Genomic DNA, 57,671 nt, shown 5'->3' with positions numbered 1-57,671 from the left:
AAAGTATTTCTTTCTAAGCTTCCTCATATTCCTTGTTCATTTCGAATGAAAGCTAATAGCTTTGCACACCCTTCTGTTACAAGGTCATATACTTCTTGGAAATTCCCTGTATAGTAAGGGTCAGGAACGTCTGTCCAGCCACCGTCTGGAACAAAGTCGGACAGCCTACCAATATAGCCTCCAGTTTTACCTAAACTTTTTAAATCTGCTATATTCTTGTTGTCCATGGCAATAATATAATCAAACTTTGTTAAGTCTTCTTTTTCTACTTGCCTTGCTTTAATTCCTTCAAAAGTGACTGCATTTTCTTTTAAAATTTTTTGTGTTCCTTTATGTGGCGGATGGCCAACATGCCAATCTCCAGTTCCTGCAGAATCAATGACAATTTTCTCTTCAAGTCCCTCTTTTACGACAAGATTTCGAAAAATCGCTTCTGCCATCGGAGAACGGCAAATGTTCCCAAGACAAACAAACAATACTTGAACCATGTTTTTGTTTCTTCCCTTCTTGGTGCATTTCTTCATATATACTTATAGTATAAACAACCAATTATGAAATATAAAGGAAATCCCTACTAATTTAATAGGATTGAAAAGATCCATTAACGAAAATGATAAAAAATGTTAAGATAGCCTTATGTTATTTTAAAGGGGGACACTTCGGTGGATTTATCCGTAAAGTCAGAAGAAAACGTTGAATACATGGTCGAAGCTATTAAAGAAAAATTACGTATGGTTAATGCTGGAGCGATGAGAGCTGCTAGTTTTAACGAAGAAATGTACGAAGATTTACGTGACATTTATGATCATGTTATGAAACGTGAAACATTCAGCATTAGTGAAATGCAAGCTATTACAGAAGAATTAGGTACATTAATTAAAAAGTAAAAAAGCCTCTCTTATATGAGGCTCTTTTTTATTTCCAACAAATTCATGACAACTCTTCTCTTTCCCTCAACCAACTGTAAAATATTGTACAATAGAAGTAGAACCTCACCTTAGATTTTTTCTCCATACATACTACTCACAAATAATAGCAACACTACCATTGCTAACTGTTTTTACTGGAGGTGCTTACTTATGAGCAATTGGTACAGTAAGACGAAAGATCAAACATTGATTGACCTAGAAACAAACGAACAACACGGTTTAACAGATGAGATTGTAAGTGAACGTTTAAAGCAATACGGTTCTAATGAATTAGCTACAAAACAAAAACGCACTTTATGGCACCGTATTTTCGCCCAAATTAATGACGTCCTCGTATATGTCCTTATTATTGCTGCCCTTATTTCTGCCTTTGTAGGTGAATGGGCGGATGCCAGTATTATCGCGCTTGTTGTAGTTTTAAATGCTGTTATCGGTGTTGTCCAAGAATCGAAAGCAGAACAAGCTTTAGAGGCATTGAAAAAGATGGCAACACCTAAAGCTATCGTCAAGAGAAATGGTGAACTAAAAGAAATTCCATCTGAGCACGTCGTTCCAGGGGATATCGTTATGCTCGACGCCGGACGATATATCCCATGCGATTTACGCCTTATTGAAACCGCAAATTTAAAAGTTGAAGAATCTGCTCTAACTGGTGAATCTGTCCCTGTTGATAAAGATGCAATCTACCACCCTTCCATGCAAAGTGATGAGCAAGTACCACTCGGCGATCAAAAAAACATGGCATTTATGTCCACTCTTGTAACATACGGAAGAGGCGTCGGTATTGCTGTTGAAACTGGAATGAACTCACAAATTGGTAAGATTGCTACCCTTTTACATGAAGCAGACGATGATATGACACCACTTCAAAAAAGCTTAGCACAAGTCGGCAAATATTTAGGCTTTGTCGCTGTAGCTATTTGTATCGTTATGTTCCTCATCGGTTTTTTACAAGGCCGGGATACGTTAGAAATGTTTATGACTGCTATTAGTTTAGCCGTTGCAGCTATTCCAGAAGGCTTGCCAGCTATCGTTTCCATCGTTCTTGCAATTGGTGTGCAACGTATGATTAAACAAAACGTTATCATTCGGAAACTACCAGCTGTTGAAGCCCTCGGTTCTGTCACAATTATTTGTTCAGATAAAACAGGTACGTTAACGCAAAATAAAATGACCGTTACTCACTTTTATAGTGATAACACATACGATCACTTAGAAAGTTTAAATGTAAATAATGATGCGCAACGTCTATTGTTAGAAAATATGGTGCTATGTAATGATGCTTCTTACAATAACGAATCACAAACGGGAGACCCGACTGAAATTGCACTTCTCGTTGCTGGAACCACTTTTAACATGCAAAAAGATCATTTAGAAAAAATACATGAACGTGTTAACGAAGTACCTTTCGATTCAGATCGTAAAATGATGTCAACCGTACATACATACGATGAAAGCTACTATAGCATGACGAAAGGCGCTATTGATAAGCTCTTACCTCGATGTACCCATATTTTTAAAAACGGCAAAATCGAGATTTTAACTGATTCTGATAAAAATCAAATATTAGAAGCTGCCGGAGCAATGTCTCAAGAGGCTTTAAGAGTACTTTCATTCGCATTTAAACAATACAATTCAAACGATGTGGATATAAATCATCTTGAAGAAAATCTTATCTTTATTGGTCTTGTCGGTATGATTGATCCACCACGAACTGAAGTGAAAGATTCAATTACAGAATGTAAAAAAGCCGGTATTCGCACAGTTATGATTACTGGTGACCATAAAGATACCGCCTTTGCAATTGCCAAAGAACTTGGCATTGCTGAAGAAATATCGGAAATTATGATTGGAACTGAATTAGATAACATTTCTGATACAGAACTAGCTAGCAAAATTAATCATTTAAATGTATTCGCTAGAGTCTCTCCAGAGCATAAAGTGAAAATTGTAAAGGCATTACGCGCGAAAGGAAATATCGTTTCTATGACTGGTGATGGCGTCAATGATGCACCATCTTTAAAGCAAGCCGATGTCGGCGTAGCGATGGGCATTACAGGAACAGACGTTGCAAAAGGGGCAGCGGATGTTGTGTTAACAGATGATAATTTTTCATCTATCGTGAAAGCTGTTGAAGAAGGTAGAAATATTTATCGCAACATAAAAAAATCAATTCTCTTCCTACTCTCTTGTAACTTCGGAGAAATTATCGCTTTATTTTTAGCAATTTTACTCGGCTGGGCAACACCACTACGACCTATTCATATTTTATGGGTGAATTTAATTACAGATACACTGCCTGCATTATCACTTGGGGTTGATCCTGAAGATCCAGATGTGATGAAGGAAAAACCACGACATGCAAAAGAAAGCTTATTTAGTGGTAGCGTTCCTTTCCTAATTTTCAATGGAGTTATCATTGGACTTTTAACGCTAATAGCTTTTATCGCCGGAGCAAAATTCTATACTGGAGATACAAATTTATTCCCTCTTTTCCCAGAGCGAATTGATGACGATGCTCTATTACACGCTCAAACGATGGCATTTGTCGTTCTTAGTTTTTCTCAGCTCGTTCATTCATTTAACTTGCGTTCAAGAACGAAATCAATTTTTTCAATTGGGATCTTTACAAATAAATATTTAGTTTTCTCCCTTCTTATCGGTGTTCTTATGCAAGTTTGTATCATCTCCATCCCGCCCCTTGCAAATATATTCGGTGTACATGCATTAACGATGCGAGATTGGGGATTTGTTCTCTTATTGAGTATCATTCCACTTATTGTGAATGAGATTATTAAATTAGTGAAGAGAAACTAAAAGGCAATGAGGAATATTCCTCATTGCCTTTTCATTTATCCTTGTAATTCTTTTTTGATATTCTCCGTTAATGTAGCCATACGCTTGCGGCTTTCTTCACGCTCACGTTTATTTTGTTCTTCAATTTGTTGTGTTTCTTGCATACCTCTTGAAATAATGTTCCAAGTTTCCTCAAGCGTTTCCATCTTAATACTAGAAGAACCTGATAATCTCGCTACTTCTACACTTTGCGTTGCGATATTTTGTGCATTTTTCTTAAGTAATTCATTTGTACGGCGATCAAGTTCAGCCATAGAATCTGCAACAAGCTTTTGACGTTTCGCATTTACTGCTTGAATGATACCATTTTTAAAGATAGGAATCGTTGTAATAAATGCTGTATTGATTTTACCAATTAATTTATTATTACCACGTTGAATCATGCGAATTTGCGGCGCTGTAAGTAGCGCAACCATACGCGCTTTTTCTAAATCATCAATACGTTGCTCTAAAATTTCAACCGAGTTTTTAAGCGACTCTAATTCAATACCTGCTAATTGATCATTATTACGCACGCGCTCTTCATACATCGGAACTAATTCTGTATTTAAACGCTCTAATAGCATTTCTCCTGCTACTACGTACTTCTCTAAGTCTAAATAATATTTTAAGTTTTGCTCATACAAGCCATCTAACGTTCCAATTGATTTTTTCATCTCATCTTGGTACTTCGTAATTTCCACATAAACCTTATCAATTTCGCGGCCCATCGTTTGATATTTACTAAAGATTTTTTCTATCATTTTATCCGCTTTTTTGAACATGCGCGAGAAGAAACCACTTTTTTCTTCTGCAAAGTCTTTACTATCAAATCTGTCCATAATTTTACCAAGTTGCTTTAACAATTCACCAGAATCTTCTATCTTTGATAATGACATTGTATGTAAAATTTGATCAGCAAAACGTGAAATTTCCATAGAAGGTTCTTTTCCAAGTTCAATTAATTCCAATTGATCTTTAATATCTACTGCGTTATAAATACGTTGCACATCTGCATCTTGTCTAAGTTGCAAGCGAACATCTTGTGCGGTTTGCTCATTCAATTCAGTTTTCGAATCTAGTACGACTGGGTTATTCATATGGTATTCTCCCTTTCCTTATAAAAATGGACGAAATAGTCCTTTTATTGTTTGTGATAAATTTTTATAGGCTGATGAACCATGAAACTCAAGATCGAAATTAACTTCTTCAAGCCAATGGGAATCAAATGCTCCCGCTTCAACATATGGTTCAATATCGTTTCTGCCCGTGGGATTGAAATGGAATACATCTACTCCAATTTGATTCAAAAATAGTAATAAAACAGCGTCAGAACGAGTTAATTCTCCGCTCTTCTCATTATTAAATATAACAATTTTCGGTACATCTTGTGAATAATCAAATTTCTCAAGCTGTTCTAAAATATTGGGTGGTATTTGAGAAAGTTGTGCGAAAACATATAGCGCTACATCTTGTTTCGTCTCTTTCGCAATTGGTTTGCACATTTCACTTTCGCACGTATGGATAATCGCCTCTGCAATCCCATGTTGTAAACCTTCCGGTAAACGCTTATGCGGCCACCAATGGCTATTCATAATTAGATCAGGATGTAATTTTCCAGCTCGGTCCAATGCATCTCGATAATGATATTGGAAGTTTGCTTTTTGCTCTTTCGTAAACGGGAATGTATTAATTAATAAACTGTTATCAAATGATGTAACAGCCTTTAATCGTTGAAAATATTCTTTATCATTCTTTGAAACGCCTGATATTTTCGCAAATAAAGAAGGAATATAAATATGTTTATTTTCAACAAAGAATGTTGGACGTACAAATGCCTTTTCTTTCGTAATTAAAAAGAGTTCATCATATGTCGTTTTTAACGTACGTGCTACAGGTGTATACGAACGGAATTGCCACGGTTTATATAATAGTGAATTATCGTGGTGAAGTACTTGTTCAATTTCTTTCGAAGCTTGATACGCTACTGTTGCAACACGCTCGCGGCGGCGATCAGGGAATGGTTCAAGAGAAATGCGACCCGGATGGGACACAATAAAAGTTCTTCCCTCTTCATCAATATTTTCAAATCCATCTTTTCCTTCGGGGTGATAATAAAGCACATCACAACCGAGCATAATAAGAAAATATAAGAAATATATACGGCTTTCCTGTGCATCACCATACCAAACGATACGTGGCATCTGTTTCTTATAATTAATCGTAGAGAACCACTTCGCTACGTAATTTTCGCTTAGTTTAATTATGTCGATTAAGAAACGACGGAAGCCTTCTGTCTTTAACGACTGATTATGTTGTTTCTCATATAATTTCAATACTGCAATAAACGTCGTATGTATGTAATGCTGTAAATCAGGGTTGTCTACTTTCGGTAAAAGTTGTTTCCCAGATAAGTGTGCAACTAACCTATTTACTGTCAGACCATTTGGTGCTTCTTGATGTAATCCGAACACTTCTTGAATATGACGAAGCTTTTCTGAATCAATCACTTTGTTTAAATTTTGTTCGTGTAAAACTTCGATTCCTTTCGCTTCACTATAATCAAACAGTTCATTAAAATATTCATCTACATCATTAGGAACGCCTAGGATTCGACATGCTATATAACTAAATTTCATCTCATTCTCTGTCAGCTCATATTGTGGGCGTTTTTCTAAAAGCGCTTCAAATTGCTTTAAATCTGATTCATCTTTTAATGCATATGGTTGAAGTGTAAAACGTGAAAACACAACAGTTCACCTCCAAAAACATTTACGTTTTTTCTAAGTCCTTCTTCTATTATAAACTATTTTTGGTTATAAAAAATGGGCGCTCGCAAAACGAGCAAACCCATTTCAATTATTTATTGTCTTCTTTAGTAGCTGCTACTTCTTCTTTAGCTTGTCCAGAATTCTTCATATAGTGAAGTATAAATGTTGCTCCAAATGCTACAACTAAAATAATGAAGAACACTGTATGGCTTATTTCAATATGAATAACAGACAATAACATTTTTGCTGCAATAATTAAAATTAAAATATATGCTGTCGTTTCAAGTTCTGGAATACGCTCTAACAATTTTAAGAATACACCAGCGATACCACGCATCATTAAAATACCTAGCATTCCGCCTAATAGTAAAATCCAAACTTCATTAGATACACCAAATGCAGCAAGTACGCTATCTACAGAGAATGCGATATCCATTAATTCAACCATCGCAACTGTTCCCCAGAAGACACCGAACATTCTGAAGAGAATACTATTTTGGTTCATACCATGAGATTCCTCTTCTTCTGCATTACCTTTTCTTTTATCAATGAAGTATTTAACTGAAAGCCACGCTAAGTAAAGTGCACCTAACACTTTTACCCATGCTAATTTAATTAAGAACATCCCGATTCCAATCGCAATAAAGCGGAACACATAAGCTCCAATAAGTCCATAGAATAATGCTTTTTTACGTTTTTCTTCCGGAAGGTGTTTTACCATTACCGCTAACACAAGTGCGTTATCAGCAGATAACAACCCTTCAAGTACAACAAGTGTACCTATTAATCCCCAAGATACTGGATCTTGCAACACTTTAATCCACATGTCCAAGTCGAAAAACTGAGCATACGTATCAAGGATTCCTTGCAAAATACTCATCTTACCTTTATCCCCTATTCTTTGCTAGATTTATAGAAAGGTCAAAAAAAGGAAACGAATATCGTTTCCTTTCTATGCATCCAAGCCATACGCTCTTACAAGCGCACCTAAACCACCTTGGAATCCACTTCCTACTGCATTAAACTTCCACTGTCCATTATGACGGTATAATTCACAAAAGACAACTGCTGTTTCGATGGAGAAATCTTCCCCTAAATCAAAACGAAGAACTTCTTCATTCGTCTCTTCATTCGCTAAACGAACAAACGCATTTCCAACTTGCCCAAAGTTTTGACTACGGCCTTCTGCATCATAAATCGTAACTGTAATAGCAATTTTATGAACATCTGCTGGAACCTTCTTCAAATCTACAACAAGTTGCTCATCGTCGCCTTCGCCTTCGCCTGTACGGTTATCTCCTGTATGTAAAACAGATCCACAAGGAGACTGTAAATTATTATAGAAAATAAAATCAGTTTCCTTCGTACATTTTCCGTTTGCATCTAATAAAAAGGCAGATGCATCTAAATCGAAATCTGATCCACCGTCATAAGATTTAATATCCCATCCAAGACCAATTACTGCTTTTATTAAACCAGGGCTTGTCTTACCTAAATCGATTTTCTGTCCTTTTTGTAATTGAATAACCATCTATATTCACCTCTATATTTTTATCTTTAAAAATATATCCATCGGTATACACGCATTTCACCGATGGATATATAAATCAAATCTATTACTCTACATCTAAACCAAAATTATTACATAGAGACGCTAATCCACCTTGGAATCCACTTCCGATTGCATTGAATTTCCAGTCACCTGCATGACGATATAATTCACCTACTACTACGGCTGTTTCAATAGAGAAATCTTCTCCTAAATCGTAACGAATTAATTCTGCATTCTTTTCTTCATCTAAAATACGTACGAAAGAGTTAGAAACTTGTCCAAAGTTTTGGCTGCGTCCTTCTCCATCGTAAATCGTGATTGTGAAGCAAATACGTTCGATATGTGCAGGTACATTTTTCAAATCTACTTTAATCGATTCATCATCGCCTTCACCTTCGCCAGTTCGGTTATCTCCTAAATGCTCTACAGCACCATTCGCACCTTTTGGGTTATTATAGAAGACGAAATCCTCTGCACCTGAAACTTTACCGTTAGCACCTACTAAGAAAATACTAACATCTAAATCGAAATCGTTTTGTCCATCATAACGATTCGTATCCCAACCAAGTCCTACAAGAACTTTTGAAAGACCTGGATTCGTTTTTGTTAAGTCTACCTTTTGTCCTTTTTTCAATGAAATTGATGCCATATACAATTCCTCCTCGGTTATTTTATTGATAACGTGATACAATCTCACTTAAGTTTTTATCTTGTGTTCCTTCTCCAACTGCTGAAAACTTCCATTCACTTCCGTGACGATACATTTCACCTGCAATTAGAGTCGTTTTGCCAGCATAATTATCCGATAAATTATAGCGTGCTAATTCTTCAGCAGTTTGCGGGTTTTGAATACGAATATATGCATTACGAATCATCCCGAAATCTTGACGACGATTTACACAGTCATAAATATTTACAACGAATACTAAACGATTAATACGGCTCGGAACTTTATGTAATTCTACGAAAATTGTTTCGTCATCACCAGCGCCTTCGCCTGTTAAATTATCTCCTGAATGAATAATACTACCACAAGTAGAAAGTTTATTTCCGAAGTAAACTAAATCATTTTTGTTTAAAAAACGATCTCCTTCTAACATAACAACAGATGCATCACAATCTACATTTGGTTTACTTCCAAATAATGAAGACAGAAATCCACCTGATTGCCCAATTGGATCCCAGCCTAAGCCAACCTGTAGTTTTGCTACTTTTGGTTGTCCTTTCGTTAAATCGATCTTTTGACCTTTTTCTAAAATAATAGGCATGAAGTTTCTCCCTTTCTACAAAGCATTTTCCAAATCGGAAAATATTGTATTCTTCTCTTATATTGTAGCATTATTTACCTAGCGATAAAAAGGATAAATTCTCAGTTATATGAAAACATTCATATAATTTACTTATGATGATGTAAGAAGTGGTAAATAGCACCAATCATTCCTGCACAATTACCGTTTTGTGCAAGTTCAATCTCACAATTATTATAAATCTCTTGATTTAAGTATTTACTGACCTCCTCTTTTACTTCTTTTAAAAACTCATTTCCTCTATCGGTAATTCCTCCACCAATAATAATCGTTTCTGGATTAAAAATATAAGCAAGATTACTAATTCCAATCGCCAAATGTTTAAAGAAGATCCCAACTGCTTGAGCAACTTCCCGATCTCCTTTATCATACAACTCGAAAATTCTTTTCCCATTCCACTCGCCTTTGCCTTTATATTTTCTTACAAGCCGAATTAATCCTGAAATCGAAGCAACCTCTTCAAACGTTTTTCCTTCTATTAACATATTCCCCCATTCACCAGCACTAAATGAATGTCCTCGGTACAATTCTCCACCTATAAAAATTGCTCCCCCAATTCCTGTTCCAAGGGTGAGCATAATAAAGTTCTCTTTCTCTCTTCCACTACCATTCCACTTTTCTCCAAACGCTGCACAATTCACATCATTGTCAATCAATACTGGAACTTTTAATATCTCTTGCAATCTATCAATAATAGGAATAGTATTATATCCCGGAATATGATCCGCACCTCCCGTCACAATTCCTTTATTAATATCAACAATTCCCGTAGTGCTAATACCAATTCCTGCAATAGTATGTTCATTCATTATTTTTTTGGATACATATATAAGTTTTTGAATAATTTGTTCTCCGCCTAAATGAATTTCTGTTGCAACTGTTTTACGCTTTAATACTCTCCCTATTTCTGAAACAATGCCATACTTAATTTGCGTACCGCCAATATCAAACGCTATGTACTCTTTCATCTACTGCCACTTCCTCTACCGTTATGAATGTAAATTCTCCGCCTCTACTATTTGTAGGAAATCTACATTAACTCTTTTCTGCTTTGACAAATACACCACCTTTTTCTATATATAGTTTTTTTTGCATAAAACTCTTTTTCCTAAGAAATATTACAAAGGGATGTATTTTAGATGGAATATTAATTTCTTAGGAGGAAAACCATGACGAAAATCTTCATTTTAGCATCAACACTCTCTTTATCTTTTTTTAGCGGTTTAAATATCGGTAATGCTGCAACTGAAAACTTCCATCCATTAACAAACGCTGTTGTACAAAATAGCGATCATTTTGCAGAAGGAAATTTAAAGGATAATAATAAACCTCCAGGAAATAACGGTTCTCAGGACGATAGTGGTTCTGGCGGCAATGGTTCCGGCGGTAACGGTTCTGGTGGTAGTGGCTCTGACGGCAGTGGTTCTGGTGGTAGTGGCTCTGGCGGCAATGGTTCTGGTGGCAGTGGCTCTGGTGACAACGGTTCCGGCGGTAACGGTTCTGGTGGTAGCGGCTCTGACGGCAGTGGTTCTGGTGGCAACGGTTCTGGTGGCAACGGTTCTGGTGGCAATGGTTCTGGCGACAGTGGCTCTGGTGGTAACGGTTCTGGTGGCAGTGGCTCTGGCGGCAATGGTTCCGGCGGTAACGGTTCTGGTGGCAGTGGCTCTGGTGACAATGGTTCCGGTGGTAACGGTTCTGGTGGCAGTGGCTCTGGCGGCAATGGTTCCGGCAGTAACGGTTCTGGTGGCAATGGCTCTGGTGGCAATGGCTCTGGTGGCAATGGTTCTGGTGGCAACGGCTCTGGCGGCAGTGGCTCTGGTGACAACGGTTCCGGCGGTAACGGTTCCGGTGGTAACGGTTCTGGTGGCAATGGTTCTGGCGGTAACGGTTCTGGTGGCAGTGGCTCTCACGGCGGTAATGGCTCTCAAGGTGGCAATCGTGTTAAAGGTGATAGCAGTTCTCAAGGGGGTAATGGCTCTCAAGGTGGCAATCGTGTTAAAGGCGATAGCAATTCTCAGAAGGGCAACGGTTCTCAAGGTGGTAATGTAAAAGATAATACAAAAAAACAAGGTGATAAATTACCTAATACTGCAACGCATTACCCTATATCTATTTTAATGGGTCTTTCAACATTCCTCATTGGTATGTTACTGTTTATTCGTCGTAAAAACGTAAAATAAGAACAACATCCTTCCATCTAAAAAGTACATGAAATAATGTATAAAACTAAAAAGGGCTTTGGATTGCATTTTATTATGCAGCCCAAAGTCCTTTTTATCACCTATCAAAAGAGTATTAATACGCTTTTCCCCAATACACCATTTGTTTAGCTTCTTTACCACAACAAATACATTCTTCAGCTAAATGCTCTTGCTCAAAAGGCATACAACGTGAAGATACTCCCACTTCTTCTTTTAGTTTCTCTTCACAAGCCAATTCCCCGCACCACATTGCTTTAATAAAGCCTTGCTTTTCGTCAGCTACTTTTTTCATCTCTTCGAAATTTGTCACAGCATACGTATTCTCATCGCGAAATGCTTTTGCTTTATTAAATAAAGAACTATGAATTTCTTCAAGTAATGCTGGAATACGTTCTTCTAATTGATCCATTGGTACAAATTCTTTTTCCTTCGTATCTCTTCTTACAAGTACAACTTGATTCTTTTCAATATCTTTAGGACCAACTTCTAATCGAATTGGTATACCCTTCATTTCATACTCATTAAATTTCCAACCAGGCGTTTTATTACTAGCATCTATTTTTACTCGTGCAACCTTTTGAATATGTCCTTGTAACTCTGTTGCTTTTGCTAAAACTCCTTCTTTATGCTGAGCAATTGGTACAATAACAACTTGCACTGGAGCGACTTTTGGTGGCATTACAAGTCCATTATTATCGCTATGAACCATTATTAGCCCGCCTATCATTCTTGTTGATACACCCCAAGATGTTTGGTGCACATATTGCCATTTACCATTACGATCTAAAAACTTAATATCAAATGCTTCTGAGAAATTCGTCCCAAAGTTATGAGAGGTTCCTGTTTGAAGCGCTTTTCCATCATGCATTAAACTTTCAATTGTATAAGTTGCCTTTGCTCCAGCAAACTTCTCTTTTTCTGTTTTTTGTCCTTTAATAACTGGTATCGCTAAATAATCCTCACAGAAAGAAGCATATAAGTTTAAAATATTTAATGTTTCAGCCTGCGATTCTTCTGCCGTTTCATGGATTGTATGACCCTCTTGCCATAAAAATTCAGTCGTACGAAGGAATGGTCTAGTTGTCTTCTCCCAACGAACTACTGAACACCACTGATTATATAACTTTGGCAAATCATTATAGGATTGCACAATTTTTGAAAAGTGCTCACAGAATAAAGTTTCAGATGTAGGACGTACACAAAGTCTTTCCGCTAACTTTTCATTCCCGCCATGTGTAACCCATGCTACTTCAGGAGCAAATCCTTCAACATGATCCTTCTCTTTTTGCAATAAACTCTCTGGGATAAACATTGGCATATATACATTTTCATGGCCAGTTTCTTTTAACTTCTCATCCATCACCTTCTGCATATTCTCCCATAAGGCATAACCATACGGACGTAAAATCATGCACCCTTTTACACTTGAATAATCAACAAGTTCGGCTTTTTTTACAATATCGGTATACCACTGCGCAAAGTCCTCTTCCATCTTCGTAATGGCTTGCACTTGTTCTTTTGCCATAGTCAGTCTTCCTCCTTCTAGAAAATACAAAAAAGCCCGCGTCCCTAAATAGGGACCGAGCTTTGCCGGCGTTACCACCCTGATTCATGCACAAAAATTGCGCATGCTCTCTTTTTGATAACGGGAAATTCCCGCTGCATATGCAGAACTCAAAGGCAGGTTCCATATTGCCTTTTTAAGAATCTTTCAGCCTGGCGGATTCTCTCTCTGCTAAAAAGGTTGAATATGTACTAGTCCTTTTTCATCGTTATAACGAAATAAATTTGTTGATTATCATAATATAAATTTCAACCTAAAACAAGAGTGAATTTTCTTATTTTTATATTCTTTTCATTTTTTACAGTTTTATACGTAGCTTTTTCGCGTAATTTTTACAAGTTGATGTGCAATCATACCAATAAGTGTACCTAGTAGAACGAAGAAACCAATAAATCCATATCCCATTCCTTCCCACCCACCAATAACCATCATGGTAACAGGAAATGATGCTAAGCAAAGAAGTATTACAATCAGTGCAAATATAATATCAAACTGTTTGTCTGGAAAACGTTTCTTTAGTAAATATGAAATAGCAAATACAAGGAGAATTGTGATGCCACCAATGATGTAAAATATACCGAATCCATCTAACCAGTCCATACTATTCCCTCCGTCCATAGATTCCCTTATATTTATTATATGTTTAATTTTTCTGAAAATAAACAATAAATTTTATTCAGAAACATATTTTTATTACTAGGTATTAATAGTAATATATAAGAATAGGTTTTATATACTTAGGAGGATTACTTTATGGATAAAGCATTAACGAATCGTGTCATTATTTTATCATTCGACTGTTTATCAGCTTTAGATTTTCCTATACTACAAAAACTACCTCATTTCCAATCTCTAATAAAAAAGGGCGCGGTTGTCGAAAAAGTAGAACCAATTTATCCTTCTGTAACATATCCAAGCCACTCAACAATCGTAACCGGTAATTACCCTAACAAGCACGGTGTTGTTAGTAATACGTTACTTCAACCAGGACGTGAATCACCTGATTGGCATTGGTACCGAAAATCGATAAAAGGAACAACATTGTATGATGAAGCGCGTAAAGCAAATTTAACGACAGCTGCCCTTCTATGGCCTGTTACTGGGAGAGCAAACATTGATTACAATTTACCAGAAATTTTCCCCAATAGACCGTGGCAAAATCAAGTGTTAGTTTCCTTATTTAGCGGTAGCCCACTATACCAATTAGATTTAAATCGTCGTTTCGGCCATATAAGAAATGGTTTATCACAACCAGAGCTGGATGATTTCGTCCTCGCCTCTGCTGTACACACCATTCAGACGAAAAAGCCTAATGTTATGTTCGTACATTTCACTGATTTAGACACGAAAAGACATTATCATGGCTTTGAATCTAACGAAACAATAGCTGCAATTCATAGACATGATGAGCGGCTCGGGAAAATTATTCAAACTTTAAAAGACAGTGACCTATACGAAGAGAGTACAATTATCGCTCTTGGTGACCATAGCGCTTTAAGTGAAAACAAAGCAATTCAATTAAATGTGCTATTCCAACAAAAAGGCCTCGTATCTATAAATAAAAAAGGGCTATTAGTAGATTGGAAGGCCTATTGTCAAAGTTGCGACGGGTCTGCCTATGTATATGTGAAAGACAAAAATGATACGGATACAATTCGAGAAGTACAACTACTCCTTGAAGAACTGCTGCAAAATAAACAGAATGGAATTGAATTTATACTTCATGATGAAGCTGCGAAAGACTGCGGTGCAGATGGTAATTGTTTATTTATGTTAGAAGCGCAAGAGGGGTATTATTTCACTGAAAACTATACAGGAGATTTTATAAAAGAAATTACTGAAAAAGATGTTACGCCTAGTAAAAAATATACATTTGGTACGCATGGATACTCTCCAACAAAACCTAACTATGAAACAATTTTTATCGCTGCTGGAAAAGGAATAAAAACCGGCGTTACCGTCCCGTATATGAGACTTATTGATGAAGGTCCAACTATCGCTAGACTACTCGGTTTACACTTAGGCGAAACAGACGGATCAATTGTAGAGGATTTACTCCAATTGTAAAGAACTGTGTATATATGTAAAAGTTCTGTAAAAATCATCACTGTTTCTCTTTTTATAATTTTTATTTTTGTACACTGTTAGTAGAACAAATTTAAGGGGGAACACTATATGAAAAAAATGTCCAGACAAGAAAAAAGCTGGATATTATACGATTGGGCGAACTCGGTATATTCGCTCGTCATTACAACTGCATTATTTCCAATTTACTTTAAAGCAGCTGCAAAAGAAGCCGGGCTATCTGGTGCAACTTCAACAGCATATTGGGGATATGCAAACTCGTTCGCTACACTTTTAATTTCTATACTTGCTCCTATTCTCGGCACAGTTGCTGATTATAAAGGATTTAAAAAACGATTTTTCACATTCTTCTTTGGACTTGGTATCGTATTTACAAGTATGTTAGCAGTCGTTCCAACATCTCAGTGGTACTTATTATTAGGATGCTATATGCTCGCCTTAGTTGGTTTTGCTGGAGCCAACATTTTCTATGATGCATTTTTAGTAGATGTCACTTCTGAAGATAGAATGGATCGAATTTCTACAAGAGGTTTCGCTTTAGGCTATATTGGGAGTACTATTCCTTTTATCGGTTGTATCGCTCTTATTATTCTTGCTCAAAAAGGAACTATCCCTTTATCAGTTGGCATTGCTAGTCAAATTTCATTCGCGATAACTGCTCTTTGGTGGGGGTTATTTACAATTCCAATGCTTAAAAACGTAGAGCAAACACACTATATTGAGCGTCATCCAAGACCTATTAAAATGAGCTTCAAACGTCTTACTGATACTTTTAAAAATATTAAAGAATATAAAACTGTATTTATGTTTCTAATTGCTTACTTTTTCTATATTGACGGAGTCGATACAATTATTACTATGTCTACAGCTTACGGGACCGACCTCGGTATCAGTGCAACGAATCTATTAATCATATTATTTGTAACACAAATTGTCGCTTGTCCATTTGCGTTACTATACGGAAAACTATCTGAAACATTTACTGGTAAAAAAATGTTATATGTCGGTATCATTATTTATATCATTATTTGCACATATGCTTATTTCTTAAAAACGACACTTGATTTTTGGATTTTAGCAATGTTAGTTGCTACATCTCAAGGTGGTATTCAAGCACTAAGTCGTTCATACTTTGCAAAACTAGTACCAAAAGAATCTGCTAATGAATTCTTCGGATTTTATAATATCTTTGGTAAGTTCGCCGCAATTATGGGCCCGGTATTAGTCGGTGTTACAACGCAATTAACAGGAAAAACAAACGCTGGTGTTCTTAGTATTATTGTATTGTTTATTATCGGTGGATTCTTACTCACTAGAGTTCCAGAAAATAATACATCCGTTACACCACCTAGTCCAAAGACTAAAACGCTATAAGAAAAGATCCTCTTCTCATAAGAAGAGGATCTTTTTTATTTTTAACGGTGCGCCTTATAATGAACGACTCTACTGCTTGTACAAAAATAATTTATCAACAGTTGTTCCTAATACTTCAGCTAAACGGAATGCTAACGCTAAGCTTGGATCATATTTATTATTCTCAATTGCATTTATCGTTTGTCTAGAAACCTTGCATTTATCAGCTAATGCGCCTTGTGAAATATTATTTTCAGTGCGTAATTCATAGATTTGATTTTTCACACCATTGCTCCTAACCTGTAAAATTGTTTTTACAACATCAGTATATAATTGGCTCATATAGTTGTCAAAAGTTCCTCAAAGAAAAAGGGAGCAATTTTGCTCCCTTACAATAGTTATTTCGAAGCTAACGAATTTGTTAGTGCCTCTTTATTAGCAACATCTTCTTTTTTTATTTGCATACGTAGAACTGGCCCTATCGCTAATAAAATAAGTGCCATCGCTATACAAAATACAGTAACTAGTGAAGTTAGTTCCTTTAATCCTCCAGCTAGTGAAGTTCCAATTAGCATTGCCCCCATAAACAGTGGTAAAATCGTCCCATTTACTCTTCCAACCATATTTTCTGGTACAAGTTGAATCATAAGCGTACCGACAACAATATTAACACAAGCTAAACAAATACCTGTTCCAAATCTCATGAAACTAGTAATCCAAAATGATGTAGATAGCCCTTCTACTAAAAATGATATCGCTAATATGCCCATACCGAATACAAACATCTTTTTCGGATTCACTTTTGAAGCGAAAATTGCAGCAACAATACCACCGATTAACATACCTATTCCATCAGCTGCTGCTAAATATTGAACAGCTTCTTTTTCCATGCCTAAACGTTCAATTACAAGGAATACTTCTAATGGATTCGTTAATCCAACAGCTAAACCCATAATTGTAAAAGTGATCGTAATCATACGTAAATTTTTCGTGTGAAGAACGTATTTCCACCCTTCTTTTATATCATTTTTTAATGAATCTCTTGCCACTTGCTCTTTTTCAACCCATTTTGGTAAAAATGAAAGGGCGATAGCAGATAACCAAAATAAAATGATTAAGCTATATAGTGACGTAAATAAACCAAGTTGTGTATACACAAGCGATCCTACCACTGGCCCAAAAATTAGAAATAATGACTGTAATGTTTGGTTAAATGCAATCGCATTTGCTACCTGTTCTTCTTTTACATAGCGCTTAAATATACGCGAAGATGAGGGCTGAGAAAACTGACCTACAATCGCGGAAATGAGTGTTGCAAAAAATATAGCCTGCCAATAATCCAGCTTTAACAACAGGACAATTCCTATAATAGACAGTACACTCAACACATCTCCAGCGACCATTGTTCTTTTCGGATTCCAGCGATCTGCTAATGCACCACCAATGAACGAGAAAATAAAGATAGGTGCATACTCCATGACAGATAATAGAGACACTGAAACTGGATCATTATTCGTTCGCTCCATTATGAAATATAAAAGAGCCATATTTCTGATCCAAATTGCAAATTGTTGTAAAATATCAGATGCCATTCCTTTTAACAATACATCTATTGCCTTTTTATAAATACGTTTCAACTCTTTATAATCTAACTCGTAGTAAAGTACTCCAAGCCCTGATAATAATCCGTTCACAATATACATAAGATCACGAGTATTATCTTCACGGAACTCTCCAGACTGTATACCTGCTTCAATTAATTTCTCAAACATAACATATGATTCTCTAGTTAAAGCTAACAGTTCATCCAGAATCTCTTTACTTACAACTTGGCTCATAGAGAATTCCTCTATTGCATTTGAAATTGGTTGCTGTATGTCCTCTACATGATATTCCGCGAGACCATATAGTTTTTCAGTACTAGTGCTATACAACTTCTCTTTTTCATTCCATTTTTCAAGCCAATCATACGTATGCTGTTTCACTACAAATAAAAATAAATCTTCTTTACTTTTAAAGTGATAATAAATACTTCCTTTACTTCGCTCTGTAATTTCACAAATCTCTTCCATAGATGTAGCTGCGTAGCCCTTCTGTGAAAATAGACTTTCTGCTTTATATGCAATTTCTTTCTTTATCTCTTCTGCGCTTCTTCTCATATTCACACCTCTTTAAACCGACCGTTCAGTCTAATAATAACAAATCAAAAACCTCTATCGCAAGAGGCTATATTCCTTATTTAAGAAAACGTACTTTCAAACCAAGTTCGAATCATATGTATTGTTCCAAATTTAAATGCTAATTTAACAAGAATTACACCTCCCGCAGCTAATAAAAATAACACTACTTTCCCCTTATTTTTCACTTTCGGTTCCCTTTTCATTTCCATTCCCCTTAATATGTTAAAAATATTAATCAAACGTTTGTTTAACTGTGTTTATGCATATGTAAGCCGACTAATCAAACGTTTGTTTAAAAAGAAATACGCCTATATAAGGCGCATTTTCATCAATCACCACCGCCACCGCAGCTTCCTCCGCTATCTCCCCCAAAAGACCCTCCACAATCATGTGAGCCACCATCATGCGAGCTATCATTATCAGATCCAGCAAAGAAAAATAATGGTGATGAGCTGTTAGATGAATTATGAATGTTATTTTGTTTTGTAAGATTTACCTTCTTTTTGTTCGATCGAACTGCTGTTACGATTATTCCAACTACAACAAATAATAGTATGACAATAATAAATTCCATATAAAAGCCTCCCTTATTCCTCGAATAATTGAATGGTTCTCTCTAAATTTTCAAGTGAAATGAAGCGTGATTCACGAAGAATTTCTTTTCCATTATGAAATAATAAAATTGTTGGCCCTGTAAATACTCCATATCGCCCCGCAATCTCTTGCATGTCTTGTAGTAATATCTCTATTTTCTCTACGTAATCATAATTCTCTAATAAGCAATTTACTTTTCTTAGCATAACATCACAAACACCACAATTTTTCGTTTTAATAAAAAGAAGTACCAATTGTTGTTCTTCGATATAGGTCGCTAATTCTTCTATCGTTTTAAATGTAGTCATCTTATCCCTCTTAGCGTAGTTTACGAAATACTTTGTCTTGATACATACGAAAAGCTGAACTATCTTTAATCTTTCTCTTTTCCATTACCTGCTGAAAACGTAACGTTTTTATTGTTAACTCTTCTCGTAATTTCTTTCTCTCTTCTTCATCATAACAGCAAGCAATTAGATCCTCTATTTTTAATATATCTTTTTGTAGTTCCATCTCTGGTGGAATCATTCCCGCATTTTTTAAAATTTTATAACTCATTCTAAGTTCTGGAGGTACCATTGAAAGATCTTCTAATTGTAGTGGTTTTCCTTTTCCCGGAAGATAATCAAGATCACCATTCCGTATCGCTTGTCGAATTTTTTCTTCAGCAATGTTCAAAAACACATCCACACCGTCCCCTCCTTTACATATTTTTACTATTATTTTACATGATATTTCCTTATCTTTCTACGTCTTTAATAATTGGCTCCATACAATTTTTTCTCAAATTTATTTATAATGAGCTATTTCCTCCCATACCAATCTTTCGTTTTCATATATAGTTTGTATTCAAGCCTTTTTGTATTGAGAAAGTCTTTTACAACTGAATAAAGCGTTTACACTAAATCTTACATTTGTTACGATTTAATCACCCCCAGCTCCCTTGTATAGACTTCGTGATGTCTGATCATTTTATCTAGACGTTTCATACGTCTAGATTCATTTTGATTTATTGGCGTATGCCTTTAAATATATCTTTTATTTTGAAAGGAGAAATGGCTATGAGGTCTCAAAAATTCACACTGCTATTACTATCTCTACTACTTTTCTTACCTCTTTTTCTCACAAATTTTATTACTCCAAATCTCGCATTAGCAGATTCACCAAAGCAAAGTCAAAAAATTGTTGGGTACTTTCCTTCGTGGGGCGTTTACGGACGTAATTATCAAGTTGCTGACATTGATGCATCAAAACTTACTCACCTTAACTATGCTTTCGCGGATATTTGTTGGAATGGAAAACATGGAAATCCTTCTACCCATCCTGATAATCCAAATAAACAAACGTGGAACTGTAAAGAATCTGGTGTACCATTGCAAAATAAAGAGGTTCCTAATGGTACTCTCGTACTCGGTGAACCATGGGCTGATGTTACCAAATCGTATCCTGGCTCAGGTACAACTTGGGAAGATTGCGATAAATATGCCCGTTGCGGAAATTTCGGAGAACTAAAACGATTAAAAGCTAAATATCCTCACTTAAAAACAATTATTTCCGTTGGTGGCTGGACTTGGTCTAACCGCTTTTCTGATATGGCCGCTGATGAAAAAACAAGAAAAGTATTTGCTGAATCTACAGTAGCTTTTCTTCGCGCATATGGGTTTGATGGCGTAGATTTAGACTGGGAATATCCGGGCGTTGAAACGATTCCTGGTGGTAGTTATCGTCCTGAAGATAAACAAAATTTCACTCTCCTTCTTCAAGACGTCCGAAATGCTTTGAATAAAGCAGGTGCTGAAGATGGCAAACAATATTTACTAACAATCGCGTCAGGTGCAAGCCAACGCTACGCTGATCATACAGAGCTAAAGAAAATTTCTCAAATACTCGATTGGATTAATATTATGACATATGATTTCCACGGTGGATGGGAAGCTACTTCTAATCATAATGCAGCTCTATACAAGGATCCAAATGACCCAGCAGCAAATACGAATTTTTACGTAGATGGTGCTATGTTTATACAAATGAAGGTGTTCCAGTCGATAAACTAGTATTAGGCGTACCTTTTTACGGACGTGGATGGAAAAGTTGTGGAAAAGAAAATAACGGACAATATCAACCTTGCAAACCAGGTAGCGATGGGAAACTTGCTTCTAAAGGTACTTGGGATGATTATTCTACCGGTGACACAGGTGTCTATGATTACGGTGATTTAGCAGCCAATTACGTTAATAAGAATGGTTTTGTACGCTACTGGAATGACACAGCTAAAGTACCTTACTTATATAATGCGACTACAGGCACATTTATTAGCTACGATGACAATGAATCTATGAAATATAAAACAGACTATATAAAGACGAAGGGTTTAAGTGGAGCAATGTTTTGGGAACTAAGCGGGGATTGCCGTACAAGTCCAAAATATAGTTGTAGTGGTCCAAAATTACTTGATACGCTAGTAAAAGAATTACTTGGTGGACCTATTAGTCAAAAAGATACTGAGCCACCAACGAACGTTAAAAATATTGTAGTTACGAATAAAAATTCAAACTCAGTTCAATTAAACTGGACTGCATCTACTGATAACGTAGGAGTTACGGAATATGAAATTACTGCTGGAGAAGAGAAATGGAGTACAACAACAAATAGCATTACAATTAAAAACTTAAAACCTAATACGGAATACACATTTTCAGTAATTGCCAAAGATGCTGCTGGAAATAAATCACAACCTACCGCTCTTACTGTCAAAACGGATGAAGCTAATACGACACCTCCTGATGGAAATGGCACTGCTACATTTTCAGTCACTTCGAATTGGGGCAGCGGTTATAACTTCTCGATTATAATCAAAAATAATGGAACGACTCCTATTAAAAATTGGAAATTAGAGTTTGATTATAGCGGCAATTTAACACAAGTTTGGGATTCTAAAATTAGTAGTAAAACAAATAATCATTATGTAATTACAAACGCAGGATGGAATGGCGAAATTCCTCCTGGTGGATCTATTACAATCGGTGGTGCAGGAACAGGTAATCCTGCCGAACTTTTAAATGCCGTCATTAGCGAAAACTAGACGTAATATCCATTAATTATTTCACTAAAGTTTGAATTTAGGTTCGAGCAAGACTTCCTAAATTCAAACTTTTAATTTTATGAAAAATCAAAAATATCATAATAACCTATTATAATTATATTTGGTTTCTAATATGAAGTTTATATGAAGTTCATTTGAATTTTACATGAATTTCCTTTAATTTCTATTGTCTTCCTATAATATCCACATTATCCTTTACATATAGGAATTATTTTCATTCCATTTTGAACTATCTATATATATAAAGAAAGATAGTCACCTGTTAGGGAAAGGCTTTCGTATTATTATAAATATAACAAAAGAAAAAGCACGCTTATAAGCGCACCATAAGAGTGCTTCTTCATACAATTCTCATGTAAGAGTTCTCGAAAATCATGTTAATCACAAAGAAAAGGCATTAGCTCATAAAAGCTAATGCCTTTTCTTTATTCATATTGTTCAGCATTCCAATCTTCTATATTCCATACTTTTGTTATCCACGATTCATAGAAAGAAGGTTCATGGGAGACAATTAAAACTGTTCCTTTGTATTGTTGTAACGCTTCCTGTAAAGCCATCTTAGTTTCTACATCCAAATGATTAGTCGGTTCGTCTAAAATTAAAACATTGCTTTTCGTTACGATAAGTTCACATAAACGCACTTTCGTTTGCTCTCCACCGCTTAATAAACGAATAGGTTTTAATACGTGTTCTTCTTTCAATCCACACTTCGCTAATGCTTGGCGCACTTCTTTCTTTGTCATATCTGGTCGTTCTGCCCAAACTTTCTCTAACGGTGTTATTTCTGAAGCAAACTCTTCCTGTGCAAAATAAGCAGGATTTACTCGTTCCCCAACAAAAATTGAACCGCTTAGCGGCTTTATTTGACCTAATAACGTCTTTAACATTGTCGTTTTTCCAATACCGTTATGACCAACAACAGCTATCTTTTCTCCTTTTTTCACTTGTAAATTCAAGTCTGGAAATAACGGCTCACTATAACCCACTCTTAGTTTCTCAGCCTGTAATATACGACTTACTGGTTCATTATAAACAGTAAAAGCAAAACGGGACCGAGGTATATTATTAACCTTTTCAACCCTTTGCATTTTCTCCAATACTTTCTCTCGACTTTTTGCCTGTTTTGCTTTTCGAATCTTATTTTTTTGAATAAATGTTTCTAACTGAGCAATTTCTTTTTGTTGTTTCACATACGCCGATTGTAATTGTTTCCTTTGTACTTGGTAACTTTGTAAAAACTTTTCATAATCCCCTACATATCGCTTAACTTTTCGTTCTTCTAGATGGTAAATGACATTCGTAATATTGTTCAAAAATACTTCATCATGCGAAATGATAATATAAGCTTTTTCGTACAGTTTCAAGTACGATTGCAACCATTCTATATGTGCTGTATCTAAATAGTTCGTTGGTTCATCTAGCAATAAAACATCAGCTTTTTCTAGAAGAAGCTTTCCTAGTAATAACTTTGTCCGCTGTCCTCCACTTAACTTTAAAACATCCTTTTCCAATCCTATTTCAAACAGCCCTAAACCAATTGCCACTTCTTCAATTTCTGTATGAATTTGATAGAAATTAGAGTTTTCCAATATAGTTTGTAACTCTCCATACCTTACTAACAATTTTTCTACTTCTACTGCTTCAGCCATCTCTTCTGCAATTTTTAACATTTCGTATTCAATCGCATACAAGTTAGAAAATGCACTTTGCAAGTATCCTTCAATTGTTATTCCTTCTTGTAAATCTATATGCTGCTGCAAAAATCCAACCTTCACATGTGGAAACCATTCAATGTTCCCATCATCATGTATAAGTTCTCCTGTTAAAATTCTTAGCAGTGTTGATTTTCCAATCCCATTTTTTCCTACTAACCCAACATGCTCCCCCTTTAATAATCGAAAGCATGCATTATATAAGATGGTTTTCTCACCATACGAATGACTTAAATTTTCTACTGTTAATATACTCATTTTTTTCTCTCCTTTACTTATCGTCCATAAGCTAAATAGAGAGACCAACAGTATGAAGCCTTATTTAATTATGCATATAAAAATGGGTAAGGTGAATACACCTTACCCATTACATATTATCGTAAAAAAGGATTAAGGTTCTTTACCTGCTGTCTTCAATTTAGCTTAATCTTAAAAAATGGGCAGACTTCTCCCATATCAAGCTAAAACCATTTGAAGAACAGTTGATAAAGTCATTTTATCCTTTCACTCCTTTAACATTTGTTATATTAAGAGTATAAACTACTCTGTTATATTCTATTCTCTATTTTCCCTTTTGTTCCTTCTCCATCTTTTCATATTCTAAAAAAAGCCTCTTAACAGTAATTATACTAAAAACTGTTAAAAGACTTTTTCTATTTTTTCATATAAGGAGCTAACACACTTAAAATCTCTTCTTTATCCTCTTTTAATTCGAGTGATGTTAACATATCCATCGTTCTCGGTCTAGGTAATCTCACTTGTACCTCGCCAACTATTGACGCTGGTCTTTGAGATAAAATAAATACGCGATCTGAAAGCAAGATTGCCTCATCTAAGTCATGTGTAACCATAACGATTGTTTGCTTCTCTTGATGCCAAGAGTTTAAAAGCCAGCTATGTACTTCCATTTTTGTAAATGCATCTAACTTTCCAAAAGGCTCATCAAGCAGCATAATTGGCTTTTCACATAAATATGTGCGCAGAAAACTAATTCTTTGACGCATACCACCAGACAATTCATCTGGATAATGGTCTGCATATTCATCTAGTTCGAACTGCTTTAATGCTTCCATTCCTTCTGTCAGCCTTTGTTTTTTCGGCTTTCCTTCAATTTCTAACGGAAGAACGATATTTTGCAAAGCTGATCGCCACGGTAGTAATAAATCTTGTTGTGGCATATAACTAACAACATCTTGCTCTTGTACTTGCTTATCTTTATACATTACGTTCCCGCTTGTTGGTTTTTCAACATTTGCAATCATGTTTAATAATGTGCTTTTCCCGCAACCACTCGGTCCTACAAAGGAAACAAACTCTCCCTCTTGTATAGAGGCACTAATATTCTCTAATACATTCTTTCCGTCGAAAGATTTCACTATATTTTTTATTTGTAATCCGCTCATTTTTCACTTGGAAGGAATTCATTTGTAAAAGCATCTTTTACATCGATTTTCTTTTTAATAACTTTGTTGTCATATAAGAAATTCATGTAATTCGTCCAAATTTCTTCCTTCTGTACTCCCCATGCTTTCGCATCATCTTGATACTTCGTACTTAACCATTTCTGGCTTTCTTGAACTAAATCTTTATTTACATCTGGAACAGCTTTAATTAGAATATCAGCAGCTTCTTTCGGTTCCTTAATTGCAAAATTATAACCTTCTGTTGTTGCACTCATAAACTTTTTCACAAAGTCTTTATCTTGCTTCGTATGTTTTTCACTCGTAATAATAACAGGACTATAGAAATCAAGCGCTGGATCTAAGTCCTTCACCATAATCGTATTTAACTCTTTTCCTTGGCGCTTCGCTTCAATACCATCCCAACCGTAATAAATCCATTCGAAATCTGCATCACGGCCGATTGATTTAAAGAAATCTGTTTGTCCTAAGATGATTTTTTCAACTTTATTAAAATCAGCTTGATGCTTATCCATAATCGTCTTTAATGTCGCTTCTTCCGCTGGTCCTCCCCAGCCGCCATAACGTTTACCTTCAAAATCTTTCGGTGACGTCATATTATCTTTCTTAAGCGATGCAAACGCTGAAGTGTTGTGCTGAATAATCGCTCCTACAGATACAACAGGAATTCCTTCCACACGAGCTAATGTTACATTTTCTTGTGCATTTATTGCGAAGTCTGCTTTTCCTGATGCTATCATTTGCTCTGCTGTTACATTGTCACCTGGTTGAATAATTTCTACATCTAATCCTTGCTTTTTGTAATAACCTTTCGTTTGCGCTACATACAAGCCAGTATGATTCGTATTTGGAAACCAATCTAATACTACTTTTACTTTTTGTTCTTTACTTGCACTTTCTTCTTTCTTCGCCGGATTACATCCAGCCACACCTACCGCTACTAAGGCAGCTAACATAAATTTCAAACCTTTTTTCATTTTCTGCCGTCCTTTCTATATATCCATGGTGCTGTTATTCTTGCCATAAACTCTACGATAAAATACAGGCATAATGTCACTATAACGATGATTGCTGCAACACCAAATACTCGGGCAGTCAAAAAGGATTTTGTAGCCCTCGTAAGCATAACGCCTAATCCTTCACTTGCACCGAGCCATTCTCCGATAATTGCCCCCATTACGCTATATGTAACTGCAATTTTTAAACCGGAGAAAAAGTATGGAAGCACTGCTGGAAATTTTACTTTCTGGTAAACTTGCCATTTTGTCGCCTTCATTGTTTGTAACAGCTTCAACATGTTTTTATCTACTGTTTGAAAACCTTCTAAAATACTAAGCGCAATTGGGAAGAAACAAACGAGTATTACGACCATTACTTTCGGCAACATCCCATATCCAAACCAAATAATAAATAGCGGTGCAAGTACAACAATTGGAATTGTTTGCGAAATAACGAGCAATGGATTTATTAAAATACGAAATAAAGGTATAACGTCCATAATAATTGCGATGCTCGTCCCCAATAAAATTGCAAAGAATAGTCCAATTATAACTTCCTGCAGTGTTTGCATCGTATTTGGTAATAGTAAATCTTTCATCCCAATTAATTCTTGAACAATGGCAGAAGGCTTTGGTAAAATCCACGGTTCGATTTTAAATAATGAAACAGATCCTTCCCATATCGCAATGAGAAGGATAAGCCAAATAGTTGTAATAAGTTTAGATTGCTTCTGGTTTTGCATATTCATCACGGTACTTCCAAACCTTTTCATCTATCGTTACACCAGTGCTTGGACGATAATGGATTTTAATAGAAGTAATCACTTCTTCTGCTCCAGCATCGACGCAAGCTTGTTGCGCACGTTTAACGACATCAAGAAGTACATCTAATTCTCCTTCCAAAGTTGTTTCCATTGCCCCTACTTCATAACGAACTCCCGATTGTTGCACAACTTCAATTGCTTTATCGACAACAGAATATACATCTTTCGTTTTCGCTTGTGGTACTACTGAAAATGACATTGTAACTTGTTGTGACATAATAAAATCCCCCTTATAAAATTAGATTTCAAAAATAAGAAAAGGCTTTCCTACTGCGTAGGAAAGCCTTTTCTGCAAGTTATTATAGAATAACATATGCTACATCACTTTAAGTAACTCCCTACGCTGGCATTATCCAGATCAGGTTGAGGGTCGATGTTTACTTACATCCTCTCAGCCAATTGGCTCCCCGGTCCTTAATTCGTTTTCATTGTAGCATGATTTATTTTATTGAACAAACAAAAGCATGCATAATCATTTCATTATTTTTGGAAAATATCCAACTTTTTCACCATGAGCTAATAACTGCTGTATAAATTCTTTATTGATTGCTGGTACTATCAATTCTTTTTTCTTAATCCATTCATTCGTTCTACGCGTACCCATTACAATTTCAGATTGCTGCGCTCCATCTCCTGCAACTTGAGAAGCAATTAACTCTGCTATTACTTCATTTCCCTTCGCTAATTCAAGTCCGGTATTTACATATTCTGAAAGTGGAACCATTTTAAGATTGTATCCACACTCTCCAATTAACTGTATAAATTGTTCAAACTCAATTTGATGTGGATGACAAATATGTAACGTCTCTCCTACAATTTGCGAATCTTTTAAATACGATACAATTGATTTACTAGCAAAATCAATTGGTGTGAAATCAACTTTCCACTTCACATTTGGTGCTTTCCCAATTAATAGCATTGTTTTAATAAGACGATAAAATGCGTTTCCTTCAATATTTTGTTGGAACGAACCTGTTTCTGAATGACATGCTAAATTACCTGCACGATAAATATTTCCGCGCAAACCATTTTTCATTGCTTCACGAACAATGTTTTCCGCTTGTAGTTTACTATTTGAATATACATTCTCTAAGTCTACACTGTAATTAAAATCACCAGTTTTCATGTATGTATCCCATTGATCTACCGCTAATTCTAACGGGATACCAATTGTAGAAATAAATTGGTATGTAGCACCTTTCTCCGCTAATGCTAGCATACGGCTAGTTCCTTGGACATTTATATTTTCAAATTGTTTTACATCTCCAAAATGTCTTACATCTGCACCGCAATGAATTATCGTATCCATCTTAGAACTGATGAACATAAATTCTTCTTCGCTCATCCCAAGATACTCTTCCCCCAGATCACCAGCTACGGCCTGTATACGCTGTAACCATTCTTCACATATATCACTAAAGTAGCCTGTTAATGTATCTATAATTCTTTGTTGCACATCTTTGGTTGGTCTTACTAAACAATAAATAGTAGCAGATGTATCTCTCAACAATTCATATAATATGTGTGATCCTAAATAACCAGTAGCTCCTGTTAAAAAGACATTTAAAATCTGGGTTTCTTCCAAAACGTTTGCATACGTAATAGTATCTGGTTCGTGAATCACTTTATATTCACGAAATACTTCTTCTTTCTCTACTTTTACTTCTCGCTCAATTCGAGCTAATCCATATATCGTTCTTTCTTTAAAGAAATCTTGAATTGTTAAATGTGAAAAATCTTCTTTTAACAACGTTAAGACTCGTAATACTTTTAATGAATGTCCACCAATTGTAAAGAAATCATCATGCACTCCAACTTTTGAAATTCCTAATACTTCCGCCCAAGCGCGCGCTATTTGTTTCTCTGCTTTATTAGAAGGTGCAACATATTCTTGTAGACGAACCGGTTCATACTTTTCTTCTAACTGAGCTAACTTCTTAACATCAATCTTTTTATTAGGTGTAAGTGGTAATTCATTAATATAAATTAGTTTAGATGGCACCATATAATCTGGTAATTGCTCTTGTAACTGATAAACTAATTCTGGTATTTCTTTTTTATTTAAAGTTGTATAGAACGCGATTAAATATTGGCTACCTTCCTTACTCTTCTTAGCAAAAACAGCATTTTCTTTTATATTATGATTTTGAGAAATTTTACTTTGGATTTCTCCTAGTTCAATACGATGTCCTCTAATCTTTACTTGATCATCTTTCCGATGTAAAAATTCTATATTTCCACCCTCTAATAACTTAACAATATCACCTGTTTTATATATATTAACTATAGGATTAAAGGGGTTCTGAATAAAAGCTTCAATTGTTTTATTAGGCTTATTAAAATACCCTTTTGCTAATCCTACTGAATCAATATATAATTCACCAGGTACACCAATTGGACAAAGATTCATATTCTCATCCAAAATCATAACTTGATAATTAGCACATGGTTTACCAATGGGAATACTCGCAACATCCTCATTTAACTGACTAGGTATTTTATAGGTTGTCGTCACTACAGTACATTCTGTCGGTCCGTATACATTATGAATTTCAACATTTGTACCTATTCTTTCTCTCCACAATCTAATAACCTCTACAGGCAACATTTCACCGCCAATCGCAATTCTTTTTAGGGAAGCTAGCTTATATATATCTTCTTCTGCTAAATAAGTTGCTACTTGTCGAACAAAAATTGTTGCTAATGCCAAGATCGAAGTTGCTTTCACTTTATAGATTGCATTTGCAAATGCTTCTACAGACAATCGCTCTTCCTCTAATAATACATACAAGTTTCCTCCGCAGAATAAAGAAGCAAATGACTCCCATACAGAAGCATCGAAACTAAAAGAAGGAAATTGGGCAAATACATCCTCTTCTGTCAATTCATATTGCTTTTGCATCCAAGTGTACAGATTAACAACGCCTCTATGTGCTAACATCGTTCCCTTTGGATTCCCTGTTGAACCAGATGTATAAATCATATAAGCTACATCATCACAATGAATAGACAACTTTACATCTATATCTTCACAAGTTTCACTATCATACATTGAAACTGTTTGAACCCCATCACATGTTATAGGCGTCTCTTTCATCAATATAACTTTCGCTTGGCTATCTTGAATAATGTACTGTATTCTACTTTCCGGATAATCTGGATCAATCGGAACATACGCTGCACCAGCTTTTAATATAGCTACCATACTTACTACTGTGTCTATGCTACGTTTCATAAATATTCCAACATAGTCTCCTAATTGGACGCCATTTTTAATTAACATATGAGCTATTTGATTACTTTTTTTATTTAGCTCCTCATAATTTAAAGTACCTTCCCTTGAAGATAAAGCTATACGATTTGGAAATTGAGTAACAGTATTATAGAACATATCGACGATACTTTTCTCAGGATATACTGCTGTCGTATCATTCACTTGACTATAAAGTGCCATCTCGGCCTCTGTAATAATATTAAAATTCTTTATATAATTATTCTTATTTTGTGATGTACAAATTAAAACACCTTGTATTTGTTGTGCATAACGAGTAATCGTTGTTTCCTTCCAATTAACACTATTAAATATTATTTCTACACTTTGCATATTTTTACTAAATACAAATTGTAATGTATTCGTGTCTTGTAGCTCATAATATGTTTCACCAATAATAATAGGTGACATTTCATATAATGTATTACCGTTTTGAAACTCTTCTATTTCTTCCTCATTCATTTCTTTAATTTGTTCCAGTTGCTCTTCAATCTGTAAATTCAAACTTTCATAGGAGAGAAAATTAGAAACTTCAATAGTAATCGGAAATAAACTTCCTCTTACATGATAAAGCACGACAATATGTTTTTCTTTAGAAATATGATATAACCACGTTGCAGTCGCTCCTATTAAATCTACAATGTGAGTCAAATTTGGAAATAGTTTAGTTTTCCTTTTTATCCTAAGTTCCGTTCCTTGCACATCTTTAGGTATTTTAATACTTCCTTCTACTTTCCCTAAAAATTCTTTTACCATCTCATTATAAGAAATTGCTAATTTCATATTTATGTAAATTCCTCTCTTAAATATAATAAAGGTGTGAAAATTCACACCTTTTTCATCCCTTATTAACGGGCAGATTCGTTCAATTCATAATCAGTAGCGGAGATATCCCCTTTGATTAGAATTGAACTTTCTCCTTATTCGCTTTTAAACTCACCAATAAGCTCTTGTAATTCCTGAGAAAGCCAACTTAAAGAAGTCGCTAATTCTGCAATATCTTGTACTGATATTTCTTGCTCTTTCATGCTTTCTTCAACATTACTACTGCTGTTGGCATAAGTGTTTGCAATATGTGATAATTCATTTACGACTTGAACGATATTCTGGCTATTTTGTAAAATGTCACTCGAATTACCCGAAACAGCTTTTACTTGATCTGTAACAGATTGCGCTGATTTGGAGATTTTTTCAAAGAAACTCCCACTACTTTGAACAAGTGAAATTCCAGTTTCTACTTCTTTTGAACCTTTTTGCATTGAAACTACAGCATCTTCTGTCTCAGCTTGTGTTTCACCAATTAATTTCGCTATATCTTTAGCAGACGCTTCCGTTTGTTCTGCTAATTTTCGTACTTCATCAGCAACAACTGCAAACCCTCTCCCCGCTGCTCCAGCACGTGAAGCCTCAATAGAAGCATTTAAAGCTAATAAATTTGTTTGATTTGAAATACCTGTAATTACAGTTACGATATCACTAATTTCTTTTGACCTTGTTTCTAACGAATAAATGATGGAAGATAAATCTTGTACTGCATTTTGAATTAAACTCATTTGATTAATAATTTGTCCAATCACTTCATTACCTTCAATTGAATGTTGCTCCATACCTTCAGAAGCAACCGCAACTTGTTTCGCAGCCCCAGTTATCTCTTCTACCTTATCTTCCATTCCATGTACAATCCCTAAACATTGTTGTACTGAAGTTTTTTGAGACTGTGCCCCTACTCTTAAACCTTCAATAGAACTTGCAATCTCTTGAACTGCCATGCTGTTTTCCTCTGTACTCGCCGACAATTCTTGTGAAGAAGAAGAAACTTGCTCAGCAGTTTGCCTTACTTTATCTATAATCCCTTTAAACTTTTCAATCGTGTTATTGAAATAAACATTAATAATTCCAATATCATCTGGTCTTTCTTTTAATTTAATACTCAAGTCACCTTCACCAATTTTACGTAACCCTTCTCGTAAATCTTTTAATGGCGCTAATGAGTGACGCACGATAAAGAATTGAGTAATAGTCGCAATCGCTAATGAAATAATGATAAAGAGTAAGCCCTGTATCATAAACTTCTCTTTTGTAATAGGAACAATGGAAGCATCTAAGTCAGCCGCAATAATTGCAACAATATTGTTTTCTCCATCTGTAATTGGTTCTAATATTGTCACCCACGAACCTATTTCATCTTCATATACTTCTGTCATTTGGGCCTTTTTCGTATCAATGACTTTATCGTATGCCTTCATCCAATGAGCGGGTTGTTCATAATAATCTCCCGGCTTTATAGGGAACGCTTTTGTTAACTCTGTAGTCAAACCAACGAGTTGTAATTCTCGCTTTTCATTCGGCTTTGCTCCTGTAACATACGTTTGTCCAACACTTTTCAATTCTTTTGACACTTCATCTAATTTCTCTGTTAACTTTTCTTTTTTCACTTTTTCGGCTGTAGGATCTTTCGCCATGTCTCTAACTAATTCTACATCCAATTTTTTCAATACTATTTCTCCTGTTTCAATAGACTGCCTTTCAAATAAAGACATCATACTATTTTGAAACATGTTGAAACTTAGTGCACCCATACTTCCAACAAGTGTCAAAATAACTAATACAGTTAATAAGACGTTCTTTTGAAGGAACGATAACTTATGCCAATATTTTTTCATTAATATCCACCTTCCTTAATTAACATAAACAAAAAAACAAAATATATGAATATTTTGTTTGAAAATGTTTCTCAATATGTTCGAGAATAAAAAAAAGCCAATGTAAAAGCATTGGCCAAGACCAACCCTATCCGTCCGGTAACTGGCTAGCGTAGCCTTTCGACCTTAGCTCCTGTAGTTTTGCGTCCTCATGTTTCCATCAGTTTGCCTTTCTCGCTGAACGAGTTGAACGATATGGGAGTTCTATGAGAATTAATTTATTCTCTTTCAAAGATTACAACATATAAATCAAAATGTCTACTTATTTAGAGATATAAATACAAATTTTTAATGCATTGCTTTTTCAAAATAATTTCAAAAAGTACGTGAATGTTACTTTTTTTGTGTTATATAATAAAAAATGTATAAACAACAAGGATTTCTTCGAGTATTTATTTAATTTTCATTCAAATTAAACTATTCGAATATATCTTAACTAATGAATTTCGGAGGTAGTTTATCATGTTTTGGCTACAATTTCTTACCTTGTTACTCTGTATTTTTATTGGTGCACGCCTAGGCGGAGTTGGTTTAGGAGTAATGGGTGGAGTTGGTATGGCAATACTCGTTTTTGTCTTCCACTTACAACCAACCGCGCCTCCTATCGATGTAATGCTTATGATTTTGGCAGTAATTACAGCCGCTGGTGCTTTGCAAGCTGCTGGAGGAATGGACTATCTTGTTCATCTAGCTGAAAAAGCATTGCGAAAAAATCCAAAGCGTATTACTTTTTTTGCTCCAATTGTTACTTATTTATTCACACTATGTGCAGGTACTGGTCACGTTGCCTATTCTGTACTTCCTGTTATTGCAGAAGTCTCTCGTGAATCAGGGATTAGACCGGAACGCCCAATGTCGATTGCCGTAATCGCTTCTCAGCAAGCAATTACAGCTAGTCCAATTTCAGCTGCCACAGTTGCTCTTTTAGCAATGTTAGCTGACTATAAAATCACTTTATTAGATATTTTAAAAGTGAGTATTCCTTCTACTTTCATTGCTTGTATGTTAGCAGCATTCGTTGCTAGTAAGATGGGAAAAGAATTAAATGAAGACCCTGAATACTTAAAACGATTAAAAGAAGGAATGATTCCTAAGCTTGAAGAGAAAAAAGAATTTGTAGGTGTAAAGGGCGCAAAATTATCAGTTATCCTTTTCCTTGTAGGAACCTTCCTTGTTGTACTTCTTGGTTCATTTGAAGCACTTCGTCCAGGATGGATAGTTGATGGGAAGTTAGCCCGTCTTTCCATGCCGAACACAATTGAGATGGTTATGTTAACTATCGCGGCTCTTATTATTATTTTCTGTAAACCAAATGTAGAAAGCATTGTGTCTGGTAACGTCTTTAAAGCAGGAGCAACAGCAGTTGTTGCAATTTTCGGTATCGCTTGGATGGGAGATACTTTCTTTAATGGAAACTTAAATATGATTCAAGGATCTATTCAGCATTTAGTAACAAGTGCGCCTTGGCTATTTGCCATCGCACTATTCATTCTATCTATTTTACTGTACAGCCAAGCAGCAACAGTACGTGCCTTAATGCCACTTGGACTATCCCTTGGTATTCCACCAGCGCTACTGATTGCGATGTTCCCTGCAGTAAATGGATATTTCTTCATTCCGAACTATGGAACAATCGTTGCTGCCATTAACTTTGACCGTACCGGTACAACAGGTATTGGTAAATACGTATTAAATCATAGCTTTATGATTCCAGGCTTAATTGCAACATTTACTTCTATCGGAATTGGAATGCTTTTAATTTCTATTATGTTTTAAAGAAAAAGCACAAACCCTTATTTAAAAAGGTTTGTGCTTTTTTAATCAAACGTTTGTTTAAAATTTGGGGCAGTCCATTTCTCCATGTAGCACTTAAAATACTACACGTCCTTCCCTACAAACTTCTCTTTACTTCTTCAGCTAATTTTCTCGTACTTTCATACGCAGATTCAGCTAAACTAATTGCTGAAATAACTGAAACACCGTCCGCACCCGCTTCTATAACTGCTGCTGTATTTTCAATTGTAATCCCACCAATACCAACGATTGGCACTGTAATTCCTTGTTCTCTAAAATAAGCTAATCCTTTCGTTCCTTGAACCGCTTTCGTATCTTTTTTCGTACTCGTTGTGAAAATAGGTCCAACGCCTAAATAATCTGCTCCATTTTCGATTGCAAAGCGTGCTTCTTCAATTGTATGAGCAGATACACCGATAATTTTATCTCCCATTTTTTCACGAACAGATGTAATTCCTTCATCATCTTGTCCTACATGAACACCATCTGCATCTAATTCAATGGCTAATTCTACATCATCATTTACAATGAAAGGAACACTATATTCCTTACAAAGCGTCTGCAATTCTTTTGCAAAGCGCACTCTATCTCCTCCGATTAAAGAACCTTCCCCCTTCTCGCGAAACTGAAAAAGTGTCACTCCACCATCTAATGCTTCTTTCAATACAGCTAAAGGATCCCTCGTGCAGTTATTACTTCCCATAATAAAATACACTTGTAATAACTTAGACATCTTCTTTGTTTCAATGCGCATCATGTGTTTCATCCCCCTTACTCTAACTCCTCAATCTTTCCATACTTCTCAATATCACCAGCAGTAGTATTCGCTAACTGATTTAAAAATTCAATTTGGAAACTACCAGGTCCCTTTTCCACGGTCTTAGCAGCTGCCAGTTCCGAAGCTACACCATAAAACGTTAATGCTGCTACTGCTGCTTTTACATAATCTTTTTCCACTGCTACAAATGCTCCTATTACAGACGTTAGTAAACAACCTGTTCCCGTAACTTTCGTTAAAATAGGGTGACCGTTTCGAATAACAATAGTTCTCTCTCCATCTGTAACAACATCTTCTTTTCCAGTAATAACCGCAACTGTATTTAATTCGTCTGCTGCCTGCCTTGCAATACTTACAACATTGCCATTTCCAGTACCAGCGTCTACCCCTTTAATTTCCCATTTCTCATTAATAACATTTGCTATTTCAGCCGCATTGCCGCGGATAATTGCTAAATCTATTTCGGCTGGAATATGTCTCGCAACTTCTGTTCGATACGAAGTTGCTCCTGCACCAACTGGATCAAATAGTACTGGCACATTGTTCACATTTGCTGATTTACCAGCAAGTAACATCGCTTCTACTTCCTCAGGACGAAGTGTTCCCATATTTAATACTAACGCTCCAGCAATGCTAGCCATTTCTGCTACTTCTTCTTTTGCATACGCCATTACAGGCGATGCCCCAAGTGCCAACAAACCGTTAGCAGTAAAATTTGTTACAACAACATTTGTAATATTATGAACGAGCGGATTAGATTCTCTCACCAAATCCACTACTTTACTAATTTCTTTCATATTCATCCTTTTCATCTCCTAACTATAATGATGGGAGATACACAAAAAGACACTTTGCGCGTACGCAAAGTGCCTGAATATGTGCTTTTACACTCTCCCTACGCTGGCATTATCCAACAGGTTCAAATGGTCAATGACGGACTAGTAGCCATACTCTCAGTTTGTATCCACAAACTCCCATGTGTTTCTTATTCATCTACTTCAAAGTCTACTCTTATTCTAGTAAAATAACAAGTTCTTTACTTTTTCTATTTAATATAGAAGCAACTGATAAAGTGAAACTTTAATTAGTTGGGATTTTGTTCCCTCCATTAAAAACAGCTCAAATATGGAGCGAAACTGAATCTCAAGAAGATGTATGCTATATTTAACTTATGGAAATTTGAAAGGATGTTTTTAATATGTCAAAAAGCGTTGTAATCGCTGAAAAACCTTCCGTTGCACGAGATATTGCTCGTGTACTGAAGTGTGATAAAAAAGGAAACGGCTATCTTGAGGGTAATAAATATATTGTAACTTGGGCTTTAGGTCATCTCGTTACATTAGCAGATCCAGAAAGTTATGATGTGAAATATAAAAAGTGGAATTTAGAAGATTTACCGATGCTACCTGAGCGTTTGAAATTAACGGTTATTAAACAAACTGGTAAACAATTTAATGCTGTAAAAAGTCAGCTACTTAGAAAAGATGTAAATGAAATTATTGTAGCAACAGACGCTGGACGTGAAGGGGAATTAGTCGCACGCTGGATTATCGATAAAGTTAAGCTAAATAAACCAATCAAACGTTTATGGATTTCTTCTGTAACCGATAAAGCAATTAAAGATGGTTTTGCAAATTTAAAACCAGGTAAAGCCTATGACAATTTATACGCTTCAGCAGTTGCACGTTCAGAAGCTGACTGGTATATCGGTCTTAATGCAACTCGCGCTTTAACAACTCGCTTTAATGCCCAGTTAAATTGCGGCCGTGTGCAAACTCCTACTGTTGCTATGATCGCTAGTCGTGAGGATGAAATAAAGAACTTCAAAGCACAAACTTACTACGGCATCGAAGCTCAAACAATGGAGAAACTCAAACTTACTTGGCAAGATACAAATGGCAATAGCCGTAGTTTTAATAAAGAAAAAATTGATGGTATTGTAAACAGTTTAGATAAACAAAATGCTACCGTTGTGGAAATTGATAAGAAACAGAAGAAGTCATTCTCTCCTGGTCTTTATGATTTAACTGAATTGCAACGTGATGCAAATAAAAAGTTCGGTTACTCTGCTAAAGAAACATTAAATATTATGCAGAAATTGTATGAACAGCATAAAGTGCTAACGTACCCTCGTACAGATTCACGCTACATTTCATCTGATATCGTTGGAACACTTCCAGAACGTCTAAAAGCATGTGGTGTTGGAGAATACCGTCCCTTCGCACATAAAGTATTACAAAAGCCTATCATCAACAAATCATTTGTTGATGATAGTAAAGTAAGCGATCATCATGCGATTATTCCAACAGAAGGATACGTTAACTTCTCAGCATTCACAGATAAAGAACGCAAAATTTATGATTTAGTTGTAAAACGTTTCTTAGCTGTTTTATTCCCAGCATTCGAATACGAGCAACTAACATTACGTACTAAAGTTGGTAGTGAAACGTTCATTGCACGCGGAAAAACGATTTTACATGCTGGTTGGAAGGAAGTATACGAAAATCGATTTGAAGACGATGATGTAACTGATGACGTAAAAGAGCAGCTTCTACCCCACATCGAAAAGGGCGATACATTAACTGTAAAGTTAATTATGCAAACATCAGGTCAAACGAAAGCACCTGCACGCTTTAATGAAGCAACTTTACTTTCAGCAATGGAGAATCCTACAAAATATATGGATACGCAAAATAAACAACTCGCTGATACATTAAAATCGACTGGTGGATTAGGTACTGTAGCAACGCGTGCTGATATTATCGACAAGCTATTCAATTCGTTCTTAATTGAAAAACGTGGCAAAGATATTCATATTACTTCAAAAGGCCGTCAGTTACTTGATTTAGTACCAGAAGAGTTAAAATCCCCTACACTAACTGGTGAATGGGAACAAAAACTTGAGGCTATCGCAAAAGGTAAGCTGAAAAAAGAAGTATTCATTTCTGAAATGAAGAACTATACGAAAGAAATTGTTTCTGAAATTAAATCGAGTGATAAAAAATATAAACATGACAACATTTCAACGAAGTCTTGTCCAGACTGCGGTAAACCAATGCTAGAAGTAAACGGCAAAAAGGGAAAAATGCTCGTATGCCAAGATCGTGAATGTGGTCATCGTAAAAATGTATCTCGTACAACAAACGCTCGCTGTCCGCAATGTAAGAAGAAACTAGAATTACGTGGTGAAGGTGCAGGTCAAATCTTTGCATGTAAATGTGGCTATCGCGAGAAATTATCAACATTCCAAGAGCGACGTAAAAAAGAATCTGGAAACAAAGCTGATAAACGTGACGTTCAAAAATATATGAAACAACAGAAAAAAGAAGAAGAACCATTAAACAACCCGTTCGCAGACGCATTAAAAAAATTAAAGTTCGATTAAACAAAAAGGTTCCTACCGCTCTCGGTAGGAACCTTTTCTTAATGAATGATTTTACTTCCTTTTGCATTCTCAACAAATTTTTCACTTGATTTGTTAATTGGTGTTTTCAGTAATAACGCAGCAACAATCATAACTACTACGAAAGCACTTAACACAAGTAAATCTCGCGTTACGATATCCCATAGCATTCCGCCTACTGTTTCACGAATTGCACTAATTGCATATGTGAACGGTAAGAACGGATAAATCGCTTGGAAGAACGCTGGTGTCATTTGGATTGGGAATGTTCCGCCCGATCCTGCTACTTGTAGTACAAGTAAAATGATCGCCATCGATTTCCCAACGTTTCCGAAAATAGAAACGAGTGAGTATACGATACAAACGAAGACTCCACCAATAAATAAACTAAATAACACAAACCAGAACTTATCGACTACGTACGTACCGAGTAAGAATATATCTCCCATCGATACGATAAACGCTTGTGAAAGACCTATCGTTAAGAATGTTAATAAACGTCCGAAGTAAATTTCATGGCTCTTATAATTCGCGCCCTCTTCGTGTACTTCTACTGTTAATAATGAAACCATTAATAATGCGCCTACCCATAATGCAAGCACTGTATAGAATGGTGACATTGCTGAACCGTAGTTCGGCATCGCAAATAATTTATTCTCTTTTAAATTTACTGGATTCGCAAAGTAATCACTTTGCTTCTCAACATCGTTTTTCAATAAGCGTATAATGTCTTTTAAATCCTCTTCAGATTCAAAATCACGAATTTTATCTGCTAATTCTTTAATCTTTTTCTCAGTAGCTGGCATTTCAGCTTTAATATCTGCTAATTTCTTTTTCCCGTCTACTAAGCCTTTTGATGAATCTTCTAGTAATTTTTTAACATCTGGAAGCTTTTTGTCTGCTTCTTTTAAAATTTGAGATGTGTTTTTAGACATCTCTTTTGTGCGAGCAATTGCTGCATTGAAATTTGGAGTGATTTCTGAGTCATATTTAGCTAAAATGTCACCAATTTGGCCCGAAACACTTTTAGACACTTGATTAATACTTTCAATAACATCTGCTGCTGGTTTTTGACCTTTATTAATAGCATCAATTCCTTTATCAGTTAAATCCATTCCTTTTTGCAAACCATCTTTTGCTTTATTTAACTTAGAAATTGTACCATTAAGGTTTTTATCACTATTCACATCAGCTAACACTTTATTTGTACTTTCCAGAACTGGAATCATGTCATTAACTAAATTCCAACTTGCTTTGAACTGCCCATTCAAATCATTTAAGGCTACCTTTGTAGAATCTAATCCATTAACACCTTTGTTACTTAAGTCTTCTCTGGCTTTTTCAAGCTCTGTTTTTAATCTGCTGTAATCATTTACAGCCTTATCATATTTTTCTCTACCATTGTTTAATATCTCATTAGCCTTATTTATATCTTGGTTTAAATTGCCTCTAAGCTGCTGTGCATTTTCTTGCGCATTTTCAGCCTTACTTTTCAGTTGCTCAGCTGTACTTACTGCTTTTTCAAAATCAGCTACAAACGTTGCATTATAATCCTTTTCAGCTTGATTTACTAAATTATTTACTGCATCTAATTTTTGATTTACAGCATCTCGCACATCTTGTTTAACTTCTTGTCCGGAACTAATTAAATCTCCTATATGCTTAACCCTATTGTTAGCATCCACCATAGAATTTTTAAGCACCGTTAAACTTTCCACTCTGTTTCCAAAGAACTGTTTACCGAATTCCGTGGAAGCTGATTCCTTGAAAGCTGTAAAGAAATCAATCAAATATGAAACACTATCGATACGCTCTTGGAGGAGCTTTGAAGCATCCTGCACATTTTTCTGTGCTACAGCTGGATCCACGCCTTTATTTTGAAGGCCATCCATAACACTCTTTACATATGCCGTTCCAACACGAGTAGAATTGAAAACAGTGTTTACAGTTTGATCAATATTTTTAGCAATATTTTTATACCCTTCACCATTCACTTGTGGTAATGCTGGAATCTCTGGTATTTGTGGAATAGTTATATTAGGTAAGACTGGTAATTTAGCTGGATCTGGCAATGTCAGATTAAAGTCAAATGCCGGATTTTTTAAGTAATCCGTAATTTTCGCTGCAGCATCCAATCCCTGCTGCATTACCATTAAATTATTCTTAATAGTTCCTGGAGCACGTTGCAATGTTTCATCATTTCTCGCAAAGAATTTATCTAAATTCCCTAACGCTTCTTGCCCATCATTCATAACACTCTCTACAACCGGCAACTCTTTTTGCGCTACTTTTACAACATCTTCTGCTCGAGTTGCATCATCTAATGCCTTATCCATGAGTGTATTCATTTCTGGGAACTGCGCTTCTAACTTAAATACAAGATCTTTTACTTTTTCGATACTTGGTAAATTTGTTTCTAAATCGATTCCAAGATCATTGAAAATTTTAAAAATCTCACCGTTTGCTGTTTTAACAAAGTTTTTACTAATTTCTTCTGTAATACCTGATGCACCTTTTGCTGTAATCTTCGGTGCAATCGCGTTTACTTTTTCATTCACATAGTAATCCAGTTCTGGTTTTTTAGGATTTTCATCCAGAACAGTTGCAATTTTTTCAGAGAAGTCTTTTGGAATCGTAATACTTGCATAATAATCCCCACGCTCAACTCCGTAAATTGCTTGTTTCTCATCTACAAATTTCCAGCCAAGATTTTTGTTTTTCTTAAGGGAGTCTACAATCTCTTTCCCGATATTAATATCTTTCCCTCTTAAATTAGAACCTGCATCTTGGTTAGAAACTGCAATGGGAACCTCTTTTGTATTTCCATACGGATCCCAAGAAGCTTTAATATTAAACCATGCATATAACGATGGTAAAATCATTAATCCTAAAACAATAACAATTGCAGCCCAATGTTTGGCTACATTCCGTAAATCTGTCTTATAAATACGCCAAATCTGTTTCATAGAAGTTATCACCTAATTATATATTTTTCCTTCTTTAGAAAATGATACATGCATTTTGCAATTATATCACTTTCTACATCGTGTATTAACCAAAAACGTACTATTTTTTCCCATTAACTTTCACTTACTTTATTATATAACGAAGTCAGTCAAAGTATGAATACAAAATGACCAAATCGGTTTTACATTCAATAATAACAAATATATATGAAATGTCATAAAAAATACAAGTATTTTCTCTTGGAAATACTTGTATTCCTAAAAAAAATCCTCACAGCTTTTATTCTCTGTGAGGATTTCTTCTATTATATATCCAATTGAACCTCTACACCGAAATGATCTGAAATTACATTTCTGTTTGTACCATTAAAAATAACTTTTGAAGAATGAACTTTTTTACTTTGGTTACACAATATTAGATCGATTCGCAAATTATGTTTATTTTCATCCCAACCAGCAATCTCGCCTTGGACAGTCGTTCCTTCATCCTTCTCTATTGCTAATTCATATGTGTCATACAACCCTTTTTGCATCATATACTCATAACCTTCGCCTTCCAAGCGAGCATTGTTATTAAAATCCCCCATTAAGAAGGCTAGCTTATTGCTATCTACACGCCCCATCAAACGATTGATTTGACCTTTGAATGACTCTTCTTCATCATTCCACCAACCGAGATGGCAAGAGTAAAACGTTATATCTTTACCATTATAAGCAATTGTTGTACTTACAATTTTACGTGTTTTCCAATACGTTGTATCCTCGTTTTCTGAAATGAAGAACGTATCTTCTTTTATAATATTATGCTTCGTTATAATCGCTAATCCTTCTTCATACACGTCATAACCAATATGAGAGAAATCCCAAGTAATATTGTAATCTTTTACATGTAGTGCTTTTAACTCTTCTAATAGTAAAAGTCCAAAATTATCTTCTTTCTTGTTACCGCATACATTTTCAGCTTGTATGGACTGACTTACTTCTTGCAATGCGATGACATCGTACTCTTCTTCTTGAATTACTTTAGCAAGGTATTTTATCTTTTCTATTTGATTCTCTTCTTGCCAAGAATGACAGTTTAAAGTTAGCAATTTCATATTATTACGCACCTAACATATCTTGAATGTCTGACTTTAATACGTCAGCTTTCGGACCATATACTGCTTGTACACCTTTATCTTTTACAATAAGCCCTAAAGCACCATTTTGTTTCCACTGTGCTTCTGGTGCAACAACATCTAAGTCTTTTACTGTTACACGTAAGCGTGTCATACAAGCATCTACGTCAGCAATATTTTCTTTTCCACCTAATAAATCGATAACTTTTGTTGCTAATGAACCATCTTGTACATTTCCTGTTCCTTCTGATGCCTCATCTTCATTATCAATATAGTTACCTGCACGCCCTGGTGTTGGTAAGTTGAATTTTTTAATTAAGAAATTAAATAGTGTAAAGTTAAGACCGAAGAACACTAATGAAACAATAACAAAGTTGATTAAGTCTCTTGTTAAACCTGCGTTAACCATCATTGGTGTACGAGTAATTAACTCAATAAATCCGAATGCATGAACACGTAAGTTAATTAAATCAGCTAGTGCGAATGCAAGTCCTGTTGTAATAGCATATACAACATATAATACTGGAGCAATAAACATGAACATGAATTCAATTGGTTCTGTTACACCTGTTAAGAATACTGCTAATGCTGCTGATAAAAACATTGGTTTATATTTTGCACGCTTTTCTTTATCAACGTTACGGAACATCGCAAATGCAATCCCCATTAACGCTGCTGTTGAGCCGATAACTTGTCCAGCTTTGAAACGAGCTGGTACAACGTTATTTAATAAATCGTTATATGCCTTCGTATCTCCATTTGCTAATAAATTATTTAAATCTGTAATCCATGCAAGCCATAATGGATCTTGTCCTGCTACAACTTGTCCAACTTTTGAACCAGTTAGCATCGTATATGTTCCGCCTAGCTCTGTATAGTTCATCGGAATCGTTAACATATGGTGTAAACCAAATGGTAATAATAAACGCTCTAACGTTCCATATACAAACGGTGCAACAACTGGTGCACTATCTTTTGAAGCTGCAATCCAGCGGCCAAATTCATTTAACCCACTTTGGATGAATGGCCATAGAAATGATAATACAATCGCAGTAACTGTAGACCAAAGAATTACAACGAATGGTACAAATCGTTTTCCATTAAAGAATGCTAATGCCTGTGGCAATTTATTATAGTTATAATATTTGTTATATAGATTAGCTCCTAAGAAACCTGTGATAATCCCCACGAAAACTCCCATGTTTAATGCTGGTGCACCAAGTACAGAAGTAAAGTAATCTTTTACAAGTAAATCTCCTGCTATTACTGAAGAAACTGTCGCTTTTGAATCCGCTAACATTTGAGCGTTTACGCCAAATATAGCTCCTGTAATTCGGTTTGTTAAGACGAATGCTAATAGCGCTGCAAATGCACCACCTGCACGATCCTTCGCCCAAGATCCCCCAATTGCTACTGCGAATAAGATGTGTAGATTTGTAATGATTGCCCAACCGATGTCTTCCATTACGCGAGCGATTGTATGAACTGCGTTAACATCCCCAGCAGACATACCAATTAACTTACCGATGGAAATCATTAAACCAGCTGCTGGCATTACGGCTACAACAACTAATAACGCTTTCCCGAACTTTTGCCAAAAATCAAAAGAAGTAATTTTCATCTGTTCTTCCTCCCCTTTATTTATAACAACATAATGATTTAAATTATAATTTCTGTTCCCTTTATGAAAACGATTCCTTATGTTACTTTATTTTTATCTTTACGCAACCGTTTTCATAAATCTATTTTAATAAAAGCGTTTTCACTTTGCAATAGAAATTTATTTTTTTCATAAAAAAAGATGCTCAAAGAGCATCCTTTTTTATTATGAAATGCGATAAACCCTTGTTTCATAAGGTTTTAAAGCAATTGTTGTTACTTCTTCATGTTCTGCAACTTCATAGTTATTTAAAAGCAAACGTTTGCGTTCTAGTGCAAATGAACCCTCATTATACACAGCTTCCTCTTTTGAGATATTACTAATTACAATGACTTTTTCATCCTGTAACGTACGTGTATATGCATAAATTTGTGGATCGTCTTCTAAAAGTAAATCGTACGTACCATAGTTCAGTACATCGTGCTCTTTTTTCAGGGCAATCATTTTCTTATAGAAATTGAAAATAGACTTTTCTTCATTTTTTTGCTTCTCAACATTAATTTCTTTGTAATTTGGATTCATGCTAAACCAAGGTGTACTTGTTGTGAAACCAGCATTCATCTCATCATTCCACTGCATAGGTGTACGTGAATTATCGCGGCAAGAAGCCCATACAATCTCCATCATATCTTGATGTGGTACGCCCTCTGCAATTTTCTCGCGATATAAATTTTTAATTGCTACATCATCGTAATCTTCAATATTTGGTAACTGAACATTTGTCATACCAATTTCTTGTCCTTGATAAATAAACGGTGTACCGTGCATAAAGAAATACATCGCTCCTAGAGCTGTTGCACTTTCACGCCAATATTGTTTGTCATCTCCCCATGTTGAAACGATACGTGGTTTATCGTGATTCTCAATATATAAAGCGTTCCATCCTTTATTTTCTAATCCTTTTTGCCATTTCGTTAATACTTTTTTCAATCCTACAACATCAAGGTCTTTCTTCTTCTCTGCATCCCATAAACTTAAATGTTCAAACTGGAATACCATATTGAACTTACCTTGCTCTTCTCCAACCCAAAGCTCAGCATCTTCAATCTTAACGCCATTTGCTTCACCAACAGTCATAATATCGTACTTAGAGAATGTATTTTCTTTTAGCTCTTCTAATAAAGGTTGAATACCTTTCACATTCATATGTTTATCAAAAGATGGCACATATTTTAACTCCTTTGGATTTGGCATATCCTTAAGGCCTTCTTCTTTTTTTATATGACTGATCGCATCAACGCGGAAACCATCAATACCTTTATCAAGCCACCAATTAACCGTATCATATAGTACTTCGCGAACTTCTTTATTCTCCCAGTTCAAATCTGGTTGTTTACGTGAGAATAGATGTAAATAATATTGTTCTGTTTCTTCATCATATTCCCATGCCGAACCATTAAAAATACTTTCCCAGTTGTTTGGCTCCACACCATCTTTACCATCATGCCAAATATACCAATCACGCTTCGGATTATCTTTAGATGAACGTGATTCAATAAACCATGGATGTTCATCACTCGTATGATTAATAACTAAATCAATAATAAGCTTCATATCACGCTTATGAACTTCATCTAGTAAAGCATCAAAGTCTGCCATTGTACCAAACTCATCCATAATATCTTGATAATCACTAATATCATAACCATTATCATCATTAGGCGACTTATACATTGGACAAATCCAAATTACATCTATACCTAAGTCTTTTAAATAATCCAGTTTTGCAATAATACCTTGTAAATCTCCAATACCATCACCATTTGAATCCATAAAGCTTCGTGGATAAATTTGATAAGCAACTGCTTCTTTCCACCATGTCTTATTCATAGTCCTTCTCTCCTTTTGCATCCCATCAGAATTTTATGCAAACGTTTTCGTAACACTATCATAACAAAATATGAACAGTTTGCAACTGTTTTCATTGAACTCTATGTAGATTCTTTATTCTTATGCTTTATTTATTTCTCACAAAGGTAAATCTCATTCTCCACCTCTCCTTGTCCACGCGTATTACAGACATTTTTCATATATTAATAAAAAGCTCTGATTATTTTGGAAAGGAGTAAGAAATTGAAGCAAACAAAATTAACAGGTCGTATCGTTGTTCCCACAGATCCTGACTACGACGTAGCCCGAATGAATTTAAATTTAAGTATTCCAAAACTCCCTTGTATTATTGTTTTTTGTCAAAATAACAAGGATGTATGTAACGCCTTAAAATGGGCACGTGAACGTCATATACCATTTCGGTTAAGAAGTGGACGTCATAGCTATGAAAATTTCTCTCTTTTAAATAGAGGACTTATTATTGATGTGAGTGAAATGCATCGCATTACTGTTAATACAGAGAAATTAACAGCAACAATTGAGGCTGGTGCAAATCTTGGCACTGTTTATAAAGAACTTTGGAATTACGGTGTTACAATTCCTGCTGGTACAAGTGCAAGCGTTGGAATTGTTGGATTAGCACTTGGCGGTGGTATTGGTATGCTTTCACGCTTATTTGGATTAACATGTGATCAATTAATGGAAGTGGAAATGGTACAAGCGTGTGGAAAATTTGGTGCAAAACTCATTCGTGCAAATGAACAAGAAAACTCTAACCTTTTTTGGGCATGCCGTGGTGGCGGTGGTGGAAACTTCGGAATTATCACTTCCTTAACTTTTCGAGTCCACCCCGTAAAAAATGTATCAATTTTCTCAATTACATGGGAATGGGAAGACTTTATTGCTGCATTTCAAGCGTGGCAAAACTGGGCACCTTATATAGATGAACGTCTCACTTCATCGATCGAATTATTCGCCAAGCAACGAAATAAAATCGAAGCACAAGGCGAGTTTGTCGGTTCTCCCTCTGAACTCCATTCCCTATTATCCCCTCTTCTTGAAACTGGTAGCCCCTCTCTCTTTATAGAAGAAGTTCCTTATATAAAGGCTGTTGAATTTTTTAATGGCGGTAACATCCCTGAAAATTTCAAGCGCTCTGGTTCCTATGTCTATAAACCTATTTCCCTTAAAGGCATTCAAATCATGCAATCCTTTCTTTCTCATGCACCAAATAAAGATGCTAGTATTTGGCATCAATCGCTCATAGGTGCTGTTGAAAATATTTCGCCGAATGAAACGGCTTATTTTCATCGTAAAGCAATTATTGCTCAAGAATACATTACCTCTTGGAAATGCGATGATGAAGAAAATCGAAATATACGCTGGGTTAAAGGTTTACGAGAAAGCTTAGATCCTTATACACTAGGTGACTATGTGAACTGGCCCGATATCGACATTAAAAATTGGCAAACTAGTTATTATGGCTCTAACTTTCACAGATTACGTAAAGTAAAAACCATGTATGATCCTTGTGATGTTTTTCATTTCCAACAAAGTATTCCTCCTTTTCATACGTGAAAAAAGGGGATAACATAAAAAAATCATCCAATATACCGTTACCTCGCAGTATGTTGGATGATTCAAGTTGATTTTCTATATCGTTTCAAATTCTTGCTCCTACTCATAAACTTTTACTTACAGATTAATTGTATTTCGTATTATTTTCATGCAATGAATGTAATTTAATATTTGGTACTTTATCTTGTTCAATACCTCTATTATAAGAAACAGGAACTTGAAATTCAAATTGCTTTGTCTCATGTTTTTGTAAATAGACTGGTTTCGGTACTGGATAGCTTTTTGAATTCTCGTTTGCATTATCATATAAAACAACTTTTAATGCTTGTGAATGATTACGATAATTTTTTAAAGTAACAATGCACTTCGGTTGGATATTCTCTCCATTTTTCTCCATTCTACACTGGCTATCTTCTTTTTTATATTCTATTGCTTCTACCCCTGTTTTTCCTGCGTAATACCATGTTTTATTCAATGTCTGGAGGATTGTATTTAAAATAAACGGCATCATTACAATCAAAATACTAATGCCTACTACTTTTATCTTATTCATTTTTCTAAATGCACTAGACTCCTTTTTTCCTAGCCATTTTAAAAATAATATAAATGCAAGTACATGTAGTATGAAAGAAACAATCAATATATTTGAGACTTTATAATCCATATAAACATACGTATGTATCGGAACCTTATAGACATTGAATAGTTTTTCCCCAATTAATTCATTATCATTTGGAATTTTTAATAATAACAAAACCCCTATACTGTAACAAATAGCTACTAATCGATCATACTCAATACGAATCATTCTTTCTCCCCTTCACTTTGTTTTTTATTATCGATTTTAGCTATTATTACCATACTATACAATCTTTTTATAGAGGATAACGTAAAAAAGTTCCTTATAAATATATAAAGAACCTTATTAATATACATTATGAATTAAAAAATCAATATACAATTTTCACATAGAGATTTCTTCAAAATATGTTGGATTGTGTATTGTAATTTTTTTATCTAAAATTGTAACAATGCTATCATTTTTTAATTGTTTTAATACGCTGCTAACTGTCTCTCGAGATGTTCCAGATATTTTGGATATTTCAATTGTTGTAAGTGGACATGAAATTACAATCTTTTCCCCACTCTGTTCTCCTAAATCCTGCATTAAATAATTTAACGTTTGGATAACACGATCTTGTGCATTAGGAATTGTAATATTTTGCACTCGATTTTCATTCAATTTTAATATAGATGATAATTGCTGAACAACGTACATCAATTGCGTTCTGCTCGATTTTACCATATCTTCAAAGATTACCGTTGGAATATAATATACCTCCACATCCGTCATTGCTTCTGCTGTATAGTTATATCCTCTGTCTGTAAACATACCACCATAAGGAAAAATAGAATACCGCTTTACATAGTCATCGTATAATAAGTTCCCATTTTGATTAACCCGCTCTAACTTTACAAAACCATCTAACATGAAGTAAATTCTTTCCCTTGAATCCCCTTCTAAAAATAAAAATTGACCTTTTTTATAAGTTCGCCAATAAACAAACTCTGTTAAGCCTTTCAATTTTTTTTCTGTTAAATGAGCAAATAATTCGAACTGCTTTAAGTCTTTCACTACGTTCCGTCTATTCACAAAATTCCCTCTCTCTTGCTGTATGTTGGAGCGAAAAATCAAGAAAGCGTATTCAATTTGAATTTTATCATAATTAACTTATATATTCAGATTTCATCATGAAAACTTTATGAACAATGAGTACAAAAAATATTAATAAATAAAAAGAATGAAGTTATTAACCTCATTCTTTTTTTTACTATTAAGTAGCGTACATAATAATTTAAACATACATGCATACATTCTGTTTTGAAATAATAGTACCAGCTTTTTCTTCTAGTGCTTCATATACTTTTTCTAAAGACGTAATAATTGTTTTTCTTTTTGGATTTGTATTAACAAAATTAATAGCAGCTTCAATTTTTGGAAGCATGCTTCCCGCAGCAAATTGTTGTTCTTCAATATATTCTTCTAATTGATTCACTGTGACATGCTCTAATTTTTTTTGATTCGGTTGATTATAATTTACATACACATGATCAACTGCAGTTAAAATAACGAGCGTATCGGCATCTACTAATTCTGCTAATTTCTGCGCAGCGAAATCTTTATCGATAACCGCTTCAGTTCCTTTTAACCCTTCTTCGGAATCAATTACTGGAATTCCACCCCCGCCAACAGCTATCACTATGTTTCCATCTTCCACCAAAGAATTAATCACTTTATGTTCATGAATACTTACAGGCTTCGGTGATGGAACAACACGTCTCCATCCTCTACCAGCATCTTCTTTAAACACTGCTTTTGTTTCATCCATTAATCTTCTGGCCTCTTCTTCTGTATAAAAAGGACCAATTGGTTTAGTTGGATTTTTAAATGCCTCATCTTTTTTATCCACAACAACGCGCGTTATAACCGTTGCTACATCTTTTTGTATATTCCGTTTTTTTAATGCCTTTTCAATCGCATTTTCCATCCAATATCCAATCATCCCTTGGCTCATTGCCCCACAAGTATCTAATGGCATTGCAGGTGTCTTTTCCGTTTCTGCAGCTTTTTGCTGTAATAAAATATTCCCCACTTGTGGGCCATTTCCATGCGCAATTACTATATCCACATCATTTTCCATTATTTTCACAAGTTGTTCCGCTGTTTTTTCCAACGCTTCTTGCTGCGCTCCCGCAGTAGCTTCTCCAGACTGTATCGCATTTCCCCCTAGTGCAACTACAATTTTTCTTCGTGCCATATTTCAGCCCTCCAGTTCATTTCGCTTTCACAGCGCTTTATAAAGTAATACTGCCTGTAATTAATCCATAAATCGCAAAGAATGCTAAAGCACCAATTGCTACGGATGATGCTAATTCCACTCGAGTAAATATTTGCTTCGAACTCTTTTGCTTTTGAACATTGTAAAAAATAAAAATACCTGGCGCATATAAAGTCATTGTTAATAATAAATACTCTAAACCAGCTGCATAAACTAACCACACACCATAAATACTTGCTATCAAACCAATTATTATATTTTTATTTCGATCTACTTCTTCAGATTTTAAGCTATGCTTCAGTTGATAAAATGCTGAAAAAGCATATGGAATTAAAATGGCTGAAGATGCTAAAGAGAATGCAAAGTTATACGCCTGATCAGAAACGACGAATGTTAACAAGAATATTTGAATTAAACCATTTGTTATCCATAATGAATTTACTGGAGCCTTATTTTTATTTTCTTTTGCGAACCATTTTGGAAATACTCCATCTTTAGCGGCTAAATATGGAATTTCAGAAGCGAGCAAAGTCCAACCTAACCAAGCACCTAATACAGAGATGACCAAACCTAAATTTATAAAGATAGCACCCCATTTTCCAACAACACTTTCAAATAAATAAGCCATAGCTGGATTTTTCAAACCAGCAATATCTGCTTGCTGCATAAGTCCAAGAGACAATAATGTGATTAAAATGTAAATGATGAGTGTACCAATTAAGCCAATAACCGTTGCTTTCCCTACATCACTTCTATTTTTTGCTCGACTGGATAAAACAACAGCCCCTTCTACCCCAATAAATACCCATAGAGTTACAAGCATTGTACTTTTAACTTGGCTGCCAACTGCTCCCCATGAAAAAGAACCAGTTTGCCCCCAAAATCCATCTAAGAATGTATCAATATGAAACGCGAAGATTCCTATGACAATAAATACAAATACAGGTACTAATTTTGCGATTGTAGTTACTAAATTCACAAGTGCTGCTGATTGAACTCCACGTAAAATTAACATGTGAACACACCACAATAATACGCTTGCACCAATAATGGATTCTACATTTTGACCGCCTTCAAAGATCGGGAAGAAATATCCTAATGAAGAAAATAATAATGTACCGTAAGCTACATTCCCAAGCCAAGCAGATAGCCAGTATCCCCACGCACTATTAAATCCCATAAAATTACCAAACCCTGCTTTTGCATAGCTAAAAATACCACCATCTAAATCTGGCCGTTTTACAGTTAGATTTTGAAAAGATAATCCAAGTGCAATCATCCCAATTCCTGTTATAACCCAGCCAATAATAATGGCTCCAGCACCAGCACCTTTTGCCATATCACTCGCTAAATTAAAGGCTCCACCGCCAATCATAGACCCAACTACAAGAGCCGTTAGTGTAAACAACCCTAATTTCTTATCTTCACCCATTCCACTCACCTCTCTTTAATTGCAATAACAATACAAAAGCAATAGTGAATGATAGTGTCTAAAGGAGGAGAAAGAAGAAAGGAAGACTCCCTTTCTTCTTTACTCCATGTTTCCTAAAGTAGCTGCCATAACCGCTTTAATTGTATGCATTCTATTTTCAGCTTGATCAAATACTTTTGAATGTTTACTGCGGAATACTTCGTCAGTTACCTCCATTTCTTTCAACCCATATTTCTCGTAAACTTCTTCGCCATACATCGTTTCAACATCATGAAATGCAGGTAAACAATGTAAGAAAATCACGTTTTCATTCCCTGTTTCTTTAATCATTTTCATATTTACTTGATAAGGTCTCAATAACTCGACACGTTCAGCAAATTTTTCTTCTTCCCCCATAGACACCCATACATCTGTATAAATTACATCTGCATTCGCAACAGCTTCTTCCACATTACTTGTTATCATTACCTGTTCATTATATTTTTTTGCTAAATCAATTACTTCTTGTGCAGGCCATAAAGATTCTGGTGTGCAAATACGTACATCCATTCCAACGATTGCTCCACCAACTAGTAAGCTATTAGCAACATTATTTCGTCCATCTCCAACGTAAACGAGCTTCACATTTTTCAACTTCCCTACATGTTCTCTAATTGTTAATAAATCTGCTAGTGTTTGTGTTGGATGCCACATGTCTGTTAATCCATTCCAAACTGGCACACCAGAATTTTGTGCTAAAGATTCTACAGTCTCATGATTAAATCCACGAAACTCAATTCCGTCAAACATACGCCCTAACACTTTTGCTGTATCCTCTACGGATTCTTTTTTCCCAAGCTGAATATCACCTTTCCCTAAATATTCAGGATTCGCCCCTAAATCTGTACATGCTACTGTAAATGCACAGCGCGTACGAGTGGAGGTTTTTTCAAATAAGAGCGCTACATTCTTATCTTCTAAATAATGATGCGGGATACCATTTTTCTTTTTCTCTTTTAATTCTGCTGCCAAATCTAGAAAATATAACAATTCTTCTTGTGTAAAATCTTTTTCTGCTAGAAAGCTTCTTCCTTTTAAATTTGGTCTAGTCATTAACATACTTCATCCCTACTTTCTCCGTTATTTATACTAAATATCTTTACGAACAATTGGCATACTCATGCAACGTGGACCCCCACGACCACGAGATAATTCCGAACTTAGCACTTCAATTACTTCTATACCGTGCTCCCGTAATAACGTATTGGATACATAGTTGCGATCATATGTAACAACTACACCTGGTGCGATTGCTAATGTGTTCGAGCCATCATTCCATTGTTCACGAGCAGAAGCAATTACATCTCCTCCTCCACATGGAATAAGAACTAATTCACTTAAGCCTAATACCTCTTTTAATGCTTCCATTAAAGAAGTACGATGTGTAATTTTAAGAGTTTCCTCATCTGATCCTTTTTCTAAAATATAAATATTCATATTCCCTTTTGGCCCTTGAATGGCTGGATGAATTGTAAACTTGCCATAATCAACCATTGTAAATACTGTATCTAAATGCATAAATGCTCGGCATTTTGGAATTTCTATTGCTAACACTTTCTTAATTTTATTTTGTCGGCTAAAGAGATTTTTAGCTAAACGTTCAATTGCTTTAGCTGAAGTACGAGCAGACACTCCAATCGCAATTGTTTCTTCATTTAAAATTAGCTCGTCGCCACCTTCAATTGGAAATTTATAATCACGATCTAACCAGATTGGTACATTATGTTTTGCAAATCTTGGATGATACTTGATGATATACTCCATGAATAATGATTCACGTCTACGCGCTGGTTCTCTCATCTTATTTATCGTTAAGCCATCGCCCACGCTAGCTGCTGGATCACGAGTAAAATATAAATTAGGCATTGGATCTAAGTAAAACGGATAATGATCTTCCATTAATTCATATAAATGTGTCTTCTTACTTGTTTCAATTTCGCTTTTCCGTACACCGCCCATAATTTTTTGAATTAATTCTTCATTTGAAAAGGAAAGTAAATATTCTTTTAAAGTTTGATGTGCAACATTTACGTCGGCCTGTCCTTCTTTTAAAATACGATCAACAAATTCTTCTCGAAGTTTTTTATCTACTAACGCCTCAGCGGCTAGTTTTTCTAAATAAAGAACTTCAACACCCCGATTGCGTAACGTTTGTGCAAAATAATCATGCTCTTTTTGAATAATTGGTAAGTATGGAATATCATCAAATAATAATTGCTGCAAATAATCTGGCGTCAAATTTTCCACTTCTTTACCCGGTCGTTTTAATAAAACCGTTTGTAATTCCCCAATTTCTGAAGTAACATGTATCGGATGTTTCATTTGTTGTACCTCCTTTTAAATATGTTTGATGTCTTACAAGTACATAATAAATGCTCTGCACTTTTATCTTTGTGAAAGCATCCACATTATCATTGTGAAATATTAAACAAGTTATTTTTTTAAAATCATACGAATTTGTATTTTTATAACAAACTCTCTCGCTTTTTCAATAAAAAACACATATATTACGCATATATATTGAATATTCAACTTCCGTATTTAAACAAAAATCCTGTTTTTAATTTTATTAAAAACAGGATTTTTGCATCTAAATAATTAAATTTAATCTTTCTTCTATAATCTCCCTATCTGATTTCGACTGTGAAATTATAAGGCATGTATCATTTCCACATATACATCCTATTTTTTCTTTCCAATCTAACTCATCAAATAAAACACCAATAACATGTGCATTACCAGGTAATGTTTTAATAACCATTAATTGATCTACACAATCAATTTTCACAACAACTTCTCGTAATTTTTTCTTTAACTTTATATCAGTTTGTAAATGCTCTTCTGAGAAAACTTTATATATCATTAATCCTTCTTGAGAAGGTACCTTCGTTAAGTTTAACTCACGAATATCGCGAGAAACCGTAGCTTGTGTTACTAATACATCTTTTTGGGCTAACAATTCTACTAATCTTTCTTGCTTATCTATTTCATACTCCTTTACAAATTGTTTAATTAACCGTTGTCTTTTTTCTTTTTTCATAAAAGACACCCCTTTTAATATTATAGCTCGCTATAATTTTCATCCGAAAGGGACAGAAAAGAATGTTGCGGAAACGTTCATAGTTTCACTGTAAATATTAAACCAAACTAAATAAAAAAGAGAAGAACAGTATTCTGTTCTTCCTTTTACATTGAAAATCGTTCAATTGTTTGTTTCAAATCAGTTGCTTGCTTCTCTAAATCCTTTAATAATTGATCGATTACTATCATATTTTTAGACTGTTGTAGCGTCACACGCGCCACTTCTTGCGAACCAGCTGACGTTTCTTCAGCAATTGCTGCTACAGCTTTTGTTTGTGCTCCTGTTTGATGAATGTGGCTCACTTGTTCATTCATATAACTACTAATTTGCTGAGTTGCATCGGCTACTTCCATAACACTTGATGACATTTCTTTTAAAATTAATTCCGTAGCTTCCCCACGTTTCGCCTCTTCTTTAGCTATTTTCACTTGTTCTGTCATTTTCATTGCAACTTGTTGTACTTCATCTTGCATATTCCGTAATAACTGAGATATGTTTCTTGCAGAATGATCACTTTCATCAGCAAGTTTCCGTACTTCTTCCGCAACAACCGCAAAGCCTCTTCCATGCTCTCCTGCGCGAGCTGCCTCAATAGAAGCATTTAGTGCTAATAAATTCGTTTGGCTAGCAATCGCACTCACAACAGACACAATATGTTCTACTTGTTTCATTCGTTCTTCTAACTTCTGTACATTTTGCATTGAATCTTCATTTTCTTTTGCCAATGTTTGAATACCTTGAATTAAAGACGTAAAGACACGAGTACTATGCCCTAAAGCTTGAACCATTTCTGAAGACAACGTATCAGACTGCTTCGCTTTTTCTTCTACTTCACTTGCAATAGACGTCGTTGTATCAACAGCAGAAACAATTGCTTGAATTGATGCCGCTGATTGCTCAGCGCCTGAAGAAATCTCTGCAAGTGTCTCAGATACACCTTGCGCTTGTCTCGTTGCTTCGCCTGTTTGTTTTCTAATCTGCTGTACTTGATTATTTGTATACGAAAATGTTGTATCAATATTTTTTACCATGCCCCTTAAGTTTCCTAACATCATATTAAATGCAACACTTAAAGATTTAATTTCATCATCTGTCTTCGGTAATGGAACATCTTCACGAATATCACCCTCAGCTGCTTTTCTTGCCGCTTCCTCTAACTTGCGAAGCGGTTTAATTAAAAATACGGCTGCTCCATATGCTAAAATTCCAGACCATACTACCCCTAATAACATAACGATAATATTATATACAGTTTGACTTACATAACTTTGAAAATAATCGTATATCACGTAAATAAAAAAGATACTTGTTGAATATGTAATGAAAGCTAAAACTGTAGTGAATAGCATAAGTTGTGTACGTAATCCAAAAGAAAATGTTTTCCTTTCTTTTTCCATCTTCCCTTCCCCCTTTTTATAAGTAATATAAATACTACCTATATATTATTATCCATATTTTCATTATAGAAGGATATAGGGATTTTAAAAATTATTATTTCTTTGAATACCAAATTGCACGAAAAAAATAAAGGATTCTGACAATTTATGACTAATAACAGAAATAAGGGGCAACATTTGTAAAATATATTTTTAACTGGGGTTTTGTATGATTCAAGTTCGAAATCTAGTAAAATCATTCGGTTCACTTGATGTGTTAAAAGGAATTGATTTAGAAGAGGGTGTTGCAAAACTCATAAATATCCAAAAATGAATGCATAAAGAAACCCGTTTTCCTGGAAGAATGATAGTA

44 protein-coding genes, 4 pseudogenes, 3 riboswitches and 1 other annotated feature are annotated in these 57,671 nt (G+C 35.2%); of the genes and pseudogenes, 9 read left to right on the top strand and 39 right to left on the bottom strand.

Features of this window, described 5'->3' with window-relative positions; translation table 11 throughout:
• Positions 1 to 23: 23 nt before the first annotated feature.
• Entirely contained in the window at positions 24 to 488 is a 465-nt protein-coding gene (locus ACQRBL_RS02090; RefSeq protein ID WP_000250916.1) for a low molecular weight protein-tyrosine-phosphatase, read from the bottom strand.
• Positions 489 to 662: 174 nt separating this feature from the next.
• Between ACQRBL_RS02090 and ACQRBL_RS02085 the strand changes: the two genes are divergently transcribed.
• Both ACQRBL_RS02085 and ACQRBL_RS02080 read left to right on the top strand, forming a co-directional pair.
• Positions 663 to 887, top strand: a complete 225-nt coding sequence (locus tag ACQRBL_RS02085) for a DUF1128 domain-containing protein (protein WP_000366196.1) — start codon at positions 663 to 665, stop codon at positions 885 to 887.
• A 192-nt stretch (positions 888 to 1,079) separates the two neighbouring features.
• Positions 1,080 to 3,746 carry a cation-translocating P-type ATPase gene (locus ACQRBL_RS02080; RefSeq protein ID WP_411996137.1) on the top strand — a complete coding sequence of 889 codons (2,667 nt, stop codon included), beginning with the start codon at positions 1,080 to 1,082 and terminating at the stop codon, positions 3,744 to 3,746.
• Between the two features lie 35 nt (positions 3,747 to 3,781).
• On the opposite strand, the gene ACQRBL_RS02075 is transcribed toward ACQRBL_RS02080, so the two are convergent.
• The 7 genes from ACQRBL_RS02075 to ACQRBL_RS02045 all read right to left on the bottom strand — a co-directional run bounded on the left by ACQRBL_RS02075 (position 3,782) and on the right by ACQRBL_RS02045 (position 10,362).
• The gene (locus ACQRBL_RS02075; RefSeq protein WP_153217494.1) at positions 3,782 to 4,864 is read right to left on the bottom strand and encodes a toxic anion resistance protein; all 1,083 of its coding nucleotides are present in this window, start codon (positions 4,862 to 4,864) and stop codon (positions 3,782 to 3,784) included.
• Positions 4,865 to 4,882: 18 nt separating this feature from the next.
• Complete coding sequence (locus ACQRBL_RS02070; protein WP_000492846.1) at positions 4,883 to 6,514, bottom strand: YceG family protein; 1,632 nt, start codon at positions 6,512 to 6,514, stop codon at positions 4,883 to 4,885.
• 109 nt (positions 6,515 to 6,623) lie between these two features.
• A complete protein-coding gene (locus ACQRBL_RS02065) occupies positions 6,624 to 7,415 on the bottom strand; it encodes a TerC family protein (protein ID WP_023520991.1) in 792 nt (263 codons plus the stop codon).
• 72 nt (positions 7,416 to 7,487) lie between these two features.
• On the bottom strand, positions 7,488 to 8,066 hold the full coding sequence (locus ACQRBL_RS02060; protein WP_411996136.1) for a TerD family protein: 579 nt from the start codon (positions 8,064 to 8,066) through the stop codon (positions 7,488 to 7,490).
• Between the two features lie 85 nt (positions 8,067 to 8,151).
• Positions 8,152 to 8,736 (bottom strand): TerD family protein, encoded by a 585-nt coding sequence (locus ACQRBL_RS02055; protein WP_000146729.1) that lies wholly within the window; start codon positions 8,734 to 8,736, stop codon positions 8,152 to 8,154.
• A gap of 22 nt (positions 8,737 to 8,758) precedes the next feature.
• Positions 8,759 to 9,355, bottom strand: a complete 597-nt coding sequence (locus ACQRBL_RS02050; protein ID WP_411996135.1) for a TerD family protein — start codon at positions 9,353 to 9,355, stop codon at positions 8,759 to 8,761.
• A gap of 128 nt (positions 9,356 to 9,483) precedes the next feature.
• A complete protein-coding gene (locus tag ACQRBL_RS02045) occupies positions 9,484 to 10,362 on the bottom strand; it encodes an ROK family protein (RefSeq protein ID WP_411996134.1) in 879 nt (292 codons plus the stop codon).
• A 201-nt stretch (positions 10,363 to 10,563) separates the two neighbouring features.
• Between ACQRBL_RS02045 and ACQRBL_RS02040 the strand changes: the two genes are divergently transcribed.
• A complete protein-coding gene (locus ACQRBL_RS02040) occupies positions 10,564 to 11,574 on the top strand; it encodes an LPXTG cell wall anchor domain-containing protein (RefSeq protein WP_411996133.1) in 1,011 nt (336 codons plus the stop codon).
• Positions 11,575 to 11,689: 115 nt separating this feature from the next.
• Here the strand turns inward: ACQRBL_RS02040 and proS are convergent, their stop codons facing one another.
• On the bottom strand, positions 11,690 to 13,120 hold the full coding sequence (gene proS, locus ACQRBL_RS02035; RefSeq protein ID WP_411996132.1) for a proline--tRNA ligase: 1,431 nt from the start codon (positions 13,118 to 13,120) through the stop codon (positions 11,690 to 11,692).
• Between the two features lie 47 nt (positions 13,121 to 13,167).
• Positions 13,168 to 13,374: a binding site (T-box leader), on the bottom strand.
• Positions 13,375 to 13,465: 91 nt separating this feature from the next.
• Positions 13,466 to 13,759, bottom strand: a complete 294-nt coding sequence (locus ACQRBL_RS02030; RefSeq protein WP_043924604.1) for a YesK-like family protein — start codon at positions 13,757 to 13,759, stop codon at positions 13,466 to 13,468.
• Positions 13,760 to 13,912: 153 nt separating this feature from the next.
• On the opposite strand from ACQRBL_RS02030, the gene ACQRBL_RS02025 reads away from it, so the two are divergent.
• Together ACQRBL_RS02025 and ACQRBL_RS02020 are read left to right on the top strand one after the other, a co-directional pair.
• Complete coding sequence (locus ACQRBL_RS02025) at positions 13,913 to 15,226, top strand: ectonucleotide pyrophosphatase/phosphodiesterase (protein WP_023520986.1); 1,314 nt, start codon at positions 13,913 to 13,915, stop codon at positions 15,224 to 15,226.
• A gap of 108 nt (positions 15,227 to 15,334) precedes the next feature.
• On the top strand, positions 15,335 to 16,618 hold the full coding sequence (locus tag ACQRBL_RS02020; protein ID WP_000738821.1) for an MFS transporter: 1,284 nt from the start codon (positions 15,335 to 15,337) through the stop codon (positions 16,616 to 16,618).
• 69 nt (positions 16,619 to 16,687) lie between these two features.
• Here ACQRBL_RS02020 and ACQRBL_RS02015 read toward each other — a convergent pair whose 3' ends face one another.
• The 7 genes and pseudogenes from ACQRBL_RS02015 to ACQRBL_RS01985 form a co-directional block, all read right to left on the bottom strand.
• Entirely contained in the window at positions 16,688 to 16,939 is a 252-nt protein-coding gene (locus tag ACQRBL_RS02015) for a helix-turn-helix transcriptional regulator (RefSeq protein WP_002023181.1), read from the bottom strand.
• Between the two features lie 56 nt (positions 16,940 to 16,995).
• The gene (locus tag ACQRBL_RS02010) at positions 16,996 to 18,189 is read right to left on the bottom strand and encodes an MFS transporter (RefSeq protein ID WP_411996147.1); all 1,194 of its coding nucleotides are present in this window, start codon (positions 18,187 to 18,189) and stop codon (positions 16,996 to 16,998) included.
• A pseudogene (locus tag ACQRBL_RS02005) lies at positions 18,178 to 18,756 on the bottom strand (TetR/AcrR family transcriptional regulator); the annotation flags it as partial. The pseudogene ACQRBL_RS02005 and the gene ACQRBL_RS02010, both read right to left, overlap by 12 nt.
• A gap of 80 nt (positions 18,757 to 18,836) precedes the next feature.
• Positions 18,837 to 18,980, bottom strand: coding sequence for a hypothetical protein (locus tag ACQRBL_RS02000; RefSeq protein ID WP_000817985.1), 144 nt, complete (start codon positions 18,978 to 18,980; stop codon positions 18,837 to 18,839).
• Between the two features lie 125 nt (positions 18,981 to 19,105).
• Positions 19,106 to 19,351: a hypothetical protein gene (locus ACQRBL_RS01995; RefSeq protein ID WP_000394364.1), complete on the bottom strand. Its 246-nt coding sequence runs from the start codon at positions 19,349 to 19,351 to the stop codon at positions 19,106 to 19,108.
• Between the two features lie 13 nt (positions 19,352 to 19,364).
• Positions 19,365 to 19,679, bottom strand: a complete 315-nt coding sequence (locus ACQRBL_RS01990) for a thioredoxin family protein (RefSeq protein WP_000206518.1) — start codon at positions 19,677 to 19,679, stop codon at positions 19,365 to 19,367.
• A 10-nt stretch (positions 19,680 to 19,689) separates the two neighbouring features.
• Positions 19,690 to 20,061, bottom strand: a complete 372-nt coding sequence (locus tag ACQRBL_RS01985; RefSeq protein WP_000382377.1) for a DUF1992 domain-containing protein — start codon at positions 20,059 to 20,061, stop codon at positions 19,690 to 19,692.
• 371 nt (positions 20,062 to 20,432) lie between these two features.
• Here ACQRBL_RS01985 and ACQRBL_RS01980 point away from each other — a divergent pair.
• Positions 20,433 to 22,453, top strand: a pseudogene (locus tag ACQRBL_RS01980) (glycosyl hydrolase family 18 protein).
• A 446-nt stretch (positions 22,454 to 22,899) separates the two neighbouring features.
• Here ACQRBL_RS01980 and ACQRBL_RS01975 read toward each other — a convergent pair.
• The 7 genes from ACQRBL_RS01975 to ACQRBL_RS01945 form a co-directional block, all read right to left on the bottom strand.
• A complete protein-coding gene (locus ACQRBL_RS01975; RefSeq protein ID WP_097920172.1) occupies positions 22,900 to 24,444 on the bottom strand; it encodes an ABC-F family ATP-binding cassette domain-containing protein in 1,545 nt (514 codons plus the stop codon).
• Positions 24,445 to 24,839: 395 nt separating this feature from the next.
• Positions 24,840 to 25,589 (bottom strand): ABC transporter ATP-binding protein, encoded by a 750-nt coding sequence (locus ACQRBL_RS01970; RefSeq protein ID WP_153217484.1) that lies wholly within the window; start codon positions 25,587 to 25,589, stop codon positions 24,840 to 24,842.
• The gene (locus tag ACQRBL_RS01965) at positions 25,586 to 26,584 is read right to left on the bottom strand and encodes an ABC transporter substrate-binding protein (protein ID WP_411996131.1); all 999 of its coding nucleotides are present in this window, start codon (positions 26,582 to 26,584) and stop codon (positions 25,586 to 25,588) included. Before ACQRBL_RS01965 ends, ACQRBL_RS01970 begins: the two co-directional genes overlap by 4 nt.
• Positions 26,581 to 27,354, bottom strand: a complete 774-nt coding sequence (locus ACQRBL_RS01960) for an ABC transporter permease (RefSeq protein WP_001057164.1) — start codon at positions 27,352 to 27,354, stop codon at positions 26,581 to 26,583. Before ACQRBL_RS01960 ends, ACQRBL_RS01965 begins: the two co-directional genes overlap by 4 nt.
• Positions 27,326 to 27,646 carry an MTH1187 family thiamine-binding protein gene (locus tag ACQRBL_RS01955; protein WP_000082906.1) on the bottom strand — a complete coding sequence of 107 codons (321 nt, stop codon included), beginning with the start codon at positions 27,644 to 27,646 and terminating at the stop codon, positions 27,326 to 27,328. The genes ACQRBL_RS01960 and ACQRBL_RS01955 overlap by 29 nt, the downstream gene beginning before the upstream one ends.
• Positions 27,647 to 27,747: 101 nt before the next feature.
• Positions 27,748 to 27,849, bottom strand: a riboswitch (TPP riboswitch).
• Positions 27,850 to 27,901: 52 nt separating this feature from the next.
• On the bottom strand, positions 27,902 to 31,483 hold the full coding sequence (locus ACQRBL_RS01950) for an amino acid adenylation domain-containing protein (protein ID WP_411996130.1): 3,582 nt from the start codon (positions 31,481 to 31,483) through the stop codon (positions 27,902 to 27,904).
• A gap of 137 nt (positions 31,484 to 31,620) precedes the next feature.
• Positions 31,621 to 33,363 (bottom strand): methyl-accepting chemotaxis protein, encoded by a 1,743-nt coding sequence (locus tag ACQRBL_RS01945; RefSeq protein ID WP_411996129.1) that lies wholly within the window; start codon positions 33,361 to 33,363, stop codon positions 31,621 to 31,623.
• A gap of 134 nt (positions 33,364 to 33,497) precedes the next feature.
• Positions 33,498 to 33,582, bottom strand: a riboswitch (cyclic di-GMP riboswitch).
• A gap of 282 nt (positions 33,583 to 33,864) precedes the next feature.
• On the opposite strand from ACQRBL_RS01945, the gene ACQRBL_RS01940 reads away from it, so the two are divergent.
• Positions 33,865 to 35,178, top strand: coding sequence for an anaerobic C4-dicarboxylate transporter family protein (locus tag ACQRBL_RS01940; protein WP_000498704.1), 1,314 nt, complete (start codon positions 33,865 to 33,867; stop codon positions 35,176 to 35,178).
• A gap of 115 nt (positions 35,179 to 35,293) precedes the next feature.
• Here the strand turns inward: ACQRBL_RS01940 and thiE are convergent, their stop codons facing one another.
• Together thiE and thiM are read right to left on the bottom strand one after the other, a co-directional pair.
• Positions 35,294 to 35,953: a thiamine phosphate synthase gene (thiE, locus tag ACQRBL_RS01935; protein WP_000984524.1), complete on the bottom strand. Its 660-nt coding sequence runs from the start codon at positions 35,951 to 35,953 to the stop codon at positions 35,294 to 35,296.
• A 14-nt stretch (positions 35,954 to 35,967) separates the two neighbouring features.
• On the bottom strand, positions 35,968 to 36,777 hold the full coding sequence (gene thiM / locus ACQRBL_RS01930) for a hydroxyethylthiazole kinase (RefSeq protein ID WP_001056105.1): 810 nt from the start codon (positions 36,775 to 36,777) through the stop codon (positions 35,968 to 35,970).
• 72 nt (positions 36,778 to 36,849) lie between these two features.
• A riboswitch (TPP riboswitch) is annotated at positions 36,850 to 36,962 on the bottom strand.
• Between the two features lie 210 nt (positions 36,963 to 37,172).
• Between thiM and topB the strand changes: the two genes are divergently transcribed.
• The gene (gene topB, locus ACQRBL_RS01925; protein ID WP_411996128.1) at positions 37,173 to 39,359 is read left to right on the top strand and encodes a DNA topoisomerase III; all 2,187 of its coding nucleotides are present in this window, start codon (positions 37,173 to 37,175) and stop codon (positions 39,357 to 39,359) included.
• A 38-nt stretch (positions 39,360 to 39,397) separates the two neighbouring features.
• Here the strand turns inward: topB and ACQRBL_RS01920 are convergent, their stop codons facing one another.
• From ACQRBL_RS01920 to ACQRBL_RS01905, 4 genes are all read right to left on the bottom strand, one after another.
• Positions 39,398 to 42,343, bottom strand: a complete 2,946-nt coding sequence (locus tag ACQRBL_RS01920) for a YhgE/Pip domain-containing protein (RefSeq protein WP_097920175.1) — start codon at positions 42,341 to 42,343, stop codon at positions 39,398 to 39,400.
• 305 nt (positions 42,344 to 42,648) lie between these two features.
• Positions 42,649 to 43,440, bottom strand: coding sequence for an endonuclease/exonuclease/phosphatase family protein (locus ACQRBL_RS01915; RefSeq protein ID WP_071731322.1), 792 nt, complete (start codon positions 43,438 to 43,440; stop codon positions 42,649 to 42,651).
• A gap of 4 nt (positions 43,441 to 43,444) precedes the next feature.
• Positions 43,445 to 45,082, bottom strand: coding sequence for a PTS transporter subunit IIBC (locus tag ACQRBL_RS01910; protein ID WP_000705566.1), 1,638 nt, complete (start codon positions 45,080 to 45,082; stop codon positions 43,445 to 43,447).
• 204 nt (positions 45,083 to 45,286) lie between these two features.
• A complete protein-coding gene (locus ACQRBL_RS01905) occupies positions 45,287 to 46,951 on the bottom strand; it encodes a glycoside hydrolase family 13 protein (protein ID WP_411996127.1) in 1,665 nt (554 codons plus the stop codon).
• Positions 46,952 to 47,194: 243 nt separating this feature from the next.
• Between ACQRBL_RS01905 and ACQRBL_RS01900 the strand changes: the two genes are divergently transcribed.
• Positions 47,195 to 48,529 (top strand): FAD-dependent oxidoreductase, encoded by a 1,335-nt coding sequence (locus tag ACQRBL_RS01900; RefSeq protein WP_000814894.1) that lies wholly within the window; start codon positions 47,195 to 47,197, stop codon positions 48,527 to 48,529.
• 124 nt (positions 48,530 to 48,653) lie between these two features.
• Here the strand turns inward: ACQRBL_RS01900 and ACQRBL_RS01895 are convergent, their stop codons facing one another.
• The 9 genes and pseudogenes from ACQRBL_RS01895 to ACQRBL_RS01855 form a co-directional block, all read right to left on the bottom strand.
• Positions 48,654 to 49,337, bottom strand: a complete 684-nt coding sequence (locus ACQRBL_RS01895; protein ID WP_000619195.1) for a hypothetical protein — start codon at positions 49,335 to 49,337, stop codon at positions 48,654 to 48,656.
• Between the two features lie 156 nt (positions 49,338 to 49,493).
• On the bottom strand, positions 49,494 to 50,183 hold the full coding sequence (locus tag ACQRBL_RS01890) for a Crp/Fnr family transcriptional regulator (protein WP_001081906.1): 690 nt from the start codon (positions 50,181 to 50,183) through the stop codon (positions 49,494 to 49,496).
• A gap of 202 nt (positions 50,184 to 50,385) precedes the next feature.
• Positions 50,386 to 51,348 (bottom strand): carbamate kinase, encoded by a 963-nt coding sequence (gene arcC / locus ACQRBL_RS01885; protein WP_000113953.1) that lies wholly within the window; start codon positions 51,346 to 51,348, stop codon positions 50,386 to 50,388.
• Between the two features lie 37 nt (positions 51,349 to 51,385).
• On the bottom strand, positions 51,386 to 52,801 hold the full coding sequence (gene arcD, locus ACQRBL_RS01880) for an arginine-ornithine antiporter (RefSeq protein WP_000503413.1): 1,416 nt from the start codon (positions 52,799 to 52,801) through the stop codon (positions 51,386 to 51,388).
• Between the two features lie 99 nt (positions 52,802 to 52,900).
• Complete coding sequence (argF, locus tag ACQRBL_RS01875; RefSeq protein WP_000930283.1) at positions 52,901 to 53,899, bottom strand: ornithine carbamoyltransferase; 999 nt, start codon at positions 53,897 to 53,899, stop codon at positions 52,901 to 52,903.
• Between the two features lie 30 nt (positions 53,900 to 53,929).
• Complete coding sequence (gene arcA, locus ACQRBL_RS01870; RefSeq protein WP_411996126.1) at positions 53,930 to 55,162, bottom strand: arginine deiminase; 1,233 nt, start codon at positions 55,160 to 55,162, stop codon at positions 53,930 to 53,932.
• A 268-nt stretch (positions 55,163 to 55,430) separates the two neighbouring features.
• The gene (gene argR, locus ACQRBL_RS01865; protein WP_000711831.1) at positions 55,431 to 55,880 is read right to left on the bottom strand and encodes an arginine repressor; all 450 of its coding nucleotides are present in this window, start codon (positions 55,878 to 55,880) and stop codon (positions 55,431 to 55,433) included.
• Between the two features lie 146 nt (positions 55,881 to 56,026).
• Positions 56,027 to 56,599 (bottom strand): annotated as a pseudogene (locus ACQRBL_RS01860) (methyl-accepting chemotaxis protein); the annotation flags it as partial.
• Positions 56,600 to 57,016: 417 nt separating this feature from the next.
• Positions 57,017 to 57,154, bottom strand: a pseudogene (locus tag ACQRBL_RS01855) (HAMP domain-containing protein); the annotation flags it as partial.
• Positions 57,155 to 57,671: the final 517 nt, after the last annotated feature.

Source organism: Bacillus sp. AF62 (assembly GCF_050312695.1).
GTDB lineage: Bacteria > Bacillota > Bacilli > Bacillales > Bacillaceae_G > Bacillus_A > Bacillus_A cereus.
The sequence above is the reverse complement of the archived record's forward strand: the minus strand, read 5'-3'. Positions and strand labels throughout refer to the sequence as shown.

Coding starts and splice junctions, on each gene's coding strand:
- ACQRBL_RS02075 (WP_153217494.1), bottom strand. CDS start 4,864: ATGAATAACCCAGTCGTACTAGATTCGAAAACTGAATTGAATGAGCAA.
- ACQRBL_RS02000 (WP_000817985.1), bottom strand. CDS start 18,980: ATGAAAAGGGAACCGAAAGTGAAAAATAAGGGGAAAGTAGTGTTATTT.
- ACQRBL_RS01955 (WP_000082906.1), bottom strand. CDS start 27,646: ATGTCACAACAAGTTACAATGTCATTTTCAGTAGTACCACAAGCGAAA.
- ACQRBL_RS01895 (WP_000619195.1), bottom strand. CDS start 49,337: ATGATTCGTATTGAGTATGATCGATTAGTAGCTATTTGTTACAGTATA.
- ACQRBL_RS01975 (WP_097920172.1), bottom strand. CDS start 24,444: ATGAGTATATTAACAGTAGAAAATTTAAGTCATTCGTATGGTGAGAAA.
- ACQRBL_RS01920 (WP_097920175.1), bottom strand. CDS start 42,343: ATGAAACAGATTTGGCGTATTTATAAGACAGATTTACGGAATGTAGCC.
- ACQRBL_RS01960 (WP_001057164.1), bottom strand. CDS start 27,354: ATGAATATGCAAAACCAGAAGCAATCTAAACTTATTACAACTATTTGG.
- ACQRBL_RS01970 (WP_153217484.1), bottom strand. CDS start 25,589: ATGAGCGGATTACAAATAAAAAATATAGTGAAATCTTTCGACGGAAAG.
- ACQRBL_RS02030 (WP_043924604.1), bottom strand. CDS start 13,759: ATGGACTGGTTAGATGGATTCGGTATATTTTACATCATTGGTGGCATC.
- ACQRBL_RS02060 (WP_411996136.1), bottom strand. CDS start 8,066: ATGGTTATTCAATTACAAAAAGGACAGAAAATCGATTTAGGTAAGACA.
- ACQRBL_RS02015 (WP_002023181.1), bottom strand. CDS start 16,939: ATGAGCCAATTATATACTGATGTTGTAAAAACAATTTTACAGGTTAGG.
- ACQRBL_RS01995 (WP_000394364.1), bottom strand. CDS start 19,351: ATGGAATTTATTATTGTCATACTATTATTTGTTGTAGTTGGAATAATC.
- proS (WP_411996132.1), bottom strand. CDS start 13,120: ATGGCAAAAGAACAAGTGCAAGCCATTACGAAGATGGAAGAGGACTTT.
- ACQRBL_RS02045 (WP_411996134.1), bottom strand. CDS start 10,362: ATGAAAGAGTACATAGCGTTTGATATTGGCGGTACGCAAATTAAGTAT.
- arcA (WP_411996126.1), bottom strand. CDS start 55,162: ATGAAACATCCGATACATGTTACTTCAGAAATTGGGGAATTACAAACG.
- ACQRBL_RS01990 (WP_000206518.1), bottom strand. CDS start 19,679: ATGACTACATTTAAAACGATAGAAGAATTAGCGACCTATATCGAAGAA.
- ACQRBL_RS01910 (WP_000705566.1), bottom strand. CDS start 45,082: ATGAAAATTACTTCTTTTGATTTTTGGCAAAAGTTCGGGAAAGCGTTA.
- ACQRBL_RS01965 (WP_411996131.1), bottom strand. CDS start 26,584: ATGAAAAAAGGTTTGAAATTTATGTTAGCTGCCTTAGTAGCGGTAGGT.
- thiM (WP_001056105.1), bottom strand. CDS start 36,777: ATGAATATGAAAGAAATTAGTAAAGTAGTGGATTTGGTGAGAGAATCT.
- ACQRBL_RS02065 (WP_023520991.1), bottom strand. CDS start 7,415: ATGAGTATTTTGCAAGGAATCCTTGATACGTATGCTCAGTTTTTCGAC.
- ACQRBL_RS02050 (WP_411996135.1), bottom strand. CDS start 9,355: ATGCCTATTATTTTAGAAAAAGGTCAAAAGATCGATTTAACGAAAGGA.
- ACQRBL_RS01945 (WP_411996129.1), bottom strand. CDS start 33,363: ATGAAAAAATATTGGCATAAGTTATCGTTCCTTCAAAAGAACGTCTTA.
- ACQRBL_RS02040 (WP_411996133.1), top strand. CDS start 10,564: ATGACGAAAATCTTCATTTTAGCATCAACACTCTCTTTATCTTTTTTT.
- ACQRBL_RS02025 (WP_023520986.1), top strand. CDS start 13,913: ATGGATAAAGCATTAACGAATCGTGTCATTATTTTATCATTCGACTGT.
- ACQRBL_RS02090 (WP_000250916.1), bottom strand. CDS start 488: ATGGTTCAAGTATTGTTTGTTTGTCTTGGGAACATTTGCCGTTCTCCG.
- arcC (WP_000113953.1), bottom strand. CDS start 51,348: ATGGCACGAAGAAAAATTGTAGTTGCACTAGGGGGAAATGCGATACAG.
- arcD (WP_000503413.1), bottom strand. CDS start 52,801: ATGGGTGAAGATAAGAAATTAGGGTTGTTTACACTAACGGCTCTTGTA.
- argF (WP_000930283.1), bottom strand. CDS start 53,899: ATGTTAATGACTAGACCAAATTTAAAAGGAAGAAGCTTTCTAGCAGAA.
- argR (WP_000711831.1), bottom strand. CDS start 55,880: ATGAAAAAAGAAAAAAGACAACGGTTAATTAAACAATTTGTAAAGGAG.
- ACQRBL_RS02080 (WP_411996137.1), top strand. CDS start 1,080: ATGAGCAATTGGTACAGTAAGACGAAAGATCAAACATTGATTGACCTA.
- ACQRBL_RS01950 (WP_411996130.1), bottom strand. CDS start 31,483: ATGAAATTAGCAATTTCTTATAATGAGATGGTAAAAGAATTTTTAGGG.
- topB (WP_411996128.1), top strand. CDS start 37,173: ATGTCAAAAAGCGTTGTAATCGCTGAAAAACCTTCCGTTGCACGAGAT.
- ACQRBL_RS02010 (WP_411996147.1), bottom strand. CDS start 18,189: ATGGCATCTGATATTTTACAACAATTTGCAATTTGGATCAGAAATATG.
- ACQRBL_RS01915 (WP_071731322.1), bottom strand. CDS start 43,440: ATGAAATTGCTAACTTTAAACTGTCATTCTTGGCAAGAAGAGAATCAA.
- ACQRBL_RS01905 (WP_411996127.1), bottom strand. CDS start 46,951: ATGAATAAGACATGGTGGAAAGAAGCAGTTGCTTATCAAATTTATCCA.
- ACQRBL_RS02055 (WP_000146729.1), bottom strand. CDS start 8,736: ATGGCATCAATTTCATTGAAAAAAGGACAAAAGGTAGACTTAACAAAA.
- ACQRBL_RS02020 (WP_000738821.1), top strand. CDS start 15,335: ATGAAAAAAATGTCCAGACAAGAAAAAAGCTGGATATTATACGATTGG.
- ACQRBL_RS01940 (WP_000498704.1), top strand. CDS start 33,865: ATGTTTTGGCTACAATTTCTTACCTTGTTACTCTGTATTTTTATTGGT.
- thiE (WP_000984524.1), bottom strand. CDS start 35,953: ATGATGCGCATTGAAACAAAGAAGATGTCTAAGTTATTACAAGTGTAT.